This window comes from Zoogloea ramigera (genome assembly GCF_006539865.1).
GTDB classification, from domain to species: Bacteria; Pseudomonadota; Gammaproteobacteria; order Burkholderiales; family Rhodocyclaceae; genus Zoogloea; species Zoogloea ramigera.
Genome location: NZ_BJNV01000003.1, coordinates 1 through 40,713, shown reverse-complemented (window position 1 = coordinate 40,713; position 40,713 = coordinate 1). Strand labels below are relative to the sequence as shown.

Annotated in this window: 34 protein-coding genes; 26 read left to right on the top strand and 8 right to left on the bottom strand. The window is 65.9% G+C overall.

What is annotated here, in order from left to right; all coding sequences use genetic code 11:
* The coding region (locus ZRA01_RS00990) for an AMIN domain-containing protein (protein ID WP_218028627.1) at positions 1-862 on the bottom strand (862 nt) is incomplete at its 3' end.
* 519 nt (positions 863-1,381) lie between these two features.
* On the opposite strand from ZRA01_RS00990, the gene petA reads away from it, so the two are divergent.
* From petA to ZRA01_RS00975, 3 genes are read left to right on the top strand one after another with little or no spacing between them, the layout of a single operon-like run.
* On the top strand, positions 1,382-2,011 hold the full coding sequence (petA, locus tag ZRA01_RS00985; protein ID WP_141348885.1) for a ubiquinol-cytochrome c reductase iron-sulfur subunit: 630 nt from the start codon (positions 1,382-1,384) through the stop codon (positions 2,009-2,011).
* Positions 2,012-2,035: 24 nt separating this feature from the next.
* Complete coding sequence (locus ZRA01_RS00980) at positions 2,036-2,320, top strand: cyd operon YbgE family protein (protein WP_141348881.1); 285 nt, start codon at positions 2,036-2,038, stop codon at positions 2,318-2,320.
* A gap of 41 nt (positions 2,321-2,361) precedes the next feature.
* Positions 2,362-3,018 (top strand): MBL fold metallo-hydrolase, encoded by a 657-nt coding sequence (locus ZRA01_RS00975; protein WP_141348880.1) that lies wholly within the window; start codon positions 2,362-2,364, stop codon positions 3,016-3,018.
* Between the two features lie 48 nt (positions 3,019-3,066).
* On the opposite strand, the gene ZRA01_RS00970 is transcribed toward ZRA01_RS00975, so the two are convergent.
* Complete coding sequence (locus ZRA01_RS00970; RefSeq protein ID WP_141348879.1) at positions 3,067-4,383, bottom strand: sigma-54 interaction domain-containing protein; 1,317 nt, start codon at positions 4,381-4,383, stop codon at positions 3,067-3,069.
* 189 nt (positions 4,384-4,572) lie between these two features.
* Here ZRA01_RS00970 and cydP point away from each other — a divergent pair, with 189 nt between their 5' ends.
* Genes cydP through ZRA01_RS00935 form a run of 7 tightly spaced genes read left to right on the top strand, consistent with a single transcriptional unit; the run spans position 4,573 to position 10,651 of the window.
* On the top strand, positions 4,573-4,755 hold the full coding sequence (cydP, locus tag ZRA01_RS00965; protein WP_141348878.1) for a cytochrome oxidase putative small subunit CydP: 183 nt from the start codon (positions 4,573-4,575) through the stop codon (positions 4,753-4,755).
* Entirely contained in the window at positions 4,745-6,298 is a 1,554-nt protein-coding gene (locus ZRA01_RS00960; protein WP_141348877.1) for a cytochrome ubiquinol oxidase subunit I, read from the top strand. The genes cydP and ZRA01_RS00960 overlap by 11 nt, the downstream gene beginning before the upstream one ends.
* A gap of 15 nt (positions 6,299-6,313) precedes the next feature.
* Positions 6,314-7,453 carry a cytochrome d ubiquinol oxidase subunit II gene (gene cydB, locus ZRA01_RS00955; protein ID WP_141348876.1) on the top strand — a complete coding sequence of 380 codons (1,140 nt, stop codon included), beginning with the start codon at positions 6,314-6,316 and terminating at the stop codon, positions 7,451-7,453.
* A gap of 12 nt (positions 7,454-7,465) precedes the next feature.
* Positions 7,466-7,588: a cytochrome bd-I oxidase subunit CydX gene (gene cydX / locus ZRA01_RS00950; protein ID WP_141348875.1), complete on the top strand. Its 123-nt coding sequence runs from the start codon at positions 7,466-7,468 to the stop codon at positions 7,586-7,588.
* On the top strand, positions 7,578-7,997 hold the full coding sequence (locus ZRA01_RS00945; protein ID WP_141348874.1) for a globin domain-containing protein: 420 nt from the start codon (positions 7,578-7,580) through the stop codon (positions 7,995-7,997). The genes cydX and ZRA01_RS00945 overlap by 11 nt, the downstream gene beginning before the upstream one ends.
* 48 nt (positions 7,998-8,045) lie before the next feature.
* Complete coding sequence (locus ZRA01_RS00940; RefSeq protein ID WP_141348873.1) at positions 8,046-8,906, top strand: MBL fold metallo-hydrolase; 861 nt, start codon at positions 8,046-8,048, stop codon at positions 8,904-8,906.
* A complete protein-coding gene (locus ZRA01_RS00935; protein ID WP_141348872.1) occupies positions 8,906-10,651 on the top strand; it encodes a SulP family inorganic anion transporter in 1,746 nt (581 codons plus the stop codon). The genes ZRA01_RS00940 and ZRA01_RS00935 overlap by 1 nt, the downstream gene beginning before the upstream one ends.
* Positions 10,652-10,699: 48 nt before the next feature.
* On the opposite strand, the gene katG is transcribed toward ZRA01_RS00935, so the two are convergent.
* Positions 10,700-12,874 (bottom strand): catalase/peroxidase HPI, encoded by a 2,175-nt coding sequence (katG, locus tag ZRA01_RS00930; protein WP_141348871.1) that lies wholly within the window; start codon positions 12,872-12,874, stop codon positions 10,700-10,702.
* A gap of 279 nt (positions 12,875-13,153) precedes the next feature.
* Positions 13,154-13,798: a peroxiredoxin gene (locus tag ZRA01_RS00925; protein ID WP_141348870.1), complete on the bottom strand. Its 645-nt coding sequence runs from the start codon at positions 13,796-13,798 to the stop codon at positions 13,154-13,156.
* A gap of 541 nt (positions 13,799-14,339) precedes the next feature.
* Between ZRA01_RS00925 and ZRA01_RS00920 the strand changes: the two genes are divergently transcribed.
* The 10 genes from ZRA01_RS00920 (at position 14,340) to ZRA01_RS00875 (ending at position 23,913) form a co-directional block, all read left to right on the top strand.
* The gene (locus ZRA01_RS00920; protein ID WP_246093242.1) at positions 14,340-14,624 is read left to right on the top strand and encodes a cyd operon YbgE family protein; all 285 of its coding nucleotides are present in this window, start codon (positions 14,340-14,342) and stop codon (positions 14,622-14,624) included.
* Between the two features lie 34 nt (positions 14,625-14,658).
* A complete protein-coding gene (locus ZRA01_RS00915; protein ID WP_141348869.1) occupies positions 14,659-15,396 on the top strand; it encodes a ZIP family metal transporter in 738 nt (245 codons plus the stop codon).
* Between the two features lie 16 nt (positions 15,397-15,412).
* The gene (locus ZRA01_RS00910; protein WP_141348868.1) at positions 15,413-15,895 is read left to right on the top strand and encodes a hypothetical protein; all 483 of its coding nucleotides are present in this window, start codon (positions 15,413-15,415) and stop codon (positions 15,893-15,895) included.
* Between the two features lie 28 nt (positions 15,896-15,923).
* Positions 15,924-16,478: a rhodanese-like domain-containing protein gene (locus ZRA01_RS00905; protein ID WP_246093241.1), complete on the top strand. Its 555-nt coding sequence runs from the start codon at positions 15,924-15,926 to the stop codon at positions 16,476-16,478.
* A 78-nt stretch (positions 16,479-16,556) separates the two neighbouring features.
* A complete protein-coding gene (locus tag ZRA01_RS00900; RefSeq protein WP_141348867.1) occupies positions 16,557-18,176 on the top strand; it encodes a tetrathionate reductase family octaheme c-type cytochrome in 1,620 nt (539 codons plus the stop codon).
* Complete coding sequence (locus tag ZRA01_RS00895; RefSeq protein ID WP_141348866.1) at positions 18,173-18,784, top strand: cytochrome b/b6 domain-containing protein; 612 nt, start codon at positions 18,173-18,175, stop codon at positions 18,782-18,784. The genes ZRA01_RS00900 and ZRA01_RS00895 overlap by 4 nt, the downstream gene beginning before the upstream one ends.
* Before the next feature lie 20 nt (positions 18,785-18,804).
* Positions 18,805-19,785 carry an SLAC1 anion channel family protein gene (locus ZRA01_RS00890; RefSeq protein ID WP_141348865.1) on the top strand — a complete coding sequence of 327 codons (981 nt, stop codon included), beginning with the start codon at positions 18,805-18,807 and terminating at the stop codon, positions 19,783-19,785.
* A 53-nt stretch (positions 19,786-19,838) separates the two neighbouring features.
* Complete coding sequence (locus ZRA01_RS00885; protein WP_141348864.1) at positions 19,839-20,510, top strand: hypothetical protein; 672 nt, start codon at positions 19,839-19,841, stop codon at positions 20,508-20,510.
* Positions 20,511-20,790: 280 nt separating this feature from the next.
* The gene (locus tag ZRA01_RS00880) at positions 20,791-21,975 is read left to right on the top strand and encodes an MFS transporter (RefSeq protein ID WP_246093240.1); all 1,185 of its coding nucleotides are present in this window, start codon (positions 20,791-20,793) and stop codon (positions 21,973-21,975) included.
* Positions 21,976-22,263: 288 nt separating this feature from the next.
* Positions 22,264-23,913 (top strand): methyl-accepting chemotaxis protein, encoded by a 1,650-nt coding sequence (locus ZRA01_RS00875; RefSeq protein ID WP_141348863.1) that lies wholly within the window; start codon positions 22,264-22,266, stop codon positions 23,911-23,913.
* A gap of 506 nt (positions 23,914-24,419) precedes the next feature.
* On the opposite strand, the gene lon is transcribed toward ZRA01_RS00875, so the two are convergent.
* The 4 genes from lon to tig form a co-directional block, all read right to left on the bottom strand.
* Positions 24,420-26,846 (bottom strand): endopeptidase La, encoded by a 2,427-nt coding sequence (lon, locus tag ZRA01_RS00870; RefSeq protein ID WP_141348862.1) that lies wholly within the window; start codon positions 26,844-26,846, stop codon positions 24,420-24,422.
* Positions 26,847-26,931: 85 nt separating this feature from the next.
* Positions 26,932-28,203: an ATP-dependent Clp protease ATP-binding subunit ClpX gene (gene clpX / locus ZRA01_RS00865; RefSeq protein ID WP_141348861.1), complete on the bottom strand. Its 1,272-nt coding sequence runs from the start codon at positions 28,201-28,203 to the stop codon at positions 26,932-26,934.
* 49 nt (positions 28,204-28,252) lie between these two features.
* The gene (gene clpP, locus ZRA01_RS00860; RefSeq protein ID WP_141348860.1) at positions 28,253-28,897 is read right to left on the bottom strand and encodes an ATP-dependent Clp endopeptidase proteolytic subunit ClpP; all 645 of its coding nucleotides are present in this window, start codon (positions 28,895-28,897) and stop codon (positions 28,253-28,255) included.
* 21 nt (positions 28,898-28,918) lie between these two features.
* Entirely contained in the window at positions 28,919-30,223 is a 1,305-nt protein-coding gene (gene tig, locus ZRA01_RS00855) for a trigger factor (protein WP_141348859.1), read from the bottom strand.
* A gap of 396 nt (positions 30,224-30,619) precedes the next feature.
* Here tig and ZRA01_RS00850 point away from each other — a divergent pair, with 396 nt between their 5' ends.
* The 6 genes from ZRA01_RS00850 to ZRA01_RS00825 all read left to right on the top strand — a co-directional run.
* A complete protein-coding gene (locus tag ZRA01_RS00850) occupies positions 30,620-32,542 on the top strand; it encodes a PrkA family serine protein kinase (protein WP_141348858.1) in 1,923 nt (640 codons plus the stop codon).
* Positions 32,543-32,599: 57 nt separating this feature from the next.
* Positions 32,600-33,868, top strand: a complete 1,269-nt coding sequence (locus ZRA01_RS00845) for a YeaH/YhbH family protein (RefSeq protein WP_141348857.1) — start codon at positions 32,600-32,602, stop codon at positions 33,866-33,868.
* The gene (locus ZRA01_RS00840) at positions 33,865-35,406 is read left to right on the top strand and encodes a SpoVR family protein (RefSeq protein WP_141348856.1); all 1,542 of its coding nucleotides are present in this window, start codon (positions 33,865-33,867) and stop codon (positions 35,404-35,406) included. Before ZRA01_RS00845 ends, ZRA01_RS00840 begins: the two co-directional genes overlap by 4 nt.
* 69 nt (positions 35,407-35,475) lie before the next feature.
* Positions 35,476-36,735 carry a carbon-nitrogen hydrolase family protein gene (locus ZRA01_RS00835; RefSeq protein WP_141348855.1) on the top strand — a complete coding sequence of 420 codons (1,260 nt, stop codon included), beginning with the start codon at positions 35,476-35,478 and terminating at the stop codon, positions 36,733-36,735.
* A 106-nt stretch (positions 36,736-36,841) separates the two neighbouring features.
* Positions 36,842-37,453, top strand: a complete 612-nt coding sequence (locus ZRA01_RS00830; RefSeq protein WP_141348854.1) for a helix-turn-helix transcriptional regulator — start codon at positions 36,842-36,844, stop codon at positions 37,451-37,453.
* The coding region (locus ZRA01_RS00825; RefSeq protein ID WP_141348853.1) for a KGGVGR-motif variant AAA ATPase at positions 37,450-40,713 on the top strand (3,264 nt) is incomplete at its 3' end. The genes ZRA01_RS00830 and ZRA01_RS00825, both read left to right, overlap by 4 nt.

Sequence of the window (40,713 nt, the reverse complement as noted above, 5' to 3'; positions counted from 1 at the left end):
CGCCGGCACCACCGCGCCGCGCGGCGACCGCCGGCGCAGCAGGCGCGACGGGCGCCGCCGCCACGCTGGGGGCTGGCGCAGACGGCGCCAGCGCAATCAGGAGCGAAGCGCCCGTGGCGGAGCGGCTCAGCTCGGGGCTGACCAACGACAGGCTCTGCCCCGGCCGGATCGGCATGACGACCCGCGAACCGGCGCGTGGCAGCGGCTCGAAGCGCGGCAGGCCGAACACGCCCGGGTCGAAGCTCACGCTGCCGAACATGCGGCTCACGTGGGCCCGGCCCAGCCGTGGAAAATCGATGACCAGCCGCTCGGGGTTGCGCAGCAGCCGGGCGTCGGCGCGCAGATCCTTGCCGCCCCGCAACAGCAGGGTGCGCTGGCCGTCGGCCACGTTGAGGTCGACGCCGGTGAGCTCATCGTTAACTGCCTGCCGGCCGAGGACGAGCTCCCACTGGCTGACCCCGCTGCCGATCGCCGCGATGGTCTCGTCGAGCACTTCGTAGGGCTCGACCAGGTCGATGACGAGGCGCGAATCGAGCCGGCCGTCGGCCTGCACCCGCACATCGCGGACGCCGCCGGTGCGCGCCTTGATCTCGCCGGCGATGCGCTTGCGCGCCACGTCGGCGCTCACGCCCTTCAGCACCAGCACCAGCTGGCGCCCGTCGGCGGTCACGCCGGAATCGGCCAGAGTGCCCTGCTCGCTCTCCAGCTGAAGGCGCAGCACATTGCCGTCCTGGCGGAGCGCCACCCCCTGCACCTCGCCCGCGAGGGCCGGCAAGGCCAGCCCCGCCGTTGCCAGGATCCACGCCAGCCTCTTCAGCACCGGAAGCCCCCGACGATTGCCTTGCCCGATAACGTCGCTCATTTGAAACCCGGAAAAGTGGTTTGACTGCTCCAGCCGGAACGGCCACACAGATCGGCGACGGCCTGATGCCAAGCCCCGCTCGAGCCGGATGTCCCGGAAAAATCCTGTTGGCGTTATCCACCTGAAAGCGCGCGCAGTCAGGGCGATACGAGTTCGCCATCTGCCCTTTACGGCAGCGGGAGGGCGGGGCTTTAACGGGCAAACGGCAGTTCGAGAGGGCTGGTGGTACGAGGCGGAAATATAGGGTGTGGCGCGACTCGGCGGCAGGCACGTCGCACCTCAGCCGGCCGATATGGGCCCCGGGCAGTGACTGCCAATGACCGCCAATAGCTGCCAAGAACCGCCTAAAACTGCCAAAACTGCCCAGCCACCCGCAACCAGAAGCCAGACCGTCTGCCTTACTTAATTGCAGAAACAGATTAAGCCACTGATTTTATTGGCTTCAAAAACACGTCAGATGTCTGGCACGGATATTGATAGTGCGTGAGCAATCCAAACCTGCCCAACAAGGACACGCCCATGACCGCCACGCCCTCCTCCGCCCGCTGCACCGCCGGCGACGCCCCCTGCAACCCGTCCCGTCGCCTGCTGCTCATCGCCACCGCCGGCGCCGGCGGCGCACTCGCGGTGGGCGCCGCCGTGCCCTTCGTCGCCAGCCTCACCCCCTCGGAGCGGGCCCTGGCAGCCGGCGCGCCGGTGGAGGTGGACATCGACAAGCTCGCCCCGGGCGACATGATGGTCGTCGAGTGGCGCGGCAAGCCGGTGTGGATCCTCCACCGCACGCCGGAAATGCTGGCCACCCTGGCCAAGGCCGAGCCGGGCCTCGCCGACCCGGCGTCGGCCGAGGCGTCCCAGCAGCCCGACTACGCGCGCAACCCCCACCGCTCGATCAAGCCCGAGTACCTCGTGGCGGTGGGCATCTGCACCCACCTGGGCTGCTCCCCGTCGAGCGCCTTCGAGGCCGGCAACCCAGCCCTCGGCGCCGACTGGCCCGGCGGCTTCCTGTGCCCCTGCCACGGCTCCACCTTCGACCTCGCCGGCCGCGTCTTCAAGAACAAGCCGGCGCCGACCAACCTCGAGGTGCCACCCCACAAGTATCTGAGCGAGGGCCGCCTGATCATCGGCGCCGACGACACGGCCACCGCCTGAGGCCGGGCCCGGAAGCCTCGCCCCATGGATCTCAACGCCTCCGGCCGGCCCGACCCGGGCGCACGCCTCCTGTCCCTCGTCACCGGCGCCCTGCTCGCCGTGCTGCTGGTGGCGCGCCCCGAGATCGCACTCGACCGCTGGGGGGCCGCCGACCCGCTGGCGGCGCTGTGGCTGCTGTGGTCGATGCTGGCCGGCCTTGTCAGCGGTACTGGCTGGCCCCAGTGCCGCGGCGCGCTGCGGCAGCTGCTGTCCAGCGAGGCCTGCCTGCTCACGCTGGTGCTGGCCTTCCTCCGCCTGGCGACCCACTGACTTCACGAGCAGGCCGCGCCGCCTGCCCGAAGGATCGCACCATGTATTTCCGCCAGTTCCACGACACCACCAGCGCCGCGATGAGCTACCTGATCGCCGATTCGTCCACCGGCGTAGCCGTTGCCATCGACCCCACGCCCGACCCCTGCCAGGGCCTCGTCCTGAAGGCCTTGCTGGCCGAGCGGGGCTTCTCGCTGGCGCTGATCCTGCTCACCCACACCCACGGCGGCGTGGCCGACGACTTTCTCGCCCACTACCCCGGTGCCGGCATCGTGGTGGGCCCGCAAGGGCTGCGGGCATCGGTGGGGCAGCAGGTGCGCCACGGCGAGGTGCTCGGCTTCGGCAACGAGGTGATCCAGGTTATCGCCACCCCGGGCCACACCGCCGACAGCCTCAGCTACCTGTGGCGCGACCGCCTGTTCTGCGGCGACGCGCTGGCCCTCGGCGGCTGCCCACTGCAGACCGACGACGATGATTGCGACCCCCGCAGCATCTACGATTCAGTGGTCGACCGGCTGTTCGCCCTGCCCGCCGAAACCCTGGTCTTTCCCGGCCACGACGCCCAGGGGCGGACCGTGTCGACGATAGGCGAGGAGCGCTCGCGCAACCCCTTCTTCCTGGCCCGCTCGCGGGACGCCTTCGTCACGGCCTTTCGCGGCACGCGCGGCGCTACCGGCGTGGCGCCCGCCTGGCAATAGCCCGGCGCTGGGCAATTCAGCTACGCTGGCTGTGGCCCCTGCACGCCATCAGGACAAGACCTTGATCCGGCGGTACAGCGTGCGCTCGGAGAGCCCCAGCTCGGCGGCCAGGGCCTTGCGCGAGCCCCGGTAGCTGCGCAGCAGGCTGGCAAGCTCGGCGTCGCTCAGCTCGCGGGGGGTGTCGGGGCCCGCCAGCCGCGGGGTGGGCGTCGCGGCCTGCACCCGGCCGGGCTCGCACAGCTCTTCGGGCAGGTGGCGGCGCTGCACGGTGTCGCCGTCGCACATCAGGCTCGCCCGCTCCAGGATGTTGCGCAGCTCGCGCACGTTGCCCGGGTAGTCGTAGGCCTGCAGGCAGGCCAGCGCCTCGTCGGCGAGCTTGAGCTTGCGCTCGGGGGCGACGCGGCCGAGGAGCGCCTCGGCGAGCAGCGGGATGTCGTCAGGCCGCTCGCGCAGGGCCGGCAGGCAGATCGGAAAGGCATTCACGCGGTAGAACAGATCCTGGCGGAAGCGGCCCTGGGCCACCAGCGCCTTGAGCGGCTGGTGGGTGGCGGAGATCAGGCGGATGTCGGCGCGGATCAGCTCGGTGCTGCCGACCCGGCGGTAGGTGCCGGTTTCGAGCAGGCGCAGAAGCTTGACCTGCATCGGCAGCGGGATGTCGCCCAGCTCGTCGAGGAACAGCGTGCCGCCGCTGGCCGCCTCGACCAGCCCGATCTTGCGCGCGCTGGCGCCGGTGAAGGCGCCCCGCTCGTGGCCGAAGAGCTCGCTCTCGAAGAGCGTCTCGGTGAGGCCCGAGCAGTCGACGGCCACGAAGGGCCGCGCGCTGCGCCGGCTGGCGTCGTGGATGGCCTGGGCGACGAGTTCCTTGCCGGTGCCGGATTCGCCCTGCAGCAGTACGGTAGCGTCGGACGGGGCGACCCGGGCGACGAGCTCGAGCATGTGGCGAAAGGCCGGCGCGCGGCCGAGCAGGCCCTGGGTGCCGGCGAGCCCGCGGGCGCCGGGCAGCGGCTCGAGCTTCTCGATGAACCAGGCGATCTCGCCGTCGCTGCCGCGGATCGGCGACAGCTCGATGTTCTCGTAGCTCTCGCCAGTGGAGGTGTGGTGCAGATGCACCACACGCTCCCGCTGGCCGGACACCAGACTGCGGGCCAGCGGGCAGGATTCGCCAGCCTGGTCGCAGGGCACCGGGTAGCGGTGGGAGACCTCGAAGCACTTGCGCCCGATGAGATCGGCCCCGGGGCCGCAGTTGGCCCGGTAGGCGGCGTTGGCGGCCAGGATGCGGTAGCTGCGGTCGCACAGGATGTGCGGCTCGGGCAGGGTCTCGAGGAAGGAGACGAGCTCGGGCAAGGGCTGGGGGGTGGCGGTCATGGCGGTCCGGTTTCTGCCAGTTTGTCTGCCAGATGCTGCCACGGCAGGCACCCGAGGTCAAACGGCTGCGGCTGATTGTCGCCTGCGACAAAATGCAAGCCCTTGATGCAGGACGTTTTTCAGCGCATTCGGCAAAATGGCACGGCTCTTGATATGTCAATCACGACAAGACCCGAAAGCTGCCACGCCATGCCCTCCTCCGACTCCCTTCTGCGCCGCCACCTGGGCTGGATCATCGCGATGAAGCTCGCGGCGATCTTCGCCCTGTGGTGGTGCTTCATCCGCGACGCGGGCGTTGCCGTCGATCCGGAGGTGGTTTCCAGGCAGTTCGCCCCCAACCCCGTCTCGCAAGGAGCGCCCCATGGTCAGTGAACAACTGGTCGACCTCTCGCGGCTGCAGTTTGCCGCCACCGCCCTCTACCACTTCCTCTTCGTGCCGCTCACCATCGGCATGGTGTGGATGCTGGTCATCATGGAATCGGTTTATGTGATGACCGGCAAGCCCCTCTACAAGGACATGACCCGCTTTTGGGGCAAGCTCTTCGGCATCAACTTTGCGCTGGGCGTCACCACCGGCATCACGCTGGAGTTCCAGTTCGGCACCAACTGGGCCTACTACTCTCACTACGTGGGCGACATCTTCGGGGCACCGCTGGCCATCGAGGGGCTGATGGCCTTCTTTCTCGAATCCACGATGATCGGCCTGTTCTTCTTCGGCTGGGACCGCCTGTCGCGCAAGCAGCACCTGCTGGTGACGATGCTGATGGCGCTGGGCACCAACCTGTCGGCGCTGTGGATCCTGATCGCCAACGGCTGGATGCAGAACCCGGTGGGCGCCGAGTTCAGCTACACCACGATGCGCATGGAGATGACCGACTTCTGGGCGGTGGTGTTCAACCCGGACGCCCAGGCCAAGTTCGTGCACACCGTGTCGGCCGGCTACGTGACCGGGGCGATGTTCGTGCTGTCGATCTCGTCGTGGTATCTCCTCAAGCGCCGCGACGTGGAGTTTGCCAAGCGCAGCTTCGGCATCGCGGCGGCCTTCGGTTTTGCGTCGGTGTGCTCAGTGATCGTGCTGGGCGACGAATCCGGCTACACGGTGGGCGAGGCCCAGCAGACCAAGCTGGCGGCGATGGAGGCCATGTGGGAGACCGAGCCCGCACCGGCCGCCTTCAACCTGGTGGCGATCCCCAACGAGGCCGAGATGAAGAACGACTTCGCGATCGAGATCCCCTGGGTGATGGGCCTCATCGGCACCCGCTCACTGGACAAGCAAATCCCGGGCATCCGCGAGATCAAGCTGAAGAACCGCGAGCGCATCGTGTCGGGCATCGAGGCGGTCAAGGCCCTCGACCTGCTGCGCAAGAGCCCTGGCGACAGCGCCGCCAAAGTGCGCTTCGAGGCCCACAAGGCCGACCTCGGCTTCGGGCTGCTGCTCAAGAAGTATGTGAGCGATTTTGGCCAGATCACGCCGGCGATCATCGACAAGGCCATGCACGACACCGTGCCGCGGGTGGCCCCGATGTTCTGGAGCTTCCGGCTGATGGTGGCGCTGGGCTTTGCGATGCTGCTCGTCTTCGGGCTGGCCCTGTGGCACTCGGTGAAGGGCGACTTTGCCGACAAGCCCTGGCTGCTGCGCGCCGCGCTGCTGTCGCTGCCGATGCCGTGGGTGGCCTGCGAGGTGGGCTGGTTCGTTGCCGAATACGGCCGCCAGCCGTGGACGATCTACGGCGTGCTGCCGACCCACCTGTCGGTATCCACCCTGAGTGTTGACAGCCTGTACGGCTCGCTCGCCGGCTTCGTCGGCTTCTACACGGTGCTGCTGGTGGTCGAGATGTACCTGATGGTGCGCTTTGCGAAGCAGGGCCCCGGCAGCCTCGGCACCGGTCGCTACGCCAACGAAGCCCACACCTGAACCGGAGAGACGACAATGTTCGACTACGAAACCCTAAAGCTCATCTGGTGGCTGCTCGTCGGCGTGCTGCTGGTGGGCTTTGCGATCATGGACGGCCACGACATGGGCGTCGGCACCCTGCTGCCCTTCGTCGGCAAGAACGACACCGAGCGGCGGGTGGTGATCAACACCGTCGGCCCCCACTGGGACGGCAACCAGGTGTGGTTCATCACCGGCGGCGGCGCCATCTTTGCGGCCTGGCCGCTGGTGTATGCCACCGCCTTCTCGGGCTTCTACTGGGCGATGCTGGCGGTGCTGTGGGCGCTGTTCTTCCGCCCGGTGGGCTTTGATTACCGCAGCAAGATCCACAACGCCACCTGGCGGAGCACCTGGGACTGGGGCCTCTTCATCGGCGGGGCGGTGCCGCCGCTGATCTTCGGGGTGGCTTTCGGCAATCTGTTCCAGGGCGTGCCCTTCAGCTTCGACGACCACCTGGTGTCCACGTATTCGGGCAGCTTCTGGGCGCTGCTCAACCCCTTCGCGCTACTGTGCGGTGCGGTGTCGACGGCGATGATCACCTTTCATGGCGCCATCTACCTGGCCCACCGCACCCAGGGCGAGATCCAGTGGCGGGCCCTGCGCGCCGCCGGCTTCTTTGGCGGGCTGCTGGTGCTGACCTTCGCCGCTGCCGGCCTGTGGTTGTGGATGAGCATCCCCGGCTACGTGATCCAGTCGACGGTGGACGGCGCCGCCCTGCCCGACCCGCTGGCCAAGACCGTGGTGCGCGAGGCCGGCGCGTGGTTTGCCAACTACCGGCGTTACCCGGCCACCCTGGCGCTGCCGCTGCTCGGCTTTGCCGGGGTGATCGCCGCCCAGGCGCTGGCCCGCTCTGGCCGTACGATGGCGGCGTTCTGGGCCTCGTCGCTGGCCATCGTAGGGGTGATCGGCACCGCGGGGGCGGCGCTGTTCCCCTTCATCATGCCCTCATCGATCGACCCCGACGCCAGCCTCACGGTGTGGGACAGCGTCTCCAGCCGGCTCACCCTCAACATCATGCTGTGGGCGACGCTGATCTTCATGCCCATCATCATCGTTTACACCAGCTGGGCCTACCGCGTGATGGGCGGCAAGGTGACCGCCGCCTATGTGCGGGAAAACAGCCATTCGGCTTACTGAGGAGAACACGACATGTGGTATTTCACCTGGCTTCTGGGCATCGGCTTTGCGGTGCTGCTGGCGATCCTCAACGCCCTGTGGGCCGAGCACGAGGCCGGCCGGGAGGCCGGCAAGGGAGCCCGCGATGGCCATTGATCTCTACGCCCGGCTCGGCCCCGACGGCATCGCCCGGCTGGTGGACCGGCTCTATCACTGGATGACGGTGCTGCCCGAAGCTCACGCCTCCCACCTGCTGCACCGGGCCGATCTCTCCGAGGTCAGCCGCCGCCTGACGGCCTTCCTGAGCGGCTGGCTGGGCGGCCCGGACCAATACCGGGCCGCCTACGGCGAGCCGATGATGCGCCGCCGCCACTTCGCCTTCCCGATCGGCCCGGCCGAGCGGGACGCCTGGATGGCCGCGCTGTCCCGGGCGCTCGACGAGGTGACCGCGGCCGACCCCGAGCTTCACGCCGCGCTGCATGCCCGCTTTGCGGCCATGGCCGAGCACATGCGCAACCAGAGCCACGACGGCCACCCCGCCGGCCGCTGCCGGCAGCACGCCTGAAGGCGCGCAGACGCCCTGAATCCGTCAAAGCCAAGCAACGAGAACATCATGACAACGGCCCAGATCCAGTCTTTCTTCGACCCCGCCACATTCACCGTCACCCACGTGGTTTCCGACCCGGCCACACGGGCCGCGGCCATCATCGACAGCGTGCTTGATTTCGACCCCCGCTCGGGGCGAACCTCCCGCGCCAGCGCCGACCGGGTGATCGCCCATGTGGAAGCCACCGGCCTGCGGGTCGAATGGCTGCTCGAAACCCACGCCCACGCCGACCACCTCTCCGCCGCCCCCTATCTGCAGTCCCGCCTGGGGGGCAAGATCGCCATCGGCAGCCATATCCGGGAAGTCCAGGCGGTGTTCAGCAGAGTGTTCAACCTGCCCGACATGGACAACGGCGGACGGGAGTTCGATCACCTGTTCGAAGATGGCGAACACTTTGCGATCGGTACGCTGGATGTGCGGGTGATCCACACCCCCGGCCACACACCAGCCTGCATGACTTATGTGGTCGGCAACGACGCCTTCGTTGGCGACACGCTGTTCATGCCCGATTACGGTAGCGCGCGCTGCGACTTTCCCGGTGGTGACGCGGCCACCCTGTACCGCTCCATCCACAAGGTGCTCGCCCTGCCCCCGGCGACTCGCCTCCACCTGTGCCACGACTACCCGCCCACCGACCGAGCCCCGCAGTGGGCCACCACCGTGGCCGAGCAGCGCGCCGGCAACATCCACGTCCATGACGGCATCAGCGAGGCTGACTTCGTGGCCATGCGCACGACCCGGGACAAGACGCTCGCCATGCCCACCCTGTTGCTGCCCTCGGTACAGGTCAATGTACGCGCCGGCAGGCTGCCTGAGCCCGAGGGCAACGGGACCCGCTATCTCAAGCTGCCCCTCGACCTGCTCTGATGGCCACCTCACAGACCGCGGCCGACGGACTTGCCGGCCGCTGGGCGAGATACCGCCAGGGCCCCCTGGGAGATGACCTGCTGGCCGCAGTGGTGGTCACCATCCTGCTGGTCCCCCAGAGCCTGGCCTACGCCATGCTCGCCGGCCTGCCCCCGAGCGTGGGGGTGATGGCCAGCCTGCTGCCCATTGTGGCCTACGCCGCGCTCGGTTCCAGCGCGACCCTGGCGGTAGGGCCCGTGGCGGTGCTGGCGGTGATGACCGCCCAGGCCATCGGCCCGGCGGCGGCCCAGCTGGGCGTCTCACCTCACCTTGCCGCCCTGGTGCTCGCCGTCGAGATGGGGGCCGTCTTTCTGGCTGCCGCGCTGCTACGCCTGGAGATGCTGGCCGCCCTGCTGGCGGCACCGGTGCTCCACGGCTTCATGACCGGGGCGGTGTTGCTGATTGCCCTCGGGCAGCTTCCAGCACTCCTCGGGCTGCCCCTGAAGGGCAATACCGCCCTCGAGCTGGGGCAGGCCTTCATCAAGATGGACCATCCATCCGCCCACCCGGCGACCGCCCTCGTCGGCCTGCTGTCGCTGGCGACCCTGTGGGCCATCCGCCGCTATGGTGCTCCCGGCCTGAGCCGGCTCGGCATACCCCGCGCCCGCGCCCAGGTCATCGCCCGGGCGGCCCCGATCCTGGTGGTGGTGAGCGCCATCGCCTGGGCCGCCCTGGCACCGGACGCTGCCAAGGGGGTTGCGCTGGCCGGCACGGTCAGCCTTGCCTCGGGCCTCGATTTTCCCTCGCTGTTCGCGGCGCCCTACGCCCTGTGGAAATCCCTGGCGCTGCCGGCGACCCTTCTGGCCCTGGTTGCCTACGTGGAGAGCCTGGCCGTGGCCGAGGCGCTGGGCGCCCGTCGGCGCGAGAGGGTGTCGCCAAGGCGTGAGTTGCTCGGCCTCGCCGCCGCCAATGTGGTGGCCGGCCTGAGTGGCGGCATGCCGGTCACCGGCGGCTTTGCGCGCAGCATCGTCAACTTCGACGCGGGCGCCCGGACCCGGATGGCCGGCGTCTGGACGGCGCTGCTGCTGGGCCTTGCGATGGTCCTGGTGGGCGATCTGCTGGCCTGGCTGCCGCGGGCGGTGCTGGCCGCCACCATCCTGATCGCCGTGATGTCCCTGCTCGACACGTCACCGTTCCGCCTTGCACGGCGCTACGACCCTGCCGAGTTCGGGCTGATGGTGCTGGTGAGCCTGCTCACCCTGCTGGCGGGCGTCGAGCCGGCCCTGCTGGTCGGCGTGCTGCTGTCGCTGGGCTTGTTTCTCAAGCGTGCCGCCCGCCCCCACTGGACCGAGGTCGGCCGCCTGGCCGGCACCGACGTCTTCCGCAACGTACGGCGCTTCCCGGTGGACACCCTGCCGGCGGTGCTATCGGTGCGCGTCGATGAGAGCCTGCTCTTCATCAACGCTCGCTGGATCACCGAGGTCATCGACACGGCGCTGGCCGGGCGCCCCCTTGCCCGCCACGTGGTGTTGATGATGAACGCCGTCAATGGCATCGACCTGTCCGGGCTGGAGGCCCTGCAGCACCTCAGTCGGGATCTGGCGGCCCGGGGCGTGCAGTTGCATCTTTCCGAGCTGAAGGGCCCGGTGAAGGACAGGCTGCAGCACGGCGGGCTGGGTGAATGGCTGTCCGGCCAGGTCTTCATGACGCAAACGGATGCCTGGCAGGCGCTGGCCGCCGAGGCACCCGCCGGCGCCGGAAAATGAAACCCCCACGCCGTGCCTCGGCGTGGGGGTTGCGGGGGGCGACCGAACTCAGGCGAGATCGAAACGATCGGCGTTCATCACCTTGGTCCAGGCGGCCACGAAGTCGCGCACGAACTTCTCGCGGTTGTCGTCCTGGGCATACACCTCGGCGTAGGCACGCAGGATGGAGTTGGAGCCAAACACCAGGTCGACCCGCGTCGCAGTCCACTTCTTCGCTCCGCTCTTGCGCTCGACGATGTCGTAGCTGTTGCGCCCGGTCGGCTTCCAGCTATAGGACATGTCGGTGAGATTGACGAAGAAGTCGTTGCTCAAGGTGCCAACGCGGTCGGTGAACACCCCGTGCGAGCTGCCGCCGTGGTTGGTGTCCAGCACGCGCAGGCCGCCGATCAGCACGGTCATCTCGGGCGCGGTGAGCCCCAGCAGCTGGGCCCGGTCGAGGAGCATCTCCTCGGGCTGGACGACGTAGTGCTGCTTCTGCCAGTTGCGGAAGCCATCGTGCAGCGGCTCGAGCACCTCGAAGGATTCGACGTCGGTCTGCGCCTGGGTGGCATCGCCACGGCCCGGCGCAAACGGCACGCTGACCGCAACGCCGGCCGCCTTGGCCGCCTGCTCGATGCCGACGTTGCCGCCGAGCACGATCACGTCGGCCACGCTGGCACCGGTTTCCGCCGCGATCTTCTCGTAGGCTGCCAATGCCTTGGCCAGGCGTGCGGGCTCGTTGCCCTCCCAGTCCTTCTGCGGAGCAAGGCGGATGCGCGCGCCGTTGGCGCCGCCACGCTTGTCGGAGCCCCGGAAGGTGCGGGCGCTGTCCCACGCGGTGGCGACCATCTCACCGACCGACAGCCCCGCGGCGGCGATCTTCGCCTTGACGGCGGCAACGTCGTAGTCGCTGCGGCCTGCCGGGATCGGGTCCTGCCAGATCAGGTCTTCGGCCGGCACGTCGGGGCCGATGTAGCGCGCCTTCGGGCCCATGTCGCGGTGGGTCAGCTTGAACCAGGCGCGGGCAAAGACGTCCTCGAAGTAGGCCTGGTCGTTGCGGAAGCGCTCGGCGATCTTGCGGTATTCCGGGTCGAAGCGCAGCGCCATGTCGGCGTCGGTCATCATCGGCTTGCGGCGGATCGACGGGTCTTCCACGTCCGCCGGCATGTCTTCTTCGGCGATATTGACCGGCTCCCACTGCCAGGCACCGGCCGGCGACTTCTGCAGCCACCAGTCGTGCTTGAAGAGCATGTCGAAGTAGCCGTTGTCCCAGCGGGTCGGATTGCTGGTCCAGGCGCCCTCGATGCCGCTGGTCACGGTGTCGCGGCCGATGCCGCGGGTCTTGTGGTTCATCCAGCCGAAGCCCTGCTCCTCGATGTCCGCGCCTTCCGGTGCGGGGCCGAGGTTGGCCGCATTGCCGTTGCCGTGGGCCTTGCCGACGGTGTGGCCGCCGGCGGTGAGGGCCACGGTTTCCTCGTCGTTCATGGCCATGCGGGCGAAGGTGATGCGCATGTCGCGGGCGGTCTTGAGCGGGTCGGGCTTGCCGTCGACGCCCTCGGGGTTGACGTAGATGAGGCCCATCATCACCGCCGCCAGCGGGTTCTCGAGGTCGCGCTCACCGGAGTAACGCGAGCCTTCGCCGCCGCTGGGGGCGAGCCATTCCTTCTCGGAGCCCCAGTAGATGTCCTTTTCCGGGTGCCAGATGTCCTCGCGCCCGAAGGCAAAGCCGAAGGTCTTGAAGCCCATCGACTCGTAGGCCACGTTGCCGGCCAGCACGATCAGGTCGGCCCAGCTGAGCTTGTTGCCGTATTTCTTCTTGATCGGCCACAGCAGGCGGCGTGCCTTGTCGAGGTTGCCGTTGTCGGGCCAGGAGTTGAGGGGCGCGAAACGCTGGTTGCCGGTGCCGGCGCCGCCCCGGCCGTCGGCGATGCGGTAGGTGCCGGCTGCGTGCCAGGCCATGCGGATCATCAGGCCGCCATAGTGGCCCCAGTCGGCCGGCCACCAGTCCTGACTGTCGGTCATGAGGGCGCGCAGGTCGCGCTTGAGCGCATCCACGTCGAGCTTCTTGACCTCGTCACGGTAGTTGAAACCCGGCTCAAGCGGGTTGGTCTTTGCGTCGTGCTGGTGAAGGATGTCGAGATTGAGCGCCTTCGGCCACCAGGCCATGTTCGAATTGCCCGCGGCCGTGTTGCCGCCATGCATCACCGGACATTGGCCGGCAGGCGTGGTGTTCTTTTCGTTCATTTCGATCTCCTCTGGTTCTCGTTAGTTGGCTTGCGGGGTCATGATGTCCCGGGGAGTTCGGAGATCTGACCGCCAGAAAAGCATACATCAGCGATCATTACTTTAGGCGATGATGCTGATGGGGACCTTCTATACAGAGAACCATGGAGACAGGACTGAGGCCCCGCCAGCCACAAGTCAATAGCCGGCCACCTGCCGGCGGGATTCCGGCAGGCTACTGGCCAATCGGGGCAGGCAGGAGCGCCGGAAGGCGCCCCTGCCGGTAAGCGCCGGCGGTGCTCAGAGCTTACGGGTCGAGTAGTACCAGTCGACTGTTTCAAACCCTTCCGAGGCACGCTTCTCAGCGGCTTCCGCGGTCTTGGGGGGCGGAACGATGACCGGCTTCCCTGGACACCAGTTTTCCGGCGTGGCGACACCGTTGGCGTCGGAAGTCTGCAGGGCCTGGAGCAGGCGCACGAACTCGTCGATGCTGCGTCCGTTGCTCATCGGGTAATACACCATCGCGCGCAGAACGCCCTTCGGGTCGATGAAGAACGTCGCCCGTACCGCCTGAGTATCTGCGGCCCCAGGGTGAACCATCCCATAGGCGCGCGCCACGTCCATCTTGATGTCTTCGATGATCGGAAACGGAATTTCGACTCCAAACTTCTCCTTGATGTTGCGCACCCAGGCGAGGTGGGAAAACAGACTGTCAATTGACAGCCCCAGCAACTCACACCCCATCTCGGCGAAGCGCGGTGCAGCCTGAGCGAAGCCGATGAACTCGGTCGTGCAGACAGGGGTGAAATCAGCCGGATGGGAGAACAGGATCAGCCATTTGCCCCGATAGTCCTCAAGTTTGCGGTCACCATACGTGGTGCGGGCGCTAAAGCTCGGTGCGGCTTCGTTGAGACGGGGGAAACTGCACTGCGATACGTTTTCCATTTGTATCTCCTTGGGAAAAAGGGACGGCAACACTGCACTGGCAGCGTCAGGCTCATATAGGCAAGTTCGGCGCCACATTCAGACATCGGATGCCATTAATATTTTTTTGTTTTAAAACAAATACTTTATTTCCATCGACCATCCTCGTCAGCCATGAAAGGTAGCGGATACCTGCCATTTGACGCTGCCACTGCCAAACGCTGCCAAATCTCACCACCACTGAGCAGCAGGAAAGAAGAAGTTAAAAATAAGAATTTACTAATATTTGGATTCCGTTTCTGACCGAGATGTAAAACCCAGAGGGTCGATACGGGACGTCAGCAGGCAAAACCTGCGGGACAGTTGGGTGGGGTGAAGTCCTTGACGCTCACTGCCAGGGCGCTGCCTGACGACTGCCAATATCCTGCCATCTCCGTTTCTCGGGCGTCCTGACAGTCTGAATAAAGTCACAAACAATTGATAAAGCTTAATTTTTTATAAAGCTCTAAAACAGGCACGGATCTTTCTTTCAACTCTTACCCATCGCTCCACGAACACGACCATGACTGACACCTCTCACCCTGCCGCCCCCGCCCAAATGCATCTGCCGAGCCTGTTCGTGGCCTTGACGATCATGCTCGGCGGCACGCTTTACCCACCGCTGATGGCCGACGCGGCGGGCAAGGCCGACCATGGGCTGGCCCTGGCGCTGTTCCTTGCCATGAGCACCGGCCTGATACGCGGGGTGGGCTTCGTGCCCCGTCACCCCGTCTGGCGGATCCTCTTCTCGGGCTGGGCCTGCGCGCTGGCGCTGGCGCTGGCGATGTTCCTGAAAGGCCAGCACTGATGCTCATTCAGGCCCCACTGCCCAGGAGCACCCCATGTCGATGATTGCCGTGCTCGGCCTTGCCTGCGCCGGCAGCGTCGGCGCCATGGCCGGCGCGCTGGCCGTCGCGGCCAGCCCGGCCGGCTGGCGCAGCCGCCTGCAGCCCCTTCTCCTCGCCTACTCCGCGGGCACCCTTCTGGCCGCCGCCCTGCTCGGCATGCTGCCACGTGCCTTTGCCGCACTGCCGGGGCCCCAGGCCGGGCTGACCGTACTGGCCGGTTTCCTGCTGCTCTACGCCATCGAGAGGGCCAGCGTCTGGCACCACTGCCACGACGGAAGCTGCGCTGCGCGCCGGGGTCGAGGGCGCCTGATCCTGATCGGCGATGCCTTCCACAATTTTGTCGATGGCATCGTGATTGCCGCCGCCTTCCACACCTCCCCTGCGCTCGGCGTTACCACCACCCTCGCCGTCATCGCCCACGAGATTCCCCAGGAGATGGGGGATTACGCCATTCTGCTGTCGTCCGGGCTGTCCCGCCGGCAGGCCCTGGGCTGGAACCTGCTCTCCGCCCTCGCCACCCTGCCGGGCGCCCTGCTTGGCTACTTCATGCTGTCCGACATGCAGGGCCTCGTTCCCCATGCCCTGGCCATTTCTGCCGCAAGCTTTCTTTACATTGCCCTCGGTGACCTGCTGCCCCGCCTCCACGAGCAGGCCGACCGCGGCCAGCGGGGCCAGTTGCCAATGCTGATACTGGGCATTGCCACCATCCTCGTCATTCGCCTGAACCACTGAAAACAGGAACCCATCCATGCGTCTCGCCCATCTTCGCCTCACCGCCCTGAGTCTCGCCCTGGCCCTGCCCCTGGGCGCACTTGCCGCCCCGCTCATCGCCGGCAGCAGCCTTCCCCCGCTTAGCCTCGAGGACCAGCACGGCAAGGCGGTCAGCGTCCCGGCTGGCACCCGGGTCATCGTGTTTGCGGCCGACAAGGCCGCCAGCGATCTGGCCAATGAAGTCCTCGGCAACGAGAAACCCGGCGTCCTAGAACGCCTGCAGGCGGTCTACGTCGCCGACATCAGCGGCATGCCGTCCCTCGTCACCAAAATGTTCGCCCTGCCCGCGATGCGCGCCCTACCCTTCCCGATCGGCCTCGCCCGGGAATCCGCAGTGCTGGCCGACCTCCCGCGTCAAAAGGCGGCGGTGACGGTGATCCGCCTCGCGGACGGCAAGGTGCAGGGCATGGACCACGCCAAGGACACCGCTCAGCTCAAGCAGATGCTCGGCCTCAACTGACACCCCGCCCCAACGCCCAGGAGAAACCATGATCAAGCAGCTCATACTCGCCGCCACCATCGGCCTCGCCACCCTGCCGGCCCTGGCCGTCGACATCGCCGTGGCCCCCGGCGAGGCCTATCTGCGCGTCACGGAAGGGGACAAGAACATCCTGTTCGTGGATGTGCGTGACCCGGTGGAGATCATGTTCGTCGGCTTCGCCGACACCGTGCACGTGAACGTGCCCTTCATGCTGGTGGACCGGAGCGCCTGGGACGAAAAGCGCAACGTCTTCCGGCTCTACCAGAACCCCGACTTCATCCGCCAGATCCAGGCCGAGCTCGACCGGCGCGGCCTGGGCAAAGACGCGGAAATCATCACCATGTGCCGCTCCGGCAGCGAGCGGGGCGAGCCCAGTGCGGCCTTCCTGCGCGCCAGTGGGTTCCCCAACGCCCGCTTCGTGATTGACGGCTTCCAGGGCCCAGCAGTCAAGGACGGCCCGCAGGCCGGGCTGCGGATCAGGAGCGGCTGGCAGAACAGCGGCCTGCCCTGGAGCGGCAAGATGAACCCCGAGAAGATGTACCGGACGGACCGCCGGCCGTAGGGCTCTCCGCTCCCAAGTGCGCCGACACCACAGCCTGCCGGGCAGCGGCCCCGGACGGGCGCACAAGGAGGAGACACCATGAAAACAATGATGCGTCGTCTGCTGGGGATCGGCCTGGCAGCCTTCTGGCTCGGCAGCGGTGCCGCGACACCGCCGCCGCCCCTGCCCGCCGGCACCCGACCTGCGACGACGGCCGACCACACGCAGTTCGCGGCCCTCAAGGGCCCGTTCAAGTCGGGGCCGGAGGTGACCAAGGCATGCCTGAGTTGCCACAACCAGGCGGCCCATCAGGTCATGAAGAGCGCCCACTGGACCTGGGAGAAGATCAACCCGGCCACCGGCAAGACGCTCGGCAAGAAGTTTGCCGCCAACAATTTCTGTGGCTCTCCCTTGTCGAACGAGCCGCGCTGCACCAGCTGCCACGCCGGCTACGGCTGGACCGACATGAACTACGATTTCACGAAGCAGGACAACGTCGACTGCCTCGCCTGCCATGACAACACCGGCACCTACAAGAAATTCGGCACCGACGCCGGCCACCCCCTCTACGCCGACCGCGAATTCGAGCCGATGGAGGGGCCGCCGGGCAAAAAAGCCTTCAAGGCCCCCGACCTCACCCGGATCGCTCAGCACGTAGGCAGGCCGGGCCGCGCCAACTGCGGCGCCTGTCACTTCAACGGCGGCGGCGGCGATGCGGTCAAGCACGGCGACCTCGACTCCTCGCTCATCAAGCCGTCCCGGGAACTCGACGTTCACATGGCTAAGGACGGCGCCAACATGAGCTGCGCCGACTGCCACACCTTCAACGCCCACCAGCCGTCGGGCAGCCGCTACGCGGCCCGCGCCAGGGACCCCCACGGCATCGACCTTCCGAAGGACGACCACGACCGGGCAACCTGCGAGTCCTGCCACGGCACAGCCCCGCACCAGGCGGCACGTCTCAACAACCACGTAAGCAAGGTGGCCTGCCAGACCTGTCACATCCCGGCCTTCGCCCGCGGTGGTATTGCCACCAAGATGATGTGGGACTGGTCCACGGCAGGCAGGAAAGACGCCGACGGCAAGCCTCTGTTCATCAAGGACGAGCACGGCCACCTGAAATACTCGGCCGCGAAGGGCGACTTCAAGTACGCCGAGAACGTTCGCCCCGAGTACAAGTGGTACAACGGCGTCGTTCACCAGATAACGATCACCGACAAGATAGACGACACCAGGGTGCTCGAACTCAACCGGGTAGAAGGCTCGGCGAGCGACCCGCGCGCGCGCATCTGGCCGTTCAAGGTCATGCACGGCAAGCAGCCCTACGACACGGTGAACAAGACGCTGGTGGTCAATCACGTGTTCGGCAACGATGACACCGCGCTCTGGAAGAACTACGACTACGCGAAGTCTATCCAGGCCGGCATGGACTACGCCGGCCTGCCCTACAGCGGCAAGTTCGGCTTCATCGAGACCCGCATGAACTGGTTCACTACCCACATGGTGGCCCCCAAGGAGAAGGCCGTTGCGTGCCAGGAGTGCCACACGCGGGCCGGGGACGGGCGGCTCGCGGCTATCCGCGACATCTACGTGCCGGGGCGCGACAGCAACGACTGGGTCGATCGCCTCGGCACCCTCGCCATCATCGGGGCCATCGGCACCGGCCTCGTCCATGGCACGGTCCGCCTCATCACCCGCCGCCGGGAGAAGCAGTCATGAACGCCGAACGCATCTACATCTACAAGCGCTACGAGCGCTTCTGGCACTGGTCCCAAGCCCTGCTGATCATCGTGATGATGGTCACCGGCTTCGAGGTTCACGGCAGCTATTCGCTGCTGGGCTTTGCGAAGGCCGTATCGATCCACTCGCTGGCCGCCTGGACCCTGCTGACCCTGTGGGCTTTCACGATCTTCTGGCAATTCACGACCGGTGAATGGCGCCAGTACCTGCCATCGCTCAAGAATGTCGCGGCGATGATTCGCTACTACGCCTTCGGGATCTTCCGGGACGCCCCTCATCCCTTCCACAAGACAGTCGTGCAGAAGCACAACCCGCTGCAACGCCTCGCCTACCTGGCCCTGCTGGCCGTGATCTCGCCCCTGATCTGGGGCTCGGGGCTGCTCTACCTGTTCTACGCCGACTGGCCCCGCCTCGGGCTTGACGCTGTACTCAGCCTCGAGTCCGTTGCGGTGGCCCACGCCCTGGGGGGCTACCTCATCACGGCCTTCTTCTTCATCCACGTTTACCTGACCACCACCGGCCACACCGTGTTCGCCCACATCAAGGCAATGATCACCGGCTGGGAAGAGGTCGCCCCCAAGCACTGACCCAAAGAGAGAGAACCATCATGCAAGCCCCCACCGCGACAAGCCCACACCCCGCCCCATCCCTGGCCCACTTCCCGGTTGCGCTGTTCTCCACAGTAATGGGCACGGGAGGGCTCGCCCTCGCCTGGCACAAGGCCGCGGGGGTGCTGGGCTGGCCGTCGGCCGTGGGGCAGGGGCTGACCCTGCTGGCGAGCCTGCTGCTCGTGATCGTGGGGCTGCTGTACGCCCTCAAGTGGCTGCGCCATCCAGCCGAGGCGAGGGCCGAGCGCAAGCATCCGGTGAAGATGAACTTCGTCCCCACCCTCTCCATCGGCATCCTGCTGGTGGCCGGCGCTTGGTTGCCTTCGTCCCCGGCGGCTGCCCTGCCCCTGTGGACACTTGGCGCCCTGCTCCACCTGAGCTTCACGCTGGTCACCATGAGCGCCTGGATCCACCATGACCACTTCGAGATCCAGCACCTCAATCCTGCATGGTTCATCCCGGTGGTGGGCAACATCATCGTTCCCCTCGCCGGGGTGCACCTTGCGCCGGTCGAGATCTCGTGGTTCTTCTTCAGCATCGGCGTGGTGTTCTGGATCGTGCTGCTGGCGGTGGTCATGTACCGCCTGTTCTTCCACGCACCGCTGGCCCTGCGCCTCACCCCGACCCTGTTCATCTTGCTCGCACCGCCCTCGGTGGGCTTCGTTGCCTGGAGCGGCCTGGTCGGCGGGCTCGACGCCTTCGGACGGGTGCTCTACTACACCGCGCTCTTCCTTGCGTTGCTGCTGGTCAGCAACGCGATACGCTTCTTCAAGCTGCCCTTCTTCGTGTCGGCATGGGCCTACTCGTTCCCACTGGCCGCCCTGAGCACAGCCACACTGCGTATGGCCGAACTGGGTGCAGGGGCATTCTTCGCCATGCTTGGCGGCGTGCTCCTTATCCTGACCACCGGCGTCATCGGCCTGCTCGCGGCCCGAACAATTCAGGCCATCCTACGGCAAGAGATCGGCCATCCCGAATGAGTGGGCTGGCCAGGAGATCGAGATTGCCCCACTACTCACCGACGCCCATCCCCATGACGCTCAAGAAAGTGCTCCTGGCGCTCGCCGCCCCCATCTGCCTGATGCACGCCCCCACCGCGGCGGCCCAGGCACTCTCCCAGGGCGAGCAGCTCACCCTCTGCACCTACACCGGCCAGGCCTTGGGCCGATCGATCACCGATAGCCTCAAGCTGAAGTCCCTCGGAGTTGTCACGAACACCAGCCCGCCATGCGCAAGCCTCGCCTCGGCGATCGGCGCCGGGATGCTCACACCCGGCCCGCATGAGCACACGCTGAGCGTGACGGCCCTCGGAACGGACGATGACGTGCGGCCGATTGTCGAGTCGTTTCGGGAGAACGATGCGATCGCACTCGTCTTCGGCGGAAAGGCCTCGGCAGAGGACACCTACGCCCTGACCAGATCGCTGTTGTCAGAGCTGGCGCGCCGTCACTACACAGGAGTGCTGTTCTTCAATCCGCGTGTATGGCGGCCCCGGCTCCTGGCCCGCGTAGCCGACGACGACCCCGTCGTGGCCGCTTACCTGGCAGCGAAGAGCAACATGTACGCGGCAAGCATCGACGTCAGCCGTGGAAAAGCTCGGCTGCATCAGGTCCACGTCCGGGATGGCGAGCAGACCTTGTCGAGGACGGTCGACACCATCGCCATGCACAAGGCCTGGCTGGCGCTCGCAAAGCGCTCGATGTAAGCCTCTCCACGCTAGACGCCTGGTAGCCGTGCCGAAGCGGCCGGATTCGCCACCCGCCCAGCACACGTGCTGGCCCGTTTGACCCGTCCAGTATCACAGGGTACGGGCCGCCATGCCCCCCATTGATCTCCCTGTGCTAATGTCTCGGCGATATTCGGCACCCGCGCCAAGACACCGGGCCGACAAGCCCTCCAGGCAGTCTACGCAACACTCTTGTGCCGCATGACACCGTGCGCTGATCGGTACGGCACCCTCAGCCTTCCACTTTTTCTCCTCCCCCATGATCGATCGCAGCATTCTCCGCAACGTCTGGCTCCTGGCCGCCTGTCAGGGCATGCTGCTCTGCAACGGTGTCACCCTGATCGCCGTCAATGGCCTGGTCGGGCGGCAGCTGGCGCCCAGCCCGACCCTCGCCACCCTGACGATCACCGGCTACGTGATCGGTGCAGCCCTCATGACGCTGCCGGCGTCGCAGTTCATGCGGCGCTTCGGCCGGCGGGCGGGCTTCATGCTCGGCGCCGTGCTCGGCATCTGCGGCGGGCTGCTGTGCGCCTACGCCGTGCATGTCGGGAGCTTCTGGCTGCTGTGCCTCGGCACCTTCACCTCGGGCAGCTACAACGCCTTCGGCCTGCAGTACCGCTTTGCCGCCGCCGACATGGCCCCCGCCGACTGGAAACCGAAGGCCATCTCCTACACCCTGGCCGGCGGCATCATCGGCGGCTTCATCGGACCGGCCCTCGGCAACCTCACCCGCAACGCCTGGGACGCCGAGTTCATGGCCACCTACGCATCCCTGTCGGCCTTCGCGCTGGTCGCGCTGCTGATCGCCGCGATGCTGAAGATCCCCGACGCGGCCGCCTCCGCCCATGCCGGCGACGACCGCCGCCCGTGGCGCGAGATCGCCCGCCAGCCGGCCTTCATCGTCGCGGTGCTGGCCGCCGCTGTTGGCTACGGCACGATGAACCTGCTGATGGCCGCCACGCCGCTGGCGATGGACGTGTGCGGGCTCGGCTTTGGCGACGTGGCCTTCGTGCTGCAGTGGCACGTGCTGGGGATGTACGCGCCGTCCTTCTTCACTGGCAGCCTGATCCGCCGCGTCGGCGTGCTGCCGGTGCTGCTGGCCGGGGCAGCGCTGATGCTCGGCTGCATCGGGCTGGCCTCGAGCGGCGTCTCGCTGATGCACTTCTGGTGGGCCCTGCTGCTGCTCGGCATCGGCTGGAATTTTCTGTACATCGGCGGCACCACGCTGCTCACCGAAACCTACCGGCCCGCCGAGCGGGCGATGGTTCAGGGCGGCAACGACTTCATGGTATTCGCGGTGCAGGCCGTCTCGTCGGTGTCGGCCGGCGCGCTGGTGCTCGGCCAGGGCTGGTCGACCCTCAACCTCTACGCGCTGCCAGCCGTCGCCGGCGTGATGGCCCTGACCGCGTCCCTGATGTGGCAGCGCCGGGCCGCAGCAGGCTGAGCGCGCCCTTGCCCACCGTGCACATGCGGGTCCGCTAAACGGATCTAGGCCACTTGGCCCTGGTGCACCGGCGGTCGTGACGATGTATCGCTCTGCGCAGACAGCCTGCTTCAGCACGCCGAGGACCGGCCCATGTTCGTCGCAGTGGGCTGGGTGTACGCCTCTCAAGCAATACATCTGAGCATCTTCAATAGTATTTTTCTATGAAATGGATGCCCAAGTACGATCGGCGAGCTGGATCAGCCAAGTCTTATAATCCGCCGCTCAAAAAAATCCGTGAAGCTCATCATGCCATCTCCCTCTTCCCTCACCACAGGACAGCGCCTGGCCCTGGGCTTTGGCCTGGTGCTGGCCTTGATAATCGGAATCACCGCCTTCGGCATCCAGAAGGTAAACCTTATCGACCACACCCTGACTGAAATCACCGAAGTGAATGCGGTGAAGCAACGCTACGCCATCAACTTCCGTGGCAGTGTCCATGACCGGGCCATCAGCCTCCGGGACGTGACCCTGGTGCCCGACGCCGCCGGTCTCACTGCCGCCCTGCAGGAGATCGAGCGGCTGGCCGCCTTCTACCAGACCTCGGCGACCGATCTGGACAAGATTTTTGCCAGCGACCCGGATATCAGCCAGGAAGAACGCCAGTTGCTGACGGCAATTCAGGCCAGCGAAGCGCGAAACCTGCCCCTGATGCAGCGGGTGATCCAGGCGCGCCAGAGTGGCGACGTGGGCGGTGCCCAGGCCCTGCTGCTGGCAGAGGCCCGTCCCGCCCTGAGCGAATGGCTGGCCCGCATCAATGCCTTCATCGATTACCAGGAAAAACGCAACCAGGCCGCCACCGCCCACGCCCGGGAAGTGGCCGGCCAGTTTGCGCTGTTCATGGTGACCCTGTGCGGCCTGGCCATCCTCATCGGCTCCGCCATCGCCTTCCAGATCACCCGGCAACTGAGCCGCGCCCTGGGCGGTGAGCCCAACCAGGCGGCCCAGGCGGTGACCCGCATCGCCAGCGGCGACCTGAGCATGGCGGTACGCGCCCAGCACCCGGACAGCATGCTGGCGGCCGTCTCCCGAATGCAGGACGACCTGCGCAACCTGTTCACCGATATCGCCCAGGCTGCCACCGACCTCTTTCACAAGGCCGACCAGGTGGCCCAGGCCTCCCACAACGCCCGGGACGCCGCAGCCAATCAGGCGGACGCTTCTGCTGCCTCCGCCGCCAGCATCGAGGGGATGACCACCAGCATCAACGAGGTATCCCAGATCGCCCACCAGACCGAGGCCAATTCGGCCCGCACCGCCGAGCTCTCCGAGCAGGGCGTGAAGGTGGTGCAGCAGGCGGCGGCGGAAATGGCCCGTATCGCCAACACCGTGATCGAATCCACCACCCAGATCCGCAACCTGCAACAACGGTCCCAGGAGATCGGTGGCATCGCGAGCGTGATCAGGGAGATTGCTGAACAGACCAATCTGCTCGCCCTGAACGCCGCCATCGAGGCTGCTCGGGCTGGTGAAGCCGGCCGGGGCTTCGCCGTGGTGGCCGACGAGGTGAGGAAGCTGGCCGAGCGCACCCGGAGCTCCACCGCCGAAATCGCTCGCATGATCGAGCTGGTGCAACACGAGACGGAGCAGTCTGTCGTCGCCATGGATACCGCCGCGCCTCAGGTGCAGAAAGGCCTGGCCCTGGCCACCGAGGCGAGTGGCATGCTGGAGGAGATCACCCGCCAGGCCCAGGATTCCCTCAGGAACGTGCAGGAGGTGGTCCGGGCCACGGCACAGCAGGCGGGCACCGCCACCGACATCGCCCAGCACATGGAAAAGATCAGTGCCATGTCCCTGGAAACCCACGGCGCGATGCAGGAAAACACAACAGCCGTCGCTGACCTGGAGCAGATCTCCAGCCGCCTGCAACAACAGGTGAGCCGCTTCAGGCTGGGCTGAGCCAGGCCAGAACCTCGCCTGATCCTTAACCTGGCGGGGCTGGAAGCGAGTGCGGACGCTGCAGCCGTGGCAGGCGCCTCAGGAGCGACGGATCGAGGCGTCGGCCGCGTCGTGGTGGATGTCGTGCCCGACGGGGAATCGAGCCCCATGCCGCAGGGCTTGCCCCCGGGTTCTGCCTGATTTCCTATCGCAACTTCGCGCCTGACAATCCGGCCAAGCTTGACGACCGCCTGCTCGGACGCAGCCCGGAAAGCCGCCATGTCGCAGTGCAAGCCGACTTCATCAAGCGGCGCATCACCATCATCCGCAGCCTGGGTCGTCCCCGGGCTGCTGGCTGAGTCGCCCCGGAGCCCGGCCAAGCTCAAGGAGCTGGTGAGGAAGGCGTCGCGCGAGTGATCAACATCCAGGGAGACTGACTTTCGGCCGCCGGCCTGCGCCCGTGCCGGGTGAACAAACAAGGGCCGGTGCGAACATCGGCCCTTGTTATCTTGCGTACAGCGGAAGGTTTAGTGCTTCACGACGCCACCGTTGTCCGCCGCCGGCTCGGCGGGCTGGGCAACCGCCGCGACATCGGCGGGTGCCGCGGCTTCGGGCAGCGGCTCGGGCATGCGCTCGAGGGCGTGCTCGAGGACCTCGTCGATCCACTTGACGGGGATGATCTCCAGCTCGTTCTTCACGTTGTCGGGGATCTCGGCGAGATCCTTGACGTTCTCCTGGGGGATCAGCGCCCGGCGGATGCCGCCACGCACCGCCGCCAGCAGCTTCTCCTTGAGGCCGCCGATGGGCAGCACCTCGCCCCGCAGCGTGATCTCGCCGGTCATCGCCACATCACAGCGCACCGGGATGCCGGTGAGCACCGACACCAGGCCCGAGCAGATCGCGATACCGGCGGACGGGCCGTCCTTGGGGATCGCGCCTTCCGGCAGATGGATGTGGATGTCGGACTTCTGGTAGAAATCCTCGGCGATGCCCAGCGACTTGGAACGCCGACGCACCACCGACAGGGCCGCCTGGATGGACTCCTGCATGACCTCGCCGAGCTTGCCGGTGGTCATGATCTTGCCCTTGCCCGGCAGCGCCACGGCTTCGACGGTGAGCAGCTCGCCGCCCACTTCGGTCCAGGCGAGGCCGGTGACCTGGCCGATCTGGTTTTCCTTCTCGGCGACACCGAAGCTGTACTTGTGCACGCCCAGGTACTTGTCGAGGCACTTGGCGTTGACGATGACCTTGGACTTGCGCTTGCCCAGCACCAGCGCCTTCACCACCTTGCGGCAGACCTTGGAGATCTCGCGCTCGAGGCCCCGCACGCCCGCCTCGCGGGTGTAGAAGCGCACGATGTCGCGGATCGCGTCTTCGGTGACCGACAGCTCCTCACGCTTGATCCCGTTGTTCTTCATCTGCTTCGGGACGAGGTAGCGCTCGGCGATGTTCACCTTCTCGTCTTCCGTGTAGCCGGACAGGCGGATGACTTCCATCCGGTCGAGCAGCGGCGCGGGGATGTTGAGGGTGTTGGCGGTGGCCACGAACATCACGTCGGAGAGGTCGTACTCGACTTCGATGTAGTGGTCGACGAAGGTGGAGTTCTGCTCGGGGTCGAGCACCTCGAGGAGCGCCGACGACGGATCGCCGCGGAAATCCTGGCCCATCTTGTCCACTTCATCGAGCAGGAACAGCGGGTTGCGCACGGCAACCTTGGACATGTTCTGCAGGATCTTGCCGGGCATCGAGCCGATGTAGGTGCGACGGTGGCCACGGATCTCGGCCTCGTCACGCACGCCGCCGAGGCTCATGCGCACGAACTTGCGATTGGTGGCACGGGCGACGGACTGGCCCAGCGAGGTCTTGCCGACGCCCGGGGGGCCGACGAGGCAAAGGATCGGGGCCTTCAGCTTGTCGACGCGCTGCTGCACGGCAAGATATTCGAGGATGCGTTCCTTGACCTTCTCGAGGCCGTAGTGCTCGGTGTCGAGCACCTTCTCGGCCTCGGCGAGATCCTTGCTGATACGCGATTTCTTCTTCCAGGGCAGGCCGATCAGGGTCTCGATGTAGTTGCGCACCACGGTGGCTTCGGCCGACATCGGCGACATCAGGCGCAGCTTCTTGAGCTCGGCCTGGGCCTTCGCCATGGCCTCCTTGGTCATGCCGGCGGCCTTGATCTTCTTGTCCATCTCCTCGAGATCGGCGCCGTCCTCGCCTTCGCCGAGCTCCTTCTGGATGGCCTTGACCTGTTCGTTGAGGTAGTACTCGCGCTGGCTCTTCTCCATCTGGCGCTTGACGCGGCCGCGGATGCGCTTCTCGACCTGCAGGATGTCGAGCTCGGTCTCAAGCTGGTTGAGCAGGCGCTCAAGGCGCTCGCCGGCGTCGAACATCTCGAGGATCTCCTGCTTCTGCTCGAGCTTGAGCGGCAGGTGGGCGGCGATGGTGTCGGCCAGCCGGCCCGGGTCTTCGATGCCCGACAGGGAGCTGAGGATCTCGGGCGGGATCTTCTTGTTGAGCTTAACGTACTGGTCGAACTGGCTGATGATGGCCCGGCGCATCGCCTCGACTTCGTTGTTCGGCGCTTCGGCGGCCGGCAGCGGCTCGGCCTTCGCCACGAAGAGGGTGCGCAGGTCGTCGATGGAGATCACGCGGGCGCGCTGCACGCCTTCGACCAGCACCTTCACGGTGCCGTCGGGCAGCTTGAGCATCTGCAGGATGTTGGCGATACAGCCCAGGTCGTAGAGGTCTTCGGCCGAGGGCTCGTCCTTGGCGGCGGATTTCTGGGCGACCAGCAGGATGCTCTTGCCGGCCTCCATCGCGTTCTCGAGTGCCTTGATGGACTTGGGGCGCCCCACGAACAGCGGGATCACCATATGCGGGAACACGACCACGTCCCGCAGGGGCAGCAGCGGGAGCTCGATCTGTTCTTCGGGGAGGTCAAGGGTGCTCGACATGATTATTCCTTTAAAGGCACTAAGGCCCCATATGGGGCCCTAGGACATCAATTCAAGCAGCGGGACTGCAAAAATCTGCCTGATGTCAGTTGGAGCCGGATACCTTGGGTTGGTCGGCATAGATCAGGATGGGCTGCGCGCCCCCGTCGATCATGCCTTCGTCGATCACGACCTTGGCCACGTTTTCCATGGAGGGCAGCTCGTACATGGTGTCGAGCAGGACGCCTTCAAGGATGGAACGCAGGCCGCGGGCGCCCGTCTTGCGCTTCAGGGCCTTGCGGGCAATTGCCTGCATGGCGGCCGGGCGCACTTCGAGTTCGACGCCTTCCATCGAGAACAGTTTCTGGTACTGCTTGATGAGCGCGTTCTTGGGCTCGACGAGGATCTGGATCAGCGCCGGTTCGTCGAGTTCCTGGAGCGTGGCAACCACCGGCAGGCGGCCGATCAGCTCGGGGATCAGGCCGAACTTGATGAGATCTTCGGGCTCGACGTTGCGCAGGGATTCAGAGGCGCTCTTGTTCTCGCGGCTCTTCACCTCGGCACCGAAACCGATCCCGACCTGTTCGGTACGGTTGCGGATCACCTTGTCGAGGCCATCGAAGGCGCCACCGCAGACGAACAGGATGTTGGTGGTGTCCACCTGTACGAAATCCTGGTTCGGATGCTTGCGGCCGCCCTGGGGCGGCACCGAGGCGACGGTGCCCTCGATGAGCTTCAGGAGCGCCTGCTGCACGCCCTCGCCCGAGACGTCACGGGTGATGGAGGGGTTGTCGGATTTGCGCGAGATCTTGTCGATCTCGTCGATGTAAACAATGCCCTGCTGGGCCTTGTCGACCTCGTAGTCGCACTTCTGCAGCAGCTTCTGGATGATGTTTTCGACGTCCTCGCCCACGTAGCCGGCTTCTGTGAGGGTGGTGGCGTCGGCCATCACGAAGGGCACGTTGAGCAGGCGGGCCAGGGTCTGGGCCAGCAGCGTCTTGCCGGAGCCGGTGGGGCCGACCAGCAGGATGTTGCTCTTCGCCAGTTCGACCTCATCGTGGGTCTTGGAGAGGTGGCGCAGGCGCTTGTAGTGGTTATACACCGCCACCGACAGGATGCGCTTCGCCGGCCCCTGGCCGATCACGTACTGGTCGAGGATCGCGCTGATTTCCTTGGGGGACGGAAGCTCGCCCTTCACGCCCTTGGCGCCGCCGGTGTCGGCAGTAATCTCGTCGCGAATGATGTCGTTGCAGAGCTCGATGCACTCGTCGCAGATGAACACCGACGGGCCCGCGATCAGCTTGCGGACCTCGTGCTGACTCTTGCCACAGAACGAGCAATACAAGAGCTTCTCTCCGCTCGTTTTCTTGTCCGCCATTACTGCCCTTTCTCTTTGTACTTGTTTTCGTGCCGGCTGCCGGCGCCGGTCAGGCCACGTCGGCGCGGCTCGTCAGCACCTTGTCGACCAGACCGTACTTGACGGCCTCTTCGGCAGACATGAAGTTGTCGCGGTCGGTATCGCGCTCGATGGCTTCGACCGGCTGCCCGGTGTGCTTGGCCAGCATGCCGTTGAGTTTGGCGCGCAGCGCGAGGATCTCGCGGGCGTGGATCTCGATGTCCGAGGCCTGGCCCTGGAAACCGCCCAGCGGCTGGTGGATCATCACCCGCGAATTGGGCAGCGAGAAACGCTTGCCGTTGGCGCCGGCGGCAAGCAGGAAGGCGCCCATGCTGGCCGCCTGCCCGATGCACAGGGTGCTCACGTCCGGCTTGATGAACTGCATGGTGTCGTAGATCGCCATGCCCGCCGTGACCGAACCACCCGGGGAGTTGATGTAGAAGAAGATGTCCTTGTCGGGGTTCTCGGACTCGAGGAACAGCAGCTGAGCGACGATCAGGTTGGCCGTCACATCGGTGACGGGCCCGACCAGAAACACCACCCGCTCCTTCAGGAGGCGCGAGTAGATGTCGTACGACCGCTCGCCGCGGCCGCTCTGCTCGACCACCATCGGGATCAGGCCGAGGCCGACCGGATCCCAGTCGTTACGAGAATACGGGGGTGTCAATGGATTCATATCACGTCGCTCTCTGCTTAATTAAGCCGCATTACCCATAAGGTCGTCAAAGGAGGTGGCCACGTCAGACGTCTTGGCGTTGCTCACGACCCACTCCACCACGTTGTCTTCGATCACCAGCGCTTCGGCCTGGGCCAGGCGCTGCGGCTGGGAATAGTACCAGCCGACCACTTCGCTCGGATCCTCGTAGCTGGCGGCGAAGTCTTCGATGGTCGCGCGGATTTGTTCCGGCTTGGCATGGAGTTCCTTGCTCTTCACAAGTTCCGACATGATCAGGCCCAGCTTGACGCGACGGGCAGCCTGCTCGCCGAACCAGGAGGCGTCGATCGGCAGATCCTTGGTCTGCATGCCGCGGGCTTCGAAATCGCGCTTGGCGTTTTCGGCCAGCTGCTGGGATTCCTGCTGAACCAGCGCCTTCGGCACTTCGATCGGGTGGGTTTCGATCAGCACGTTCATCACGCGCTCCTTGATGCGGGCCTGGATGCGGCGCTTCACTTCGCGTTCCAGGTTGGCCTTGACCTCTTCGCGCATCTTGGCCACATCGCCGTCGGCGACGCCGAGGGACTTGGCGAACTCGGCGTCGATCTCGGGCAGCTTGGGCTCTTCAACCTTCTTGACGACCACTTCGAACTGGACGGTCTGGCCGGCCAGGTGGGTGGCGTGGTAGTCAGCCGGGAAGGTCATGTCGAAGGTCTTGCTCTCACCGGCCTGGAGACCCAGCACGGCGGTTTCGAAGTCCTTCAGCATCTGGCCGGCGCCGATCACGAACGGGAAATCGGCAGCCTTGCCGCCGTCGAACTCGACACCGTCCTTGCGGCCGGTGAAATCGATCACCACGCGGTCGCCTTCCTGGGCGGCACGCTCGATGGCGGCGAAGGTGGTGCGCTGCTTGCGCAGCACGTCGAGGGTCTTGTCGACTTCGGCGTCGCTGACTTCAAGCTGCGGCCGCTCGATCTCCTGGGCGCTCACGTCGCCGATCACGATTTCGGGGTAAACCTCGAAGACGGCGGTGAATTCAAGCGCTTCGGTGCCGCTGGCTTCCTTCGGCTCGATGCTGGGGTAGCCGGCGATGCGCAGGTTCTGCGCCTGGATCTGCTCGCCGAGAACACGCTCGACCGCGGCGCCGATGGCCTCGGAGCGGGCCTGCGGGCCGTACGACTGGGCGACCATGCGGAAAGGGACCTTGCCCGGACGGAAGCCCGGCATCTTGACGGTGCGGGACATCTTCTTCAGACGCGCTTCGACATCCTTTTCGATATCGGCCAGCGGCACGGACATGTCGATACGGCGCTCGAGGGCGCTCACCACGGTTTCCTGGTTGCTCATGAAAATTTCCTGATCGGCTTTGACAAAAACGACACAAAATTTCAGCAGGACGAATGCAGCAAGAACTGTGCCCTGCGCATGACCCGCCGATTATGGACGTCGGAAAAACCTTTAGTCTAACACAGCCTCTGAAATGCCTTGCAGCCACCGCACTGCTGCTTATTCTTGTATTGGGAATCGTGAATCCGTCCACGGATCTTTCCGGAACTTGCGGGCGGAAACCCGCGTCACAGCTAGCGAACAGACTGGATTCAGACTAGAGTGAAACTGGATGCTGCACCGCAGCAAACGTAGCACAAAAACCTGCCGTAAAGGTTTCACAAGACGATCTGCCCCGCGGCGGAGCAAGGCGAACCCGGCGCCAGGACCGGGTGCGAGGCAACAGGGAGACTGCAAATGAGCATTTTCACCAGCTTTCAGACCCGTTTCGAGTCGGCCCGCGAAGAGGAGATGTCGGTCCAGGACTACCTTGAGCTGTGCAAGACCACGCCCCTGGCCTACGCCTCCGCCGCCGAGCGCATGCTCCAGGCGATCGGCGAGCCCGAGCTGGTGGATACCCGCCTCGACCCGCGCCTGTCGCGCATCTTCTCGAACAAGATGATCAAGATCTATCCGGCCTTCCGTGACTTTTACGGGATGGAAGAGTCGATCGAGAACATCGTGTCGTATTTCCGCCATGCCGCGCAGGGCCTGGAGGAAAAGAAGCAGATCCTCTACCTGCTCGGCCCGGTGGGCGGCGGCAAGAGCTCGCTGGCCGAAAAGCTGAAGAGCCTCGTCGAGAAGATCCCCTTCTACGCCATCAAGGGCTCGCCGGTGCACGAGTCGCCGCTGGGGCTGTTCAACCTGGTGGAAGACGGTGCGATCCTCGAGGACGACTACAACATTCCGCGGCGCTACCTCAACACCATCATGAGCCCGTGGGCGGTGAAGCGCCTGCATGAGTTCAACGGCGACATCACCCGCTTTCGGGTGGTCAAGCTGCGCCCGTCGGTGCTGCGCCAGGTCGCCGTCGCCAAGACCGAACCGGGCGACGAGAACAACCAGGACATCTCGTCTTTGGTGGGCAAGATCGACATCCGCAAGCTCGAGCAGTTTTCCCAGGACGACCCGGACGCCTACTCCTACTCCGGCGGCCTGTGCCTGGCCAACCGGGGCCTGCTCGAGTTCGTCGAGATGTTCAAGGCGCCGATCAAGGTGCTGCACCCGCTCCTCACGGCCACCCAGGAGGGCAACTACAAGGGCACCGAGGGATTCGGCGCGATCCCCTTCGACGGCATCGTGATGGCCCACTCCAACGAATCCGAGTGGACGGCCTTCAAGAACAACCGCAACAACGAGGCCTTCCTCGACCGCATCTACACGGTCAAGGTGCCCTACTGCCTGCGGGTCTCCGACGAGGTGAAGATCTACGAGAAGCTGCTCGCCAACAGCTCGCTGTCGCAGGCGCCCTGCGCCCCCGACACCCTCAAGATGATGGCCCAGTACGCGGTGCTGTCGCGCATCAAGGAGCCCGAGAACTCCAGCCTGTTCTCCAAGATGCGGGTTTACGACGGCGAAAACCTCAAAGACACCGATCCGAAGGCCAAGAGCTACCAGGAATACCGCGACTACGCCGGCGTCGACGAGGGCATGACCGGCTTGTCCACCCGTTTTGCCTTCAAGGTGCTCTCCAAGGTGTTCAACTTCGACCACCGCGAAGTGGCGGCCAACCCGGTGCACCTCATGTATGTGCTCGAGCAGCAGATCGCCCAGGAGCAATACCCGCCCGAGAACGAAGCCCGCTACCTGGCCTTCATCAAGGAGTTCCTCGCCCCGCGCTACGCCGAGTTCATCGGCAAGGAGATCCAGACCGCCTACCTCGAGAGCTACTCCGAATACGGCCAGAACATCTTCGACCGCTACGTGACCTACGCCGACTTCTGGATCCAGGACCAGGAATACCGCGACCCGAACACCGGCGAGATCCTCGACCGCAACGCCCTCAACGACGAGCTCGAGAAGATCGAGAAGCCGGCCGGCATCAGCAACCCCAAAGACTTCCGCAACGAGGTGGTCAACTTCGTGCTGCGCGCCCGGGCCAAAAACAGTGGCAAGAACCCCAGCTGGACGAGCTACGAAAAGCTCCGCGCAGTGATCGAGAAGAAGATGTTCTCCAACACCGAAGACCTGCTGCCGGTGATCAGCTTCAACGCCAAGGCCAGCGGCGACGACCAGAAGAAACACCAGAACTTCGTGAACCGCATGATAGAAAAGGGCTACACCGAGAAGCAGGTGCGCCTGCTTTGCGAGTGGTATCTGCGCGTCCGCAAGTCGTCGTGACGCCGGCCGCCGCGCCTACAAAGGCGCGGCAGACCCGCATGAGCCCCGGGAGGCCCCATGGTCCGCATCATCGATCGCAGGTTCGACAGCAGAAACAAGAGCGCCGTCAATCGCCAGCGCTTCATGCGCCGCTTCAAGGGCCAGATCAGGAAAGCCGTGGCCGACGCCATCGACGGCCGCTCGATCAAGGACCTCGACAACGGCGAGGATGTCTCCATCCCGTCCCGCGACCTGTCCGAGCCGCAGTTTCACCACGGCCGTGGCGGCGTGTGGGAGACCATCTTCACCGGCAACGACCAGTTCTCGTCGGGTGACCAGATCAACCGCCCCCAGGGCGGTGCTGGCGGCGGCTCGGGCAAGGGCAAGGCCAGCAAGGACGGCGAAGGCGAGGACGACTTCGTCTTCAATCTCTCGCGCGAAGAGTTTCTGGACGTCTTCTTCGACGACCTCGCCCTCCCCGACCTGGTCAAGACCCAGCTCGCCCGCATCCACGAATACAAGAGCCAGCGCGCCGGCTTCAGCAACGACGGCACGCCGGCCAACATCAACGTGGTGCGCTCCCTGCGCGGCGCCCTGGGCCGGCGGCTGGCCCTCGGCGCGCCCTTCCACGGCAAGCTGCGGGAGCTCCAGCGGGCCCTCGATGAGCGACTTGAGACGCACCCGGACGACGACCCGGAAGTCCAGCGCCTGCGGGGCGAGATCGCCATCCTGCGCGCCAAGCTCGAGGCCATCCCCTTCATCGACACCTTCGACCTGCGCTACAACAACCGCATCAAGGTGCCCAAGCCGACCACCCAGGCCGTGATGTTCTGCATCATGGACGTCTCCGGCTCGATGGACGAAGGCAAGAAAGCCACCGCCAAGCGCTTCTTCATGCTGCTCTACCTCTTTTTGACGCGCACCTATGAGCACATCGAGCTGGTCTTCATCCGCCACCACACCGTGGCCAAAGAGGTGAACGAGGAAGACTTCTTCCACTCCCGGGAGTCCGGCGGCACCGTGGTGTCCAGCGCCCTCGACCTGATGAAGGACATCCTCCACGCCCGCTACGCCAACGGTGCCTGGAACATCTACGGCGCCCAGGCCTCCGACGGCGACAACTGGGAAAACGATTCGCCCCACTGCCGGGAGCTCCTCGCCGAGCGCGTCCTGCCCTTCGTTCAGTATTTCGCCTACATCGAGATCACCCCCGGCGAACCCCAGAACCTGTGGCGCGAGTACGAAAAGCTCGGCACCGCCCACCGCAACTTCGCGATGCAGCACATCGAAGGCCTGCCGGACATCTATCCGGTCTTCCGAGAACTCTTCAAGAAGAAACTCGTATGAGCCCGCCCAAAGCAAAGCGCAAGAAGCCTCTCCCCGCCCCGGGCGAGTGGACCTTCGAACTCATCGACGCCTACCACGCCGAGATCGACCGGGTCGCCCGCGAGTTCGGGCTCGACACCTACCCGATCCAGGTGGAGCTGATCACCTCCGAGCAGATGATGGACGCCTACTCGTCGGTCGGGATGCCGGTCAATTACCACCACTGGTCCTTCGGCAAGAGCTTCCTGCAGACCGAAAAGGGCTATCGCCGCGGCCAGATGGGCCTCGCCTACGAGATCGTCATCAACTCCAACCCCTGCATCGCCTACCTCATGGAAGAAAACACCATGACGATGCAGGCCCTGGTGATCGCCCACGCGGCCTATGGCCACAACAGCTTCTTCAAGGGCAACTACCTGTTCCGCCAATGGACCAACCCCGACGCGATCGTCGACTACCTCATCTTCGCCCGTAACTACCTCACCGAATGCGAGGAGCGCTACGGCGAAGAAGAGGTCGAGCTGCTCCTCGACTCCTGCCACGCCCTGATGAACGTCGGCGTCGACCGCTACAAGCGCCCGGCCAAGCTGTCCCTCACCAAAGAACTCACCCGCCAGCGGGAACGCACCGAATACCTGCAGAGCCAGGTGAACGACCTCTGGCGCACCCTGCCCGCCCAGGCCAGCCGCGCCCACGCCGTCGAGACGCGGCGCTTTCCGCCCGAACCCCAGGAGAACCTGCTCTACTTCATCGAGAAGAACGCCCCGCTCCTCGAACCCTGGCAGCGGGAAGTCGTGCGCATCGTGCGCAAGATCAGCCAGTACTTCTTCCCCCAGCGCCAGACCCAGGTGATGAACGAAGGCTGGGCCACCTACTGGCATTACACCCTGCTCAACACCCTCTACGACGAGGGCCTGCTCACCGACAGCTTCATGATGGAGTTCCTGCACTCCCACACCAACGTGGTCTACCAGCCCGGCTACGACGAGCCCTGGTACCGCGGCATCAACCCCTACGCCCTGGGGTTTGCCATGTGGCAGGACATCCGCCGCATCTGCGAAGCCCCCACCGCCGAAGACCGCCAGTGGTTCCCCGACATCGCCGGCAGCGACTGGCGCGAGACCTTCGACTTCGCGATGCGCAACTTCAAGGACGAAAGCTTCGTCGCCCAGTTTTTATCACCCAAGGTGATGCGCGACTTCCGCCTGTTCGCCATCCTCGACGACGACAAGGACGCCCGGCTCAAGGTCTCCGCCATCCACGACGAAGCCGGCTACCGCCGCGTCCGCGAAATCCTCTCCGACAACTACAACCTGGGCAGCCGCGAGCCCAACCTGCAGGTCTGGGACGTGGACGTGCGCGGCGACCGCTCCCTCACCCTGCGCCACCAGGCCTACCTGCGCCGCCCGCTCTCCGGCGACTGCGAAGAGGTGCTCAAGCACGTCGCCCACCTGTGGGGCTTCGCGGTGCGCCTCGAAGTCGCCAGGGAGGACGGCAGCGTCTCCTGCCTGCACGAATGCCGCCGCGATCGCCGAAGGCACGACGCGCCGCAGGTCTGAATCGACGCATCCACAAACCATTCCATGCAGATACAATTCAGGGCAATTCCCCCAACGGCTCGATGAATCTTGGACCGTATTGCCCGGTATCTGCAGCACGACCCACCCGCCCTCGGCCCCGCCTTGGCCCGCTTCCGTGAGCTTGCCCGCTCAAGGCTTGACGACTGGGAGCTCCGCGACGGGGGATCACTCTCGGACGGCTTTGTTAAACGTCTGCAAGACGGATCGCCACCAACCCCCGCCGAACTCGAAGCCTCCCCGCTCTCCTGGCTCAAGGCGATCGACCGGGAGCTTTTCGACACCACCGCCCCCGGCGCAAAGACCCCCGGCACCCCGGTCTTCGATGGCGACGACAAACATTGGGTCGTGCGCCGGGTACGGCCTGGCACGGGGTTCAATGCGAGGAAATGCAAGCCGGGCTACTACACCCCCTGGCACCATGTTCTTTCCGCCTGCATTGAAGGCATCCCCACCCAGGTCCGGAGTGTTCCTCACGACACCGCCAGGGCCTGCGCGCAAATTGTCGGTAAAAATGCATTCAAGATTGCCATCGCCCGCTTCGAAGATGGCGTCGTCGAAACCTTCTCCCAGTTCGAAGACATCAATCTCTTCCGCATGGAAGGCTTCGACAGACCCCAGACACGCCTGCAGTCCGCCCTTGACGCCCTTTCAAAGGCCTGCCTCGAAGCTGTCGATTGCCTGATCTTCCCCGAACTCACCTTCACCCCGGACATCGCCCGCTCGTTTGCCGAGCACCTGCTCGACTCCGCTCTCAAGTTTGTTCCCAACCTGCCGCCCCTGGTGGTCCTTGGCAGCTACCATGAAGCCACGCGTACCATCGAGCGGCCCGACACCCGCAACCGTGCGCTTCTGCTGGCCCACGACGGCAGCCGACTGATGTGCTTCGACAAGCGCAGCAAGGTGCTCTTCAAGTTCGAGCCCGACGGCCCGGACTGGGCAGAAGCCCTGGCGCCCTGCGAGACGCCCTATGAACTGCTGCCCCTCGACGCCGGGCTGGTCGGCCTGGCGATCTGCAAGGATCTCTTCGACGGCTCCATCAGCGACCTCCTGCGCAAACTCGACCTCGACTGGCTGCTGGTCCCCAGCATGAGCGACAAGCTCACCCAGCACGAAGGTAAGACAAAGCAGCTTCACCATCAAAGCGGCACCGTGTCGATCGTCGCCAACCAGGCCATGCCCGGCCAGGCAGGCGGCAAAAGCTACCCGTGCGGATACGTGCAGCAAGGCCCCAGCCCTGAGCCCTGCGCCGACCCCTTCACCATCGTCACCCTATCTCTCGCTGCTAGCCGATTACGCATCGTGAAGTAATGACATAAATTTCTCACGCCACAGATCTAAACCAAACTAAACTTAAACCGTTAGTTTTGTTTAGCCGCTATTTGACGCGAGAGAACTTGACGCGAGATATTCAGCGATGACCCCGGAACTCCTGCACCACCCCGATCCAGCCCAACTGAGCAGCGTCACCTCCACGGCCGAAATTCTGGCGGCCGTGCGCCAGTTCGGCGCCGACGACGGCTGGTCGCCGCGTGCCCTGCAAACCCTCGATCATCTCCTCGTCGTCTGGACCGCCAACACGGCAGCCCGCCCCGACGACGTCGAGGGTATCGCCGAACTCCAGCAGCTGATCGACTACGTCCGCCACCGCAGCGCCAATCGGCAGCATTTACCCCTCGCCAGCCAGAGCCGCTGGGAGGCGCTCCACGATGTACTCGAATCCCGCCGGCACGCCATCGACGGTCGCCAGCCGGACCGAATCCTAAAACGCGCCCACGTCCGGGCCATCCTCGACCTGATCGGCACGGGCACCACCCAACGCGAGCTGACCGCCGGACTGCAAGGCCGCGATATCGACATCAGCCCCGGCCGCCTGTCCCAGCTCCTCAGCCTGATGGAAGCCCACGGCCTCATCGACCGCAGACGCGAAGGGCGTGAAAACCGCCTCAGCCTCACCCCCGCAGGCCAGCAGGCGGCACCGGCGCCTGCACCGGCAACCAAACCCCTGCGCAGCAAGCTCGCCGCATGACACCCTTCATCGCAACTTTCTACAGCTACAAGGGCGGCGTCGGCCGCAGCATCCTCGCCGCCAACGTCGCCGCCCTCCTGGCCCGCTCGGGCAAGACCCTGCTGTGGGATCTCGACATCGAAGCGCCCGGCCTGCATCGCGTCTCCGACCTGGCCAGCGCCCAGCCCAACGAGCGCGGCTTGTTCGAATGGCTGCTCGACTGGCAGGCTCACAACTTCGATCCGCCCAACGCGGCAGCCTGCAAGAAGCTCGGCGCCATGCTGCTCCCTGTCGAACGCCGCCCCAATCTTTACCTCCTGCCCGCCCATGGCGCCGAGGCCCGCTTTGCCCGTCGCTACCAGGAGATCAACTGGCAACGCTTTCTGGCCGACGACCCCAGCTTGGGCATCCAGCTTTTCCGCAAGCTGATCGACTGGTTTGCCAGCGCTGCCGGCGGCGGCTTCCGCTACATCGTGCTCGACTCCCGCACCGGCATCACCGACATCGGCGGCCTCCTCGCCGCCGTCCTGCCCCACGCCACCGTGCTGGTCGGCAACTACGGCGCCCAGAACACCGGCGGCCTCAGCGAAATCTGGCGAGCCCTCCAACCCCTCACACAAAAATCCGACGCCGACCGCGACCCGCTCCCGCCGCTGCGCCTGCAACTCGTCGCATCCCCCATCAGCAGCCACGACCCCGACCTCGTCGCCGGCCAGCGCGGTGTGTGGCAGCGCGACTTCGGCATCGCCGCCGAAACCCTCATCGAAATCCCGGAATCGCCCCGCCTGCGCCTGCGTGAGGCCATTCTCGCCCTCACCGACGCCGCCCCCGACGACCCCGTCGTCAGCAGCTACGAAGCCCTCACCCGCCGCCTGCAAGAGATCGACGCCGAACAGCGCCAGGAAGCCAGCCTCGCAGCACAAGCCGAGCGCGAGCGCATCACCAGCCCCGACCAGCTCCGCCGCCGCTCCACCGCCGAGCAGGGCAAACGCTTCGAGGACACCACCGCCACCCTGCTGCGCATGCTCGGCTACACCGTCGAGCCCGAGCAAAGCCTCGACGGCATGCGCATCGACCTCGTCGCCACCCTGCGCCAGGGGCTCGAGCACAACACCTACCTCGTCGAATGCAAGGACCACCGGGACGCCATCGGCGTCGACGTGGTCACCAAGCTTCATGCCGCGCTGCAGCTTTCCAAGGCCCGCGCCCTCAGCGCCCGCGGCATGATCGTCGCCCGCCGCTTCAGCCCCCAGGCCCTCGAAACCGCTGGCGGCCTCGGCATCCGCTGCTTCACCCACGACGACCTCGAACGGGCGCTCATCGACTTCTCGCCCTACCTCAACCGCCTCGTCTCCGAGTTCGCCAGCAGCCCGCTCGCCACCTGCTACGTGGACCAGCAGGTCGCGCCCGAACTCAGCCCCGACAAAACCGAGGATCTCCTGGCCTATGCCCTGCGCTGGGCCAAGGGCGACGGCAGCCGGCTGTGGGTGCTGCTGGGCGACTACGGCACCGGCAAGACAGCCTTCACCCGCCGCTTCGCCTACGAACTCGCCCAGCTGGCGATCCGCGAACAAGGCAGCGCCCCGCTCCCGCTGCTGATCAACCTGCGCGACTGGCCCACCAAGGCCAGCCTGGCCGACGTCCTCCACGACCACTGGCACGCCCGCACCGGCGAGCGCCGCGACCCGGCCATCTTCCTGCACCTGCTCGCCCGGGGCCGCCTCGTGCTGATTCTCGACAGCTTCGACGAGATGGGCGTGGCCCAGGCCTACCGCAACGTGGTCGAGCAGTTCCGCGGCCTCGTCTCTGCCACCGCCGCCGATGGTGACGGCCAACAGGCCAACCGGATTCTAATCACCTGTCGCGACCAGTTCTTCCGCGACCGGGAAGACGCCACCCGCGCCGTGGCCGGCCACACCGACACCCTCGCCCCCCTCGAGCAGGCCGCCCGCGCCTTCGCCGGCCGCATCGACACCCTGCCGCGCTTCGACGACGCCCAGATCCAGGACTACCTGCACAAGCGCCTCGGCACCCAAGCCGGCAAAGAAGCCTGGGCCACCATCAACCGCATCTACAACCTCAAGAGCCTCGCCGACCGGCCCCAGCTCATCGAGATCATCATCGGCTCCCTGCCGCGCCTGTCGGCCAGTGGCGGCGCCATCACCGCTGGTGCGCTCTACCTCGAATACACCAACACCTGGCTCGACGACCCGTCCATCCGCCCCGCCGAACGCCAGAGCAGCAGCGACGAACTGCGCTGCATCCTCGAAACCCTGGCCCTCGAACTGTGGCGCCGCGAAGGCCAGCAGATCCACTACCGCGACCTCTCCGCCCTCGTGGACCGCCCCGAAGTCCGCAACGGCCGCGATCCGGTCAATCTCGACGTGGAGCTGCGCACCGCCGCCTTCCTGTCCCGCACCCCCGACGGCTACTACCGCTTCTCCCACCGCAGCTTTCTCGAGTTCTTTCTGGCGCGTGCCCTGCTACGCGCGGTGCAGGACGACACCCTCGCCGACGCCCTCGCCCGTCCGCCGCTGTCCCCCGAGGTCTGCCAGTTCATGGCTGATCTCATGCACGCCTGGAAGCGCGAGGACGCCGTCCGCGACGCCATCCACCGCGTCCTGCTCGCCGACTATCGCCCGCAAGCGTCCGAGAACGCCCTGCGGCTGGGCTACCGGCTCGACCGCCAGGGCCGCCCCAAGGGTCAGCCCGGTCCTTACATACCCAAAGGTTCCCGGCTCCACAGCGCCCGGCTGGCCTTCGAAGACCTCGAATCCATCCGCCTGCCCGGCGCCGACCTGCGGAAGGCCGAGCTGTTGGCCACCCGGCTGGCCCATGCCGATCTCGGCGCAGCCCGTCTGGACGAGGCCAATCTCGACCAGGCGAACCTGGAAGGCGCCGTGCTCAACGGCGCCAGCCTGGTTGGCGCCCAGCTCGCCAACACCTCCCTGGCCGGTGCCCAAGCCATGGGTGCGCAGTTTGGCCTGGCCAACCTGGCTGGCAGCAATCTATGCGGCATCGCGGCCGAGGGCAGCGACTGGACAGCCGCCGCCCTGCGCGATGTCCGTCTGGCGGATGCCAGACTCAATGGGACAAACTTCGGTCTCACCCGCTTCACCCGCGTCACCGCTCCCCGCGCGCTGCTGCCCGCTGGCGCGCCGGCCGGGCTCTTGCGCGGCCAGCCGGCACAGCCCCGCCCACTCCCTCCTGCTGGCCATTCTGTAGCGCTCTCCGCCTGCGCTTTCTCCCCCGACGGGCAGCTCGTCCTCACTGCAGCCGAC

Coding starts and splice junctions, on each gene's coding strand:
- petA (WP_141348885.1), top strand. CDS start 1,382: ATGACCGCCACGCCCTCCTCCGCCCGCTGCACCGCCGGCGACGCCCCC.
- ZRA01_RS00980 (WP_141348881.1), top strand. CDS start 2,036: ATGGATCTCAACGCCTCCGGCCGGCCCGACCCGGGCGCACGCCTCCTG.
- ZRA01_RS00975 (WP_141348880.1), top strand. CDS start 2,362: ATGTATTTCCGCCAGTTCCACGACACCACCAGCGCCGCGATGAGCTAC.
- ZRA01_RS00970 (WP_141348879.1), bottom strand. CDS start 4,383: ATGACCGCCACCCCCCAGCCCTTGCCCGAGCTCGTCTCCTTCCTCGAG.
- cydP (WP_141348878.1), top strand. CDS start 4,573: ATGCCCTCCTCCGACTCCCTTCTGCGCCGCCACCTGGGCTGGATCATC.
- ZRA01_RS00960 (WP_141348877.1), top strand. CDS start 4,745: ATGGTCAGTGAACAACTGGTCGACCTCTCGCGGCTGCAGTTTGCCGCC.
- cydB (WP_141348876.1), top strand. CDS start 6,314: ATGTTCGACTACGAAACCCTAAAGCTCATCTGGTGGCTGCTCGTCGGC.
- cydX (WP_141348875.1), top strand. CDS start 7,466: ATGTGGTATTTCACCTGGCTTCTGGGCATCGGCTTTGCGGTGCTGCTG.
- ZRA01_RS00945 (WP_141348874.1), top strand. CDS start 7,578: ATGGCCATTGATCTCTACGCCCGGCTCGGCCCCGACGGCATCGCCCGG.
- ZRA01_RS00940 (WP_141348873.1), top strand. CDS start 8,046: ATGACAACGGCCCAGATCCAGTCTTTCTTCGACCCCGCCACATTCACC.
- ZRA01_RS00935 (WP_141348872.1), top strand. CDS start 8,906: ATGGCCACCTCACAGACCGCGGCCGACGGACTTGCCGGCCGCTGGGCG.
- katG (WP_141348871.1), bottom strand. CDS start 12,874: ATGAACGAAAAGAACACCACGCCTGCCGGCCAATGTCCGGTGATGCAT.
- ZRA01_RS00925 (WP_141348870.1), bottom strand. CDS start 13,798: ATGGAAAACGTATCGCAGTGCAGTTTCCCCCGTCTCAACGAAGCCGCA.
- ZRA01_RS00920 (WP_246093242.1), top strand. CDS start 14,340: ATGACTGACACCTCTCACCCTGCCGCCCCCGCCCAAATGCATCTGCCG.
- ZRA01_RS00915 (WP_141348869.1), top strand. CDS start 14,659: ATGTCGATGATTGCCGTGCTCGGCCTTGCCTGCGCCGGCAGCGTCGGC.
- ZRA01_RS00910 (WP_141348868.1), top strand. CDS start 15,413: ATGCGTCTCGCCCATCTTCGCCTCACCGCCCTGAGTCTCGCCCTGGCC.
- ZRA01_RS00905 (WP_246093241.1), top strand. CDS start 15,924: ATGATCAAGCAGCTCATACTCGCCGCCACCATCGGCCTCGCCACCCTG.
- ZRA01_RS00900 (WP_141348867.1), top strand. CDS start 16,557: ATGAAAACAATGATGCGTCGTCTGCTGGGGATCGGCCTGGCAGCCTTC.
- ZRA01_RS00895 (WP_141348866.1), top strand. CDS start 18,173: ATGAACGCCGAACGCATCTACATCTACAAGCGCTACGAGCGCTTCTGG.
- ZRA01_RS00890 (WP_141348865.1), top strand. CDS start 18,805: ATGCAAGCCCCCACCGCGACAAGCCCACACCCCGCCCCATCCCTGGCC.
- ZRA01_RS00885 (WP_141348864.1), top strand. CDS start 19,839: ATGACGCTCAAGAAAGTGCTCCTGGCGCTCGCCGCCCCCATCTGCCTG.
- ZRA01_RS00880 (WP_246093240.1), top strand. CDS start 20,791: ATGATCGATCGCAGCATTCTCCGCAACGTCTGGCTCCTGGCCGCCTGT.
- ZRA01_RS00875 (WP_141348863.1), top strand. CDS start 22,264: ATGCCATCTCCCTCTTCCCTCACCACAGGACAGCGCCTGGCCCTGGGC.
- lon (WP_141348862.1), bottom strand. CDS start 26,846: ATGTCGAGCACCCTTGACCTCCCCGAAGAACAGATCGAGCTCCCGCTG.
- clpX (WP_141348861.1), bottom strand. CDS start 28,203: ATGGCGGACAAGAAAACGAGCGGAGAGAAGCTCTTGTATTGCTCGTTC.
- clpP (WP_141348860.1), bottom strand. CDS start 28,897: ATGAATCCATTGACACCCCCGTATTCTCGTAACGACTGGGATCCGGTC.
- tig (WP_141348859.1), bottom strand. CDS start 30,223: ATGAGCAACCAGGAAACCGTGGTGAGCGCCCTCGAGCGCCGTATCGAC.
- ZRA01_RS00850 (WP_141348858.1), top strand. CDS start 30,620: ATGAGCATTTTCACCAGCTTTCAGACCCGTTTCGAGTCGGCCCGCGAA.
- ZRA01_RS00845 (WP_141348857.1), top strand. CDS start 32,600: ATGGTCCGCATCATCGATCGCAGGTTCGACAGCAGAAACAAGAGCGCC.
- ZRA01_RS00840 (WP_141348856.1), top strand. CDS start 33,865: ATGAGCCCGCCCAAAGCAAAGCGCAAGAAGCCTCTCCCCGCCCCGGGC.
- ZRA01_RS00830 (WP_141348854.1), top strand. CDS start 36,842: ATGACCCCGGAACTCCTGCACCACCCCGATCCAGCCCAACTGAGCAGC.